57 protein-coding genes, 1 riboswitch and 1 other annotated feature (1 of these 59 only partly in view) are annotated in these 57,671 nt (G+C 49.3%); of the genes, 13 read left to right on the forward strand and 44 right to left on the reverse strand.

Going from position 1 to position 57,671, the window contains the following annotated elements:
* Positions 1-98: 98 nt before the first annotated feature.
* The gene (locus K0036_RS19585) at positions 99-713 is read left to right on the forward strand and encodes a sugar O-acetyltransferase (RefSeq protein WP_220429951.1); all 615 of its coding nucleotides are present in this window, start codon (positions 99-101) and stop codon (positions 711-713) included.
* A gap of 67 nt (positions 714-780) precedes the next feature.
* Here the strand turns inward: K0036_RS19585 and leuS are convergent, their stop codons facing one another.
* Positions 781-3,210: a leucine--tRNA ligase gene (gene leuS / locus K0036_RS13285; protein WP_220429952.1), complete on the reverse strand. Its 2,430-nt coding sequence runs from the start codon at positions 3,208-3,210 to the stop codon at positions 781-783.
* Between the two features lie 86 nt (positions 3,211-3,296).
* Positions 3,297-3,532, reverse strand: a binding site (T-box leader).
* A gap of 173 nt (positions 3,533-3,705) precedes the next feature.
* Here leuS and K0036_RS13290 point away from each other — a divergent pair.
* Complete coding sequence (locus tag K0036_RS13290) at positions 3,706-4,128, forward strand: hypothetical protein (RefSeq protein WP_025642887.1); 423 nt, start codon at positions 3,706-3,708, stop codon at positions 4,126-4,128.
* 81 nt (positions 4,129-4,209) lie between these two features.
* Positions 4,210-5,373 (forward strand): CapA family protein, encoded by a 1,164-nt coding sequence (locus K0036_RS13295; protein WP_259283307.1) that lies wholly within the window; start codon positions 4,210-4,212, stop codon positions 5,371-5,373.
* Here K0036_RS13295 and K0036_RS13300 read toward each other — a convergent pair.
* The 5 genes from K0036_RS13300 to K0036_RS13320 all read right to left on the reverse strand — a co-directional run bounded on the left by K0036_RS13300 (position 5,368) and on the right by K0036_RS13320 (position 12,955).
* Complete coding sequence (locus K0036_RS13300; RefSeq protein ID WP_220429953.1) at positions 5,368-6,309, reverse strand: AEC family transporter; 942 nt, start codon at positions 6,307-6,309, stop codon at positions 5,368-5,370. The genes K0036_RS13295 and K0036_RS13300 overlap by 6 nt on opposite strands.
* Complete coding sequence (locus tag K0036_RS13305; RefSeq protein ID WP_044955283.1) at positions 6,309-7,937, reverse strand: CvpA family protein; 1,629 nt, start codon at positions 7,935-7,937, stop codon at positions 6,309-6,311. Before K0036_RS13305 ends, K0036_RS13300 begins: the two co-directional genes overlap by 1 nt.
* An 8-nt stretch (positions 7,938-7,945) precedes the next feature.
* Positions 7,946-9,391 carry a TrkH family potassium uptake protein gene (locus K0036_RS13310; protein WP_220429954.1) on the reverse strand — a complete coding sequence of 482 codons (1,446 nt, stop codon included), beginning with the start codon at positions 9,389-9,391 and terminating at the stop codon, positions 7,946-7,948.
* Positions 9,392-9,409: 18 nt separating this feature from the next.
* Positions 9,410-10,768: a Trk system potassium transporter TrkA gene (gene trkA / locus K0036_RS13315; RefSeq protein WP_220429955.1), complete on the reverse strand. Its 1,359-nt coding sequence runs from the start codon at positions 10,766-10,768 to the stop codon at positions 9,410-9,412.
* Between the two features lie 111 nt (positions 10,769-10,879).
* Positions 10,880-12,955, reverse strand: coding sequence for an elongation factor G (locus tag K0036_RS13320; protein WP_025642882.1), 2,076 nt, complete (start codon positions 12,953-12,955; stop codon positions 10,880-10,882).
* Positions 12,956-13,162: 207 nt separating this feature from the next.
* Between K0036_RS13320 and K0036_RS13325 the strand changes: the two genes are divergently transcribed.
* Positions 13,163-14,257: a prephenate dehydrogenase gene (locus tag K0036_RS13325; RefSeq protein WP_025642881.1), complete on the forward strand. Its 1,095-nt coding sequence runs from the start codon at positions 13,163-13,165 to the stop codon at positions 14,255-14,257.
* Complete coding sequence (gene aroA / locus K0036_RS13330; protein ID WP_220429956.1) at positions 14,247-15,551, forward strand: 3-phosphoshikimate 1-carboxyvinyltransferase; 1,305 nt, start codon at positions 14,247-14,249, stop codon at positions 15,549-15,551. Before K0036_RS13325 ends, aroA begins: the two co-directional genes overlap by 11 nt.
* A 330-nt stretch (positions 15,552-15,881) precedes the next feature.
* On the opposite strand, the gene K0036_RS13335 is transcribed toward aroA, so the two are convergent.
* The 9 genes from K0036_RS13335 to K0036_RS13375 form a co-directional block, all read right to left on the reverse strand.
* The gene (locus tag K0036_RS13335; protein WP_025642879.1) at positions 15,882-17,054 is read right to left on the reverse strand and encodes a SpoIIE family protein phosphatase; all 1,173 of its coding nucleotides are present in this window, start codon (positions 17,052-17,054) and stop codon (positions 15,882-15,884) included.
* Position 17,055: 1 nt separating this feature from the next.
* Entirely contained in the window at positions 17,056-18,768 is a 1,713-nt protein-coding gene (locus tag K0036_RS13340) for a [Fe-Fe] hydrogenase large subunit C-terminal domain-containing protein (RefSeq protein WP_173693870.1), read from the reverse strand.
* Entirely contained in the window at positions 18,759-19,010 is a 252-nt protein-coding gene (locus K0036_RS13345) for a (2Fe-2S) ferredoxin domain-containing protein (protein ID WP_220429957.1), read from the reverse strand. The genes K0036_RS13340 and K0036_RS13345 overlap by 10 nt, the downstream gene beginning before the upstream one ends.
* 184 nt (positions 19,011-19,194) lie before the next feature.
* The gene (locus K0036_RS13350; RefSeq protein WP_259283308.1) at positions 19,195-20,082 is read right to left on the reverse strand and encodes a helix-turn-helix domain-containing protein; all 888 of its coding nucleotides are present in this window, start codon (positions 20,080-20,082) and stop codon (positions 19,195-19,197) included.
* 226 nt (positions 20,083-20,308) lie between these two features.
* Positions 20,309-22,051 carry an NADH-dependent [FeFe] hydrogenase, group A6 gene (locus K0036_RS13355; protein ID WP_220429958.1) on the reverse strand — a complete coding sequence of 581 codons (1,743 nt, stop codon included), beginning with the start codon at positions 22,049-22,051 and terminating at the stop codon, positions 20,309-20,311.
* A gap of 15 nt (positions 22,052-22,066) precedes the next feature.
* Complete coding sequence (gene nuoF / locus K0036_RS13360; protein ID WP_025642875.1) at positions 22,067-23,854, reverse strand: NADH-quinone oxidoreductase subunit NuoF; 1,788 nt, start codon at positions 23,852-23,854, stop codon at positions 22,067-22,069.
* Between the two features lie 19 nt (positions 23,855-23,873).
* Positions 23,874-24,248 (reverse strand): (2Fe-2S) ferredoxin domain-containing protein, encoded by a 375-nt coding sequence (locus K0036_RS13365; RefSeq protein ID WP_025642874.1) that lies wholly within the window; start codon positions 24,246-24,248, stop codon positions 23,874-23,876.
* 26 nt (positions 24,249-24,274) lie between these two features.
* The gene (locus K0036_RS13370; RefSeq protein WP_025642873.1) at positions 24,275-24,832 is read right to left on the reverse strand and encodes an ATP-binding protein; all 558 of its coding nucleotides are present in this window, start codon (positions 24,830-24,832) and stop codon (positions 24,275-24,277) included.
* 2 nt (positions 24,833-24,834) lie between these two features.
* Positions 24,835-25,329 (reverse strand): complex I 24 kDa subunit family protein, encoded by a 495-nt coding sequence (locus K0036_RS13375; RefSeq protein WP_004608282.1) that lies wholly within the window; start codon positions 25,327-25,329, stop codon positions 24,835-24,837.
* A 280-nt stretch (positions 25,330-25,609) separates the two neighbouring features.
* Here K0036_RS13375 and K0036_RS13380 point away from each other — a divergent pair, with 280 nt between their 5' ends.
* From K0036_RS13380 to K0036_RS13400, 5 genes are read left to right on the forward strand one after another with little or no spacing between them, the layout of a single operon-like run.
* Positions 25,610-25,960, forward strand: a complete 351-nt coding sequence (locus K0036_RS13380) for a DRTGG domain-containing protein (protein WP_025642872.1) — start codon at positions 25,610-25,612, stop codon at positions 25,958-25,960.
* Complete coding sequence (locus tag K0036_RS13385) at positions 25,960-26,382, forward strand: ATP-binding protein (protein WP_025642871.1); 423 nt, start codon at positions 25,960-25,962, stop codon at positions 26,380-26,382. The genes K0036_RS13380 and K0036_RS13385 overlap by 1 nt, the downstream gene beginning before the upstream one ends.
* A gap of 19 nt (positions 26,383-26,401) precedes the next feature.
* Complete coding sequence (locus K0036_RS13390; RefSeq protein ID WP_220429959.1) at positions 26,402-27,775, forward strand: [Fe-Fe] hydrogenase large subunit C-terminal domain-containing protein; 1,374 nt, start codon at positions 26,402-26,404, stop codon at positions 27,773-27,775.
* 2 nt (positions 27,776-27,777) lie between these two features.
* Positions 27,778-28,110 (forward strand): hypothetical protein, encoded by a 333-nt coding sequence (locus K0036_RS13395; protein WP_025642869.1) that lies wholly within the window; start codon positions 27,778-27,780, stop codon positions 28,108-28,110.
* Positions 28,107-28,826 (forward strand): PHP domain-containing protein, encoded by a 720-nt coding sequence (locus tag K0036_RS13400; RefSeq protein ID WP_044955278.1) that lies wholly within the window; start codon positions 28,107-28,109, stop codon positions 28,824-28,826. The genes K0036_RS13395 and K0036_RS13400 overlap by 4 nt, the downstream gene beginning before the upstream one ends.
* Before the next feature lie 2 nt (positions 28,827-28,828).
* On the opposite strand, the gene K0036_RS13405 is transcribed toward K0036_RS13400, so the two are convergent.
* The 8 genes from K0036_RS13405 to K0036_RS13440 form a co-directional block, all read right to left on the reverse strand.
* A complete protein-coding gene (locus K0036_RS13405) occupies positions 28,829-29,524 on the reverse strand; it encodes a response regulator (RefSeq protein WP_025642868.1) in 696 nt (231 codons plus the stop codon).
* Between the two features lie 5 nt (positions 29,525-29,529).
* Positions 29,530-30,954: an ATP-binding protein gene (locus K0036_RS13410; protein WP_220429960.1), complete on the reverse strand. Its 1,425-nt coding sequence runs from the start codon at positions 30,952-30,954 to the stop codon at positions 29,530-29,532.
* A 17-nt stretch (positions 30,955-30,971) separates the two neighbouring features.
* Complete coding sequence (locus K0036_RS13415) at positions 30,972-31,625, reverse strand: potassium channel family protein (protein WP_004608274.1); 654 nt, start codon at positions 31,623-31,625, stop codon at positions 30,972-30,974.
* A gap of 25 nt (positions 31,626-31,650) precedes the next feature.
* Entirely contained in the window at positions 31,651-32,991 is a 1,341-nt protein-coding gene (locus tag K0036_RS13420) for a TrkH family potassium uptake protein (protein ID WP_025642866.1), read from the reverse strand.
* A complete protein-coding gene (locus tag K0036_RS13425; RefSeq protein ID WP_025642865.1) occupies positions 32,988-33,467 on the reverse strand; it encodes a hypothetical protein in 480 nt (159 codons plus the stop codon). Before K0036_RS13425 ends, K0036_RS13420 begins: the two co-directional genes overlap by 4 nt.
* Before the next feature lie 116 nt (positions 33,468-33,583).
* Complete coding sequence (hemB, locus tag K0036_RS13430) at positions 33,584-34,561, reverse strand: porphobilinogen synthase (RefSeq protein WP_025642864.1); 978 nt, start codon at positions 34,559-34,561, stop codon at positions 33,584-33,586.
* Positions 34,558-36,969, reverse strand: a complete 2,412-nt coding sequence (gene cobA / locus K0036_RS19270) for a uroporphyrinogen-III C-methyltransferase (protein ID WP_220429961.1) — start codon at positions 36,967-36,969, stop codon at positions 34,558-34,560. The genes hemB and cobA overlap by 4 nt, the downstream gene beginning before the upstream one ends.
* On the reverse strand, positions 36,962-37,447 hold the full coding sequence (locus K0036_RS13440; protein ID WP_025642863.1) for a precorrin-2 dehydrogenase/sirohydrochlorin ferrochelatase family protein: 486 nt from the start codon (positions 37,445-37,447) through the stop codon (positions 36,962-36,964). Before K0036_RS13440 ends, cobA begins: the two co-directional genes overlap by 8 nt.
* A gap of 110 nt (positions 37,448-37,557) precedes the next feature.
* Here K0036_RS13440 and K0036_RS13445 point away from each other — a divergent pair, with 110 nt between their 5' ends.
* The gene (locus K0036_RS13445) at positions 37,558-38,025 is read left to right on the forward strand and encodes an NAD(P)H-dependent oxidoreductase subunit E (protein ID WP_025642862.1); all 468 of its coding nucleotides are present in this window, start codon (positions 37,558-37,560) and stop codon (positions 38,023-38,025) included.
* 106 nt (positions 38,026-38,131) lie between these two features.
* Positions 38,132-38,917: a sirohydrochlorin cobaltochelatase gene (locus K0036_RS13450; protein WP_220429962.1), complete on the forward strand. Its 786-nt coding sequence runs from the start codon at positions 38,132-38,134 to the stop codon at positions 38,915-38,917.
* Between the two features lie 20 nt (positions 38,918-38,937).
* Here the strand turns inward: K0036_RS13450 and K0036_RS13455 are convergent, their stop codons facing one another.
* The 5 genes from K0036_RS13455 to K0036_RS13475 form a co-directional block, all read right to left on the reverse strand.
* Positions 38,938-39,750: an energy-coupling factor ABC transporter ATP-binding protein gene (locus K0036_RS13455; protein ID WP_173693877.1), complete on the reverse strand. Its 813-nt coding sequence runs from the start codon at positions 39,748-39,750 to the stop codon at positions 38,938-38,940.
* 20 nt (positions 39,751-39,770) lie between these two features.
* Positions 39,771-40,679, reverse strand: a complete 909-nt coding sequence (gene cbiQ, locus K0036_RS13460) for a cobalt ECF transporter T component CbiQ (RefSeq protein WP_173693878.1) — start codon at positions 40,677-40,679, stop codon at positions 39,771-39,773.
* 3 nt (positions 40,680-40,682) lie between these two features.
* Positions 40,683-41,009, reverse strand: coding sequence for an energy-coupling factor ABC transporter substrate-binding protein (locus K0036_RS13465; RefSeq protein WP_220429963.1), 327 nt, complete (start codon positions 41,007-41,009; stop codon positions 40,683-40,685).
* A complete protein-coding gene (locus K0036_RS13470; RefSeq protein WP_025642857.1) occupies positions 40,999-41,769 on the reverse strand; it encodes an energy-coupling factor ABC transporter permease in 771 nt (256 codons plus the stop codon). The genes K0036_RS13465 and K0036_RS13470 overlap by 11 nt, the downstream gene beginning before the upstream one ends.
* Before the next feature lie 162 nt (positions 41,770-41,931).
* Positions 41,932-42,146: riboswitch (cobalamin riboswitch) on the reverse strand.
* Positions 42,147-42,190: 44 nt separating this feature from the next.
* Positions 42,191-42,430, reverse strand: coding sequence for an HPr family phosphocarrier protein (locus tag K0036_RS13475; protein ID WP_025642856.1), 240 nt, complete (start codon positions 42,428-42,430; stop codon positions 42,191-42,193).
* Positions 42,431-42,542: 112 nt separating this feature from the next.
* On the opposite strand from K0036_RS13475, the gene K0036_RS13480 reads away from it, so the two are divergent.
* Positions 42,543-43,466, forward strand: a complete 924-nt coding sequence (locus K0036_RS13480; RefSeq protein WP_025642855.1) for a LysR family transcriptional regulator — start codon at positions 42,543-42,545, stop codon at positions 43,464-43,466.
* On the opposite strand, the gene K0036_RS13485 is transcribed toward K0036_RS13480, so the two are convergent.
* The 16 genes in view from K0036_RS13485 to cbiD are tightly spaced (at most 40 nt apart) and all read right to left on the reverse strand, a layout consistent with a single transcriptional unit that may run on beyond the window.
* Positions 43,445-44,089, reverse strand: coding sequence for a precorrin-8X methylmutase (locus K0036_RS13485; protein WP_173693880.1), 645 nt, complete (start codon positions 44,087-44,089; stop codon positions 43,445-43,447). The two genes, K0036_RS13480 and K0036_RS13485, sit on opposite strands and share 22 nt — an antisense overlap.
* A gap of 4 nt (positions 44,090-44,093) precedes the next feature.
* Complete coding sequence (locus K0036_RS13490; RefSeq protein ID WP_220429964.1) at positions 44,094-45,617, reverse strand: cobyric acid synthase; 1,524 nt, start codon at positions 45,615-45,617, stop codon at positions 44,094-44,096.
* Positions 45,599-46,651 (reverse strand): pyridoxal phosphate-dependent aminotransferase, encoded by a 1,053-nt coding sequence (locus K0036_RS13495; RefSeq protein ID WP_220431319.1) that lies wholly within the window; start codon positions 46,649-46,651, stop codon positions 45,599-45,601. Before K0036_RS13495 ends, K0036_RS13490 begins: the two co-directional genes overlap by 19 nt.
* 40 nt (positions 46,652-46,691) lie before the next feature.
* Positions 46,692-47,633 carry an adenosylcobinamide-phosphate synthase CbiB gene (cbiB, locus tag K0036_RS13500; protein WP_256184177.1) on the reverse strand — a complete coding sequence of 314 codons (942 nt, stop codon included), beginning with the start codon at positions 47,631-47,633 and terminating at the stop codon, positions 46,692-46,694.
* Positions 47,521-48,198 (reverse strand): histidine phosphatase family protein, encoded by a 678-nt coding sequence (locus K0036_RS13505; protein ID WP_252998320.1) that lies wholly within the window; start codon positions 48,196-48,198, stop codon positions 47,521-47,523. Before K0036_RS13505 ends, cbiB begins: the two co-directional genes overlap by 113 nt.
* Positions 48,195-48,572, reverse strand: a complete 378-nt coding sequence (locus K0036_RS13510) for a bifunctional adenosylcobinamide kinase/adenosylcobinamide-phosphate guanylyltransferase (RefSeq protein ID WP_220429966.1) — start codon at positions 48,570-48,572, stop codon at positions 48,195-48,197. The genes K0036_RS13505 and K0036_RS13510 overlap by 4 nt, the downstream gene beginning before the upstream one ends.
* Complete coding sequence (locus K0036_RS13515; protein ID WP_173693883.1) at positions 48,569-49,351, reverse strand: adenosylcobinamide-GDP ribazoletransferase; 783 nt, start codon at positions 49,349-49,351, stop codon at positions 48,569-48,571. Before K0036_RS13515 ends, K0036_RS13510 begins: the two co-directional genes overlap by 4 nt.
* Positions 49,348-49,914 carry a bifunctional adenosylcobinamide kinase/adenosylcobinamide-phosphate guanylyltransferase gene (locus K0036_RS13520; RefSeq protein WP_173693884.1) on the reverse strand — a complete coding sequence of 189 codons (567 nt, stop codon included), beginning with the start codon at positions 49,912-49,914 and terminating at the stop codon, positions 49,348-49,350. Before K0036_RS13520 ends, K0036_RS13515 begins: the two co-directional genes overlap by 4 nt.
* On the reverse strand, positions 49,911-50,969 hold the full coding sequence (gene cobT, locus K0036_RS13525) for a nicotinate-nucleotide--dimethylbenzimidazole phosphoribosyltransferase (protein WP_220431320.1): 1,059 nt from the start codon (positions 50,967-50,969) through the stop codon (positions 49,911-49,913). Before cobT ends, K0036_RS13520 begins: the two co-directional genes overlap by 4 nt.
* Positions 50,944-52,347 carry a cobyrinate a,c-diamide synthase gene (locus K0036_RS13530; RefSeq protein WP_220429967.1) on the reverse strand — a complete coding sequence of 468 codons (1,404 nt, stop codon included), beginning with the start codon at positions 52,345-52,347 and terminating at the stop codon, positions 50,944-50,946. Before K0036_RS13530 ends, cobT begins: the two co-directional genes overlap by 26 nt.
* Positions 52,344-54,338 (reverse strand): precorrin-6A reductase, encoded by a 1,995-nt coding sequence (gene cobK / locus K0036_RS13535; protein ID WP_220429968.1) that lies wholly within the window; start codon positions 54,336-54,338, stop codon positions 52,344-52,346. Before cobK ends, K0036_RS13530 begins: the two co-directional genes overlap by 4 nt.
* Positions 54,325-55,062, reverse strand: coding sequence for a precorrin-3B C(17)-methyltransferase (cobJ, locus tag K0036_RS13540; RefSeq protein ID WP_025642845.1), 738 nt, complete (start codon positions 55,060-55,062; stop codon positions 54,325-54,327). The genes cobK and cobJ overlap by 14 nt, the downstream gene beginning before the upstream one ends.
* Positions 55,055-56,101, reverse strand: a complete 1,047-nt coding sequence (locus K0036_RS13545) for a cobalt-precorrin 5A hydrolase (RefSeq protein ID WP_220429969.1) — start codon at positions 56,099-56,101, stop codon at positions 55,055-55,057. The genes cobJ and K0036_RS13545 overlap by 8 nt, the downstream gene beginning before the upstream one ends.
* 27 nt (positions 56,102-56,128) lie before the next feature.
* Positions 56,129-56,923, reverse strand: coding sequence for a precorrin-4 C(11)-methyltransferase (gene cobM, locus K0036_RS13550; protein ID WP_173693887.1), 795 nt, complete (start codon positions 56,921-56,923; stop codon positions 56,129-56,131).
* Positions 56,920-57,615: a precorrin-2 C(20)-methyltransferase gene (gene cobI, locus K0036_RS13555; RefSeq protein ID WP_220429970.1), complete on the reverse strand. Its 696-nt coding sequence runs from the start codon at positions 57,613-57,615 to the stop codon at positions 56,920-56,922. The genes cobM and cobI overlap by 4 nt, the downstream gene beginning before the upstream one ends.
* Before the next feature lie 32 nt (positions 57,616-57,647).
* A protein-coding gene (cbiD, locus tag K0036_RS13560) for a cobalt-precorrin-5B (C(1))-methyltransferase CbiD (RefSeq protein WP_220429971.1) crosses the window boundary here: on the reverse strand, positions 57,648-57,671 show its 3' portion. Its footprint extends 1,131 nt past the window's final position; the window shows 24 of its 1,155 coding nt (coding positions 1,132-1,155); its start codon lies beyond the right edge, outside the window — the gene reads right to left on this strand; it ends in the stop codon at positions 57,648-57,650.

Here is a 57,671-nt window from a genome sequence, read left to right on the forward strand (position 1 = left end):
TTTTTTTATGCTCTGTGCTTAATATAATAAATTCTGCTCAACATATGGTATAATGTTGTCTCAATATAATATTTTTCATAGGATAGGAGAACAGCCGTATGAATATTAAAGAAAAGATGCACAGCGGGGAATTATATTACCCCGGAGATGAGGCGCTGATGAAGGAACAGCTGGCATACCTTGATAAATTATATGATTTTAATATGACGCGCCCCACGGAGCAGGAAAGAAGAAAAGAAATGTTGAAAGAAATGTTTGCTGAAATTGGGGAAGACTGCTACATCGAGCCACCTCTGCATACAAACTTCGGTGGCAGGCATGTGCATTTCGGCCATAGCATCTATGCCAATTTTAACCTGACGCTGGTGGATGATACTCACATTTATGTAGGGGACTATACCATGTTCGGCCCCAATGTGACGGTTGCGACTGCAGGTCATCCTATCTGTCCTGAGTCCAGGCAGGAAGGATATCAGTATAATTTCCCCGTACACATTGGAAGAAACTGCTGGATTGGCGCCGGCGCCATTATTGTGCCCGGCATCACCATCGGCGACAACGTTGTGATTGGCGCTGGCAGCGTGGTTACAAAGGATATTCCTTCGAATGTCGTTGCGGTGGGCAACCCCTGTCGGATCCTGCGGGAAATCGGCGAGTACGACCGGGAGTACTACTTCAAGAACCGGAAGTTCCCGCCTGCAGATCGGCCTTAATATTGAAATGGAGAATACCTCACAAGTATTCTCCATTTTTCAAAATCGGATGAGATTTAACCCTCATTTATTTCTGCACGATATTAATGATTTTCTTCGGCACATAGATTTCTTTTACAATCGTGCCCGTCAATTTGTCTGCCACTGCCTCTTTTCCTGCGGCAATCGCATCTTCCTTGGAAATGTCCGCTGCCACGGAAATGACTGCTCTTGTCTTGCCATTAATCTGTACCGGCACTTCGATCTCGTCATCTTTCATGGCTTCCATGTCATAAGTCGGCCATCCGGCTGCGAACACGCTGCCCTCATGTCCCAGCTGCTCCCAGATTTCCTCCGCGATATGGGGGGCGAATGGGGAAAGCAGCACTGCCATTGTAGACAGGGTCTCCTTATCGATCGCGCCTTCCTTCTTGGCAATCTCGATCAATTTATTGTTGTGCTCCATAAATCCTGAGATCGCTGTATTCAAACTGAAGTTTTCCAAACGGGTTGTAATATCATACACCAGTCTATGGCGCTCCTTGATCATTTCCTTGGTAGCCTTGACATCCGCATCCTTGCTGTCCATCACAAGATTCCAGAGACGCTTCAAGAAACGGTTTACGCCGTCGATTCCTCTGTCATCCCATTCTGCGTCCAGTTCTGGAGGGCCTACGAACAGTTCGTACATCCGGAGGGAATCGCATCCGTAGTCTCTTACCAGATCATCCGGGGAAACCACGTTTCCTTTGGACTTGCTCATCTTGATGCCATTCTTGCCGGTGATCATTCCCTGGTTGAACAGTTTATGGAACGGCTCGTCAAAGTCGATCGCTCCGATGTCATATAAAAATTTGGTATAGAAGCGGGAGTACAGAAGGTGAAGTACCGCGTGCTCTACGCCGCCAATATACATATCTACCGGAAGCATCTCGTCTGCCTTTTCTCTGGAAACCAGTTCCTTGTCATTGTGATTATCCACATAGCGCAGGAAATACCAGGAAGACCCTGCCCACTGAGGCATGGTGTTGGTCTCTCGCTTGGCAGGCTTTCCACATACCGGGCACTTGCAGTTCACCCACTCGTCAATTCCAGCCAGTGGAGATTCTCCGGTTCCAGTAGGCTCATAGGATTCTACCTCAGGCAGGCGAAGCGGAAGTTCTTCTTCCGGTACCGGAACGGCTCCGCAGTCCGGGCAATGCACGATCGGAATCGGCTCGCCCCAGTATCTCTGGCGGGAGAATACCCAGTCACGCAGCTTGTAGTTCACGGTTGCCCGGCCAAGTCCGCGCTTCTCGATGATATGCGGCGCCTCTTTCTTAAGTACCGCGGATTCCATGCCATTCCATTCTCCGGAATTGATCATAGTTCCTGCCGCTTCTGTATAGGCTTCTGTCATATTTTCGATTTCCTTGCCGTCCTTGGCGATAACCTGGACGATCGGAATTCCAAACTTGGTTGCAAATTCAAAGTCACGGTCGTCATGAGCGGGAACGCACATGATAGCTCCTGTACCATAATCCGCCAGAACGTAATCGGACAGCCAGATTGGCGTCTTCTCCCCGTTCAGCGGGTTGATCGCGTAACTTCCGGTAAATACGCCGGTCTTTTCCTTATCCTGCATACGGTCTACGTTAGACTTCATGGACGCATCGTAGATATACTTCTCTACCGCCTCTCTTGTCTCATCCGTAGCCAGGCTCTTGGAAAGTTCGTGCTCAGGCGCAAGTACCATGAAGGTAGCGCCATAAAGGGTATCTGGCCTGGTGGTATAGACCGTGATTTTTTCTTCTCTTCCGTCAATTGGGAAATCTACTTCCGCGCCATAGGACTTTCCAATCCAGTCTGCCTGCATCTTCTTAACCTTCTCCGGCCAGTCCAGCTTGTCTAAGTCGCTGAGCAGACGCTCCGCATACTTGGTGATCCGCAGCATCCACTGGCGCAGGTTCTTCTTGGTCACGTCCGTGCCGCAGCGCTCGCATTTGCCATTGACAACTTCCTCGTTCGCCAGGCCGGTCTTGCAGGATGGGCACCAGTTGATCGGGAATTCCTTCTCATAAGCAAGGCCTTCCTTGAACATTTTTACGAAGATCCACTGGGTCCATTTATAGAATTCGGGATCTGTAGTGTTCACTTCCATATCCCAGTCATACAGGGCCGCGATCTCATTAATCTGGCGCTTGATGTTCTTTACATTCTCTGCTGTGGAGATTGCAGGATGCACGCCCATCTTGATGGCATAGTTCTCAGCCGGAAGTCCGAATGCATCCCATCCCATCGGATGCACGATATAGTATCCTTGCTGCAGCTTATATCTGCTCCATACGTCAGAGATTACATATCCCCTCCAATGTCCTACATGAAGGCCATTTCCCGACGGATACGGAAACATGTCCAGACAGTAGTACTTTTCCCTCTTATTCCCCTTTTCGTCAGCCTTAAGGTTGACTGGATTCTGCTCCCATCTTTCACGCCATTTTTTCTCGATTGCCTTATGGTTATAAGGTACGTTTGACATTATTCTTTCCTCCTGCTCTTTTGATATATTAAGGCCCATCGGCCTTGTCAGCATACCTGCTTTCTTAGAAAAAGCCTTCTCATCTCGCAAGAGACGAAAAGGCCTGAACTTCCGTGGTACCACTCTTTTTCACCCGTACTGATAAAATACGGATGCACTCATTATCTTCTGTAACGGGAAGGCCCGCTTCTGCCTATACGATCATACAGGGTTCAGCAGAAGAACTCCGAGGCGAGTTGGGAGATTACGCTTGCTGCCTTGCACCATCCGGCAGTTCTCTGTAAAACGGTAGGCTCTTACTACTCCTCATCTTCGTTTCTACAATATTCTTACTTATTATATGAAGAATGTTAAAATAAGTCAAGTCCTGATTTTAGGGTTCCTGAAAAACTTATTTTTTGTAGTTGTTCACGCCTTGGCTTTAGTGTATAATAAACATAAGTAAATGGTACTGAAAACTTCAGTATAATATGATACATAAAGGAGAGGTTTGCCATGGTAAATTTATTAACAGGCCCAAAAGGCACCGGAAAGACACAACAAATGATTGAGCAGGCTAATCAGCAGGCGAAAAGCTGTAACGGAAACGTAGTTTTTATCAAAAAGACGCATCGCGACACTGCAAGTGTTGCATTTGATATCCGTACGATCTGTATGGATGATTTTCCAGCAATTGAAAATATTGACGAGTATATCGGCTTTTTATATGGCATGTACAGTTCCAACCATGATATTGAATGTGTATTCATCGATGGAATACTGAAGCATGCCGATATTTCTTTAGGCAACATGCCAGAATTCATTGAGCGCCTTAAGAAGATTTCAAAGGAATGCGACATTGAATTCTATGTAAGCATCAGCGCCAACAAAGAAGATTTATCTGGTATTGACCAGACAGGCTGCCAGTATCTGAACTAGAACAACCGGCAAATACACGAAGCGAATGGAAATGCAGGGCGGTCCAGTGATGGACTGCCCTTTTACGGTATGAGAAAATGAGTGGAATCAAAGAACAAAAAAAGAAAAAGGGCCAGGCGTCAGAAGTTAAAAAGGCTTCGAGTGATGCTGTGTGCTCTTTTTTCTGTATTGGCATGTATTATTATCGTCGTAGGAATATGGATGGCCACATCCAAAGATACAAAGCACAAAAAATCTGTAGAAACCAGCGCCAAATCAGGAAAAGCAAAGATTGACACCTCCGGCGTGGAGGTAAAGAAACTGGTGATAGATACGGAAGAAGTCAAAGATAAAAAAGCATCTGTCACGCTCACGGTCAGTTCTATCGGCGACTGCACGCTGGGAACAGACGTGAATTTTAATCAGGATACCAGCCTGAATGCCTATTACAACGCGCAGGGGGCAGATTATTTCTTCCAGAATGTCCGATCCATCCTGTCTGAAGACGATTTGACCATCGTAAACATGGAAGGTACCTTGACTGATTCCGACCAGCGCGAGAATAAGACTTACGCCTTTAAGGCTCCTCCGGAATATGCCTCCATCCTATCCGGCAGTTCGGTGGAAGCTGCCAATCTGGCGAACAACCACAGCCATGACTATGGCGCGCAGAGTTATACCGATACCATTGCCGCTTTAGAAGGCGCAGGCGTATCCACATTTGGAGACGATCGGGCCAAGATTCTGGAGATCAAGGGCGTAAAGGTAGGGCTTACAGGCATCTACGAGCTTGCCGACCACCTGAAGAAAAAGCAGCAGGTAAAAGAAAATATTGCCGCCTTAAAGGAAACTGGCGCGCAACTGATAATCGTGAATTTCCATTGGGGAATTGAACGGGAATATCTGCCAAACGATACGCAGAAAAAACTGGCCCACTTAGCCATCGATGAGGGAGCCGACCTGGTGATCGGCCACCATCCCCATGTATTGCAGGGCGTTGAGAAGTATAAAGACAAATATATCGCCTACAGTCTTGGAAACTTCTGCTTTGGCGGCAACTCCAACCCGGAAGACAAGGATACGATGATCTTCCAGCAGACATTTACGTTTAAAAAAGGAGTGGTTCAAAAGAACGATGACATCCAGATGATTCCCTGCTCCTTGTCCTCTGCCACTGGATATAATGACTATTGCCCGACTCCGCTGGAAGGCGACTCTAAACAGAGAGTCCTTGATAAGATTGAAGAATACAGCAAAGACTTATAGATGGTGGTATAAAAACTCATAAAGCATAATCATCAGAGGCATGGTTGCAATACAGAAGATTACGGACATGACATTGATCACGCTGGCATAGCGGGCATCCTTGTCATAGATCTGCGCCATCTGCGTAATCATAGTGGCTACCGGCGCCGATGTACACAGCAGGACCACCATCAATATGTATTCGGCATCTTTATGAAGCCATATGCGGCCTATGAGCACGAAGGCAATAGTCGCCAGCGCCGGAATCGCGATCAAGCGGATAAAGCTGATAAGATAAGGCCGTTTCTGCCTGAATACCCAGCAAAGATCCACGTTGCCGATGACCATGCCGATAACCAGCATGCTGGCCGGGCTGATCATATTGCCGAAACTGCTGACGCAGCTGCCAATTACCACCGGGAATTTTATCTGCGTCGCAAACAGGAATCCTCCTATCAGCATTGCGATTATATTCGGATTCAGTATGATCTTCTTATAATCTCTCTGTGCCTCCTGGCTTACCAGTCCCCGGCCATGGGTCCACAAAAGGACGGTCTGCACCACAATGAACGCCGTGGTGTAGAACACCCACTCCTGTCCCAGGACGGATGCTACCAGGGGGATCACCAGAAATCCCGAATTGGAATAGATGATTGAGGCCTTTTCAATGCTGTTGAAGTGCAGCGGCCTCTCCAGGACTTTCGTTAAAATAATCATGGCGGCATGAACACCAGCCGCCACAACGATCGCTATCAACAGTCCCTCTACCTTATCCTTGGTCAATTCGATCTGAAATGAATTTACAATAATACAAGGCGAGCAGATATAGACGACCATATTGGACAGAACCTTGCTGTCTTCCGTCCGAAACAGGCCGATCTTGACGACGGCGTAACCTACCGCCATCGTCAGGAACATCGCCATAATCTGTTCTGCTAATAACATACTTATTTCCATTACTCTTTTTCTTCCTTGTCTACTATACCGTCAAATTCCAGAGACATAACAAGGTTTGCCTTCTTATCCTCTTTGTACTCTATCGTTACTTCCTGCCCTGGCTCGCATCTTACCACATCAATAAAATCTACTACGGATGCATCGAAAATATCCTCCGAATTCTCCAGCATGAGGTAATAATGAGAAGTTCCCTCTATGACTCCCTGGGCGATCTTGGTAATCTTTCCGGTAATCGTCTTGACTTCCCTGGTGTCCTTTTCCACTTCTTTTACGCCATTGCTGAACAGCAGTTCCAGATAATTTTCCTCGCATTGGCTTACGCTGTCGCCGATAGCGACAATCTGGTATTTCTGTACATTCACCATCGCGTATTTCTTTACCAGGCCTGAATCATCCTTGAGGGCGATAAAATATGTCGGCTCATCGGATATATTGAGCAGCAGCGGGAAGGTGGCCGTGTACTTCAGGTTCTGCACCTGGCCTTCTGCCGAGGACATGGCGGAAGCCTCCGTCGCCCCTTCTACTTTATAGTACTTGGTCTCCATGGTCCTTTGATTGGATAAGACGAATCCTACATTCGACTGGTCGCCATTAACGGAAGTCACGCCCGTGTACATCCATACGTCATCATCCTGAGCAAGATAGTTGTATCCGTCCGTAGTCTTAAGACAGTCCTTCTGGCTTAAGATGCTGTTGAAAAAGCCATGCTTCAAGGTTCCGTAATAATCGAACAGCTGTACCAGCAGGTCTGCGGAATAAGCCCGGTCCACCCACTGGGGAACGTCATCAATATCATAAGTCTTCGTCTCTCCGGTAATGGCATTGCAAAGCACTACTTTGCCCACCGTCTCTCCGCCGAAAAGGCCGATATTGTATTTTTTCACGGGAGCGATCCAGTATGGAATGCCCTTCTCATCAATCTCAAAGCTCAGTTCCCCATAAATATACGTAGGATGCGCAAAACGGAGATGACGATAGATATTCCGGTTCAGATGCTCGCTGGTAGTATATTTTATGCCTTCATCCAGTTTTACAAGTTCTGTAGACTGGGTGGCCATGTTAATCCTGATATAAGCGGGTATACCATTGGAACGGTTGGTAAACCATTTGATCAGGTTTGCGTACTTTAATGGAGATACCCGGACCGGATTGCCCTGATAGTTAATCTGGCTGTAGATGTCGTCCGCCTCAAACTGGGACACCATATCCACCATGCTGCCCATCTTGCGGTCACCAAGAATTTCCGCGGTATCCTTATCAAGAAGCGGAATCTTATCAAAAGAAAGTTCTTTTATATCTTCCGTAAATTCCCCTTCTTCTACTTTCATCAGCTTCTGATATTTCTTGGCATTGACGATTGGGGAAGACAATAAGGATCCCACCAGATAGATGATTCCTAATCCCAGGATCGCAAAGCCAAAAAACTTCATTGTCTTGCTTGTGCGCAGCTCGGCCTTTCCAATTTTCTTGCGGACCGCATAAATAACTGCCACCACCACCAGCAAAAATATAATAAAAAACCAGGTGTCAGAAGAGTGGATATTGAATGCGGGCAAAGCAACATAGTAGTATAGTCCTGCCGCCAATATGACCACGATCGCAATTAGTAACTTTCTTTTTCCTTTCATAATACCTCCTAAAATTTCCTGTTCCATGCGGAAGCCGTAAACAACATCAGGAACGGGAATATCTCCAGACGTCCTGCCAGCATGTCAAAGCAGGACACGATCTTAGACAGCGGTGAAAACTCTGCAAAGTTTCCTACCGGTCCAACATCCGCGATTCCAGGGCCAATATTGTTTAATGTTGCCAATACAGAACTGAACGTAGTGCCAAAGTCCAGATTGTCAATCGAGACAAGAAGCACCGATCCAACAACAATTCCAGCATACGCCATCAGATAGACATACAGGCTTCTGAGGACATCTGCTCCCACCTTCTTGTCATTTACCCTGATAATGCTGATAGACTTTGGATGCACCATCTGCTTAATCTCGCGCTTGATACATTTCAATACCATCAGGAATCTGGATACCTTGATGCCGCCTCCCGTAGAAGACGCGCAGGCGCCTATCACCATCAGCATCAGCAAGATGCACTGGGACAGCATCGGCCAGGCGTTATAGTCTGCCGTCGCATATCCCGTTGTGGTGATGATCGATGCTACCTGGAATAAGGCGTAACGGAACGCCTTCAGCGGATTTGGATACTGGCCGCTGATATTCAGGGTGATCACCGCCACCGCCGCAAGGATGATTCCTAAGTATGCCCGGAGTTCTTCATTCTTCCATACCGGCTTAAAATCCCTGATCAGCAGGAAGAAATACAGGTTAAAGTTGATTCCGAACAAAATCATAAAGATGGAGATCACGCCATCGATATAAGCGCTGTCAAAATGGCCTACGCTGGCCGCATAATTGGAAAAGCCCCCCGTTCCGGCTGTTCCAAATGCATGGATCAGGCTGTCGAACATATTCATTCCGCCAAGCAGAAGCAGAATAACTTCAATCAGCGTCAGCCCCAGGTACATGCCATATAGTATTCTGGCAGTGGACATGGTCCTTGGCACCAGCTTATCCTTTTCCGGTCCCGGAACCTCCGCCCGCATCAGATACATGGAATTCCTTTTATCCAGGGTTGTCAGCACCATGACAAACACCAGCACGCCCATACCGCCGATCCAATGGGTAAAGCTTCTCCAGAACAGCATGCCCTGCGGCAAGGCTTCTACATCCGTAAGAATGGAGGACCCTGTCGTGGTGAAGCCGGATACCGTTTCAAAGAATGCATCCAGATAACTCGGTATGCTTCCTGAAAGAGTAAATGGCAGGGCTCCAAACAATGACCATAAGATCCAGGCGCTGGCGACGATCACCATCCCCTCTTTTCCATATATGGTTCTCTTCTCAGGCTTCTTCATTCCTACCAGCAGATAGATCACTATCAGTATGCCGGAAGGTATTAGAAAGTATACCCCGCTGAATTCTCCATAAATCAAAGAAACAAGAGCAGGGAGCAGCAGCAGGATTGCCTCTACCCCCAGCATTTTGGCCAGTATGTATCGTATCATTTTCGTATTCATAATCTACATTCCGTCTCCCTATGCGAGTATATCGCTGAATTCATTGATGATATGATCTTTGGTAATCACGATTACGCTGTCTCCGACTTCCAGATGATCCTCTCCGTTTGGAATAATGACCTTCCTCTTACGTCCGATACAGGCGATCAGATAATTCGCCTTGGTAGGCAGGTCTTTAAGCGGAACATTGGTGAACTTGCATTCCTTCTTAATAATGAACTCTACTGCCTCCACCTTTCCGCCCAGCAGCCGGTACATCGTCTCCACATTTGCGCTGCTGTAAGAATTATTCCTGGCTCTTACATAACTCATGATCGCATCTGCCGTCGCGCTCTTTGCCGACACGATGCTGTCGATCCCAAGTCCTTCCACCATCTGGGCCCTGGAATCTTCGTTTACCTTGGCAACGATCTTATTTACTCCCTGCGTCTTTGCAAAGAGAGACATGATGATGTTCTCTTCATCCATTCCAGTCAATGCGATCACTGCATCAGCCTCTCCGATGCCTTCTTCCATCAAAAGGTCATGGTCCGCAGCATCTCCGTGAATGATCGTGGCCTTCGGAAGGGCCTCGCAAAGCTGCTCGCAGCGTTCCTGCCTGGATTCGATGATCTTTACCTGCATGCCAGCCTGAAGCAGCTGGGCCGCAAGATAGAAGCACACATAGCCGCCTCCGCAAATCAGCACCTTCTTCACTCTGGCATTCTTGCGTCCCAAAGACCGGAAGAATGTCTCCAAATCCTGATGAGCGGCGGCAATATGCATCTTGTCGCCTTTCTGGAGGACAAAGTCTCCATCCGGAATATATACTTGTCCGCCTCTTTTTACTGCGCATACCAGGATCTTAATCTGGAATTTCTGGTATACTTCGGCCAGGGACAGGCCTGTAAGAGGACTTTCGTCTCTGAGGTTGAATTCTACCAGTTCCACTCTTCCCTTCATAAATGTCTCTACCTTGCTTGTCTCAGGGAAAAGCAGCACTCTTGAAATCTCATTGGCAGCCGCCAGTTCCGGGTTTACTGCCATACTCAGGTGCAAATCCTCTTTTAATATATCTATCTGACGATAATAGACGGGGTTGCGCACCCTGGCTATGGTATGCTTTGCCCCAAGCCTCTTTGCCAGAAGGCAGCTTAGCATATTCAGTTCATCGGTAGAAGCGCATGCGATCACAAGATCTGCATGCGGGACATCTGCCTGCTTCTGGACGTTTACGTCCGCGCCATTACCGGTAATGCAGAAAATATCCAGCTGATTTAACGCCTCCTTTAACTTTCCTTCATTCTGGTCAATCAATACAATGTCATAATCTTCTTCCGACAATTGCGTCGTCAGTTTATGGCCGACTTTGCCGTCGCCAATAATCACTATTTTCATTTCCTGTTCCTCATACTATCCTCATCTGTTTTTTGCATAGCAAAGAGATTATAGCACTTTTGCTTTAAGAAAAAAAGCCCTTCCGGGCTTTTCTTCTAAATAATATGTTCCTTATTCTTCTGCTGCTCTTTTTGCGATTTCCGCTTCCTGGACATCAGAAGGAGCCTGCTCGTAACGGGCAAATTCATAAGAATACGTTCCTCTTCCTCCTGTCATGGAGCGCAGGATGGTGCAATAGCCGAACAATCCGGTCATAGGAATGTCTGCGACAATTTCCTGATATCCGCCTGCAATCGGGTTCATTCCAAGCACGCGTCCACGGCGCTTGTTCAGATCGCCCATGACGTCTCCGGTATAATCCTCAGGCACTATGACCTTGATGGATGCGATGGGTTCCAGAAGTACCGGCCCTGCTTCCATGAATCCCTTCTTAAATGCCTGGACCGTAGCCGTCTTAAATGCCATTTCAGAAGAGTCAACCGGATGGTAGGATCCATCATAAAGGATTGCCTTGACTCCGACTACCGGATATCCTGCAAGAGGCCCCTTCTGGACGGAATCCTGAAGGCCTTTCTCAACTGCCGGGAAGTAGTTCTTCGGAACGGCTCCGCCTACAACGACTTCTTCAAATACATATGGGCTCTCCAGATCTCCAGATGGCTCGAATTTCATCTTTACATGACCGTACTGTCCATGACCGCCGGACTGTTTCTTATACTTGGTATCCACATCGGATTTCTTTTTGATCGTCTCACGGAAGGCCACTCTTGGAGTGTCCAGCGTAATCTCGCATTTGAATCTTGCCGCCAGCTTGCTTGCAACAATCTCCAAATGCTGGTCACCCATGCCATAGAGCAGAGTCTGGCGGTTCTCGCTGTCATTAACTGCCCTTAATGTAACGTCTTCTGCCATCATCTTCTGAAGCGCCTGGGAAACCTTGTCCTCATCCCCTTTGTTCTTTACGATGTACTTCATATATGTATATGGCTTCGAATACTCCGTCCTTCCATATAAGACTGGCGTGCCTTTTGCGGAAAGCGTATCACCCGTCTTTGTATTGGAGAGTTTTGCTATGGCGCCGATATCTCCTGCAAACAGCTCGCTTACTTCCACTGGCTTATTTCCAATCATCGTGTAGATCTTGCCGAGCTTCTCTTCCGTGTCCGTATCCGGATTGTAAAGTGTATCCTCGCCCTTTAAAACGCCTGAGCACACTTTAATGAAGGAATACTTTCCAATAAATGGGTCAACCATCGTCTTGAATACGTATGCGGATTTTGCCTTTGCAAAGTCATAATTCGCCTCGAAGATCTCGTTAGTCTTCCGGTTGATGCCTGCGCACTCTCTGTATTCCGGACTTGGGAAGAATCGAACGATATCAGACAGGAGATTGGCAACTCCCTGTGCCTGGATATTGGATCCCATTGCCACCGGAACAATGCTTCCATCCATGACTTCCGTACGCATTGCAGAGCGGATCTCTTCTACGGAGAATTCTTCTCCTGCAAAATATCTTTCCATAAAGTCATCGCTGGTCTCTGCCACTGCCTCCAGCAGCTTCTCGCGGTAAATCTCCAGATTCGGCTTGCAGTAATCCGGAATCTCGCATTCTTCTCTCTGCCCGATGCCCGTATAGCGTCTGCCGGCATTCTTGATAACATTGACGTATCCAACCAGTTTTTCATTCTCGCGAATCGGCTGGAAGTGAGGCGCGATCACTTTGCCATATCTGTCTGTAAGATCCTGCACTACCTGACGGAAACTTGCGTCGTCCACATCCATCTCTGTTACGTATATCATACGCGGCAGATTATATTTGTCACATAACTCCCACGCTTTTTCCGTTCCTACTTCCACGCCTGCCTTGCCGGATACAACGATCACGGCCGCGTCCGCCGCGCTAACAGCCTCTTCTACCTCTCCTACAAAGTCAAAATATCCCGGCGTATCCAGCACATTGATCTTTGCCTTCTCCCATTCGATCGGGACTAAGGTCGTGCTGATAGAGAATTCACGTTTCTGTTCCTCTTTATCGAAATCACTAATCGTATTGCCATCTGTGATTTTGCCCATACGATTGGTCGCTCCTGATACATAAGCCATAGCCTCTACAAGACTTGTCTTCCCGCATCCCCCATGTCCTAAAAGGACAACGTTTCTAATCTCATCCGTTCTGTAAACCTTCATATCTGCTGCCTCCTTATATTGGTAAAATCTCATGTATATATTGTACTAAAAAAAACTCTTTATTACAACTCTTTTATACATTATTTACAACATATTGTTTGATTTATCGCGCAACTCAAAATACTTTTTCGCTTTAAAGCGTTATAGCATTGACAAACCTGGCACAGACAGAGTAAAATAAATTGGACACAGCAAAGGAGGACTAACATGAAACTTAAAATCGGTTTTATCGGCCTGGGCCTGATCGGCGGCTCTATAGCAAAGGCAATCCGCCAATATTATCCCGAGTACGAGATCGTGGCTTTTGACAAGAATAAAGAGACTCTGGCTTTAGCGACTCAGGAATCCATTATAGACGTAGCCGCCACTACCATTGACGATAACTTCCACCATTGCAGCTACATATTCCTGTGCGCGCCTGTTTCCTATAACACGGCTTACCTGAAGCAGATCAAAGGATATCTGCACGATGGCTGCATTCTTACCGATGTAGGAAGCGTTAAGACAAATATCCACCGTGAGGTGGAAGCACTTGGAATCGAGCCATATTTCATCGGCGGCCATCCCATGGCTGGTTCCGAGAAAAGCGGCTATAGCAACGCAAAGGCCATGCTGATTGAAAATGCCTACTATGTGCTTACACCTACCAGCAAGGTGCCTCAGGAAAAGATAGATAACTATGTAAATTTTGTCCGTGATCTGCGGGCTATCCCTATTATATTAGACTATCAGGAACATGACCAGGTTACCGGAACCATCAGCCACCTTCCCCATATCATCGCGTCCAGCCTGGTGAATTTTGTCAGGGACACGGATACAAAGGACGAACTGATGAAGAATCTGGCAGCCGGAGGATTTAAGGATATCACACGGATTGCTTCATCGTCGCCTACCATGTGGCAGCATATCTGCCTCAAGAATAAGGAGAATATCTCCCGGATCCTGGATGCATATATCCAGGCTCTTGGCAAGGCAAAGGAATTGATCGACCAGGAGGATGAGCAGGGACTCTATTCCCTGTTTGACAGTTCCAGGAATTACCGCAATTCTATCCCTGGCTCTTCAGCCGGCCCGATCAAGAAGGCCTTCGCCGTATACTGCGATATTATAGATGAGGCCGGCGGAATTGCCGCTATCGCAACAATACTCGCATCCAACAATCTGAATATCAAGAATATCGGGATTGTACATAACAGAGAATTTGAAGAAGGGGTTCTGCGCATTGAATTCTACGATGAAGGCTCTTCAAAACGGGCCGCGGAATTACTGCAGAAATTCAGGTATATTGTTTATGAGCGTTAGAAATATAGCCAAGGCAAAGAATTTAAAAGGAGAAATCACGGTTCCAGGCGATAAGTCTATCTCCCACCGCAGCATCATGCTGGGGGCGATTGCCCGGGGAACCACGGAGATCACCAATTTCCTAACCGGTGCAGACTGTCTTGCTACCATCAGCTGCTTTCGTAAAATGGGCATCGAGATTGATTGCCGCCCTTCCAGCATCCTGGTGCACGGGAAAGGCCTGCACGGCCTGACTGCGCCTGATGGGGTACTGGATGTTGGAAACAGCGGCACCACAACGCGGCTGATGTCCGGCATCCTGGCTGGGCAGGACTTTTCCTGCGTCCTGGCTGGGGATGATTCCTTAAACCAGCGCCCAATGGCGCGCATCATGAAGCCCTTAAACAGCATGGGGGCTCACATTGCCAGCGTCAATGACAATGGCTGCGCTCCGCTTAAGATTGAGCCGGGCCATCTTCGCAGCATTGCCTACCAGTCTCCGGTAGCCTCTGCCCAGGTCAAGTCTGCCATCCTTCTCGCGGGGCTCTACGGAGATGGAGAGACTTCCGTGACTGAGCCGGCGCTGTCCAGGAATCATACGGAACTCATGCTGCAAAGTTTTGGCGCCAGTGTATCCGCCGCTATGCATCCGGACGGCAGCGCTACCGCTTACGTTCACGCCTGCGACGAATTATACGGGCAGCAAATTTTTGTTCCCGGCGACATCTCATCGGCAGCATACTTTATCGCCGCAGGCCTTCTGGTCCCGGGCTCCGAACTGCTGGTCAAGAACGTAGGCACCAATTTCACAAGAGCCGGATTTCTTGACGTATGCAAGGCAATGGGGGCAGATATTACCCGTGTAAATGAGACCTTCCTGGGGGGCGAAGGACGCGCGGACATCCTGGTCCGCTCCAGTCATCTGAAAGGCGCTACGATAGAGGGGGACATCATCCCTGCTTTGATCGATGAGATCCCCATCCTCGCAGTTATGGCTGCCCATGCAGAAGGCACAACCGTCATCAAGGATGCTGCCGAACTGAAGGTAAAGGAGACCGACCGGATCGCTACAGTCACTGAAAACCTTAAGGCTATGGGCTGTAACATAACCCCTACCAATGACGGCATGATCATCGAAGGAGGCCTCCCGCTTTCTGGCGCCCGGATCCATAGCCATATGGATCACCGCATCGCCATGGCATTCGCCATCGCCGGCCTGACCGCCAAAGGGGAAACCGTTATCGAGGATAGCCAGTGCGTAGATGTGTCCTATCCAGAATTTTTCGAGGTGGTGGAAAGAATAAGTAACACGTAACAGTTTTAACTTTGACACGTAACACTTTTCAAAAATGTTACGTGTCAAACCTTCATAACTGGTGTGCATAATTAAAAAAGTCCCTGTGTAAAACCGAAAAAACTGGTGTGTAAATTGCATATAGAATACGAAAAAGCAATTAATCCAATCATATTTGCGTTTCTTTTGGATTAATTGCCTTTTTGTTTGATTTATTGAATGAATTCAATTTAGCACAGGATATTTTATATTTTTACACAGGGGTTATATCATCTTTACACACCAGTTTTACAAGGTGAACACGTAACATTTTTGAAAAATGTTACGTGTCAAAGTTAATATTATTACGTGTCAATAATACGTTACTCTTACGGTTTTTCCCAGGTGTTCTATACATTCCCGCAATTGTTCCACCAAATTCATCCTGACGCTCAGGTCGAATGGCAGGTTGGAGTTCTGATGGGCCGTGTTCATGGCCTTCCCCACGAACAGATTTAGTTCCGTGCATTCCTCGATTATCAGTTTGGCCAGTTTGGATGCGCCGTTATCGGCATCCAACTCGTCAAAGAATGCCTCATCAAAATCATCGTTTTCGTAACGTCTAAGCAGCCCCAGCGCTTTTCCAATGGTCAGCACGCCTTCTGTCACCAGATCCAGGCCTTCGATGCTTGCTGTAGGCGGAACGGTTGGATCCGCATAATTCAGGGATGTGATGATCTCTTTTTTCAGCACTCTGGCAGTGATGTTCGCGCTGGTCCCTCCACAGACCACCTTCTTGCCTTCTTGATTCATGAAGTCCCGGACTACCCGCTCATCGTCCTCCTTGTGAGTAGGAGGTCCCGTAAATATGTTGAGAATGCGCCGTTCTATGACTCTCGCGACGGCAACCGTGGTATCGTCCCCAGGCTTCTGCCCGTACAGGTCATCACAGGCCTGGCTCAGCATGGCGGCCAGTCGGGACGCCGACAGAGTCTCCTTCGTACACTTCAGGGTATATTCTGCCATACTTTCCCAGGTCCAGCCAAAATTCAGAAGTTCTCCGACCCCCGCATAGATGACGCCATCGCTCATAAGTACGAAACAGTCCTTAAGTTCTACCTGAAAACGATACTCCCGGATGGTCTTGTCCTCAATCACCCTCTCCTCATAAGGATAATCCACGATCTTGCCATCCCGCACAAACACACATTTGGGATTATCGAATTCTACCAGATATGCCTCCCCGCTGTGAAATATCTGAAGAATGCTGAAAGTGGCATAGGCAACTTCCCTTACCTTGCACACCGGCAGCGTCTTGGCGATCGTCTCCACGCAGGCTTCTATGGATGCCCCCTCCAGAAACATGGTTCCCAGGATCTTGGATGTCAGGGTGGCCAGAATATTAGCCTTAACGCCGCTTCCCATTCCATCCGCCAGTATAATAATCTCAGAATCGTCCGTCTTAAGGACCTCCACCTTGTCTCCACAGAGTTCTTCATGATGCTTGTTCAGGCTTTTCCAGGATATATCTACACTTACACTCATATCAATCTTCCTCTTCAAACAGAATTGAATCCCTCAGTTTTGACAGGGTCACTTTGGTCTCCGCAGTCGTCTCTCCCAGAAGGCCGGCGATTTCCTGCGCCACCATCATCTGCTTGTCAATGACCTTCTGCGCCATCTCTACCGTCTCCATCTTCAGGTTATAGTGCTGTTCTTTGGCCTTCTCTTCCCTGGTGATATCCTGGTACGTCACCAATACGGACTCTAGGCTTTCTATATAAATGATGCTCTCTACCACTGTCAGCTTCATGGAATCCAGATTCAGCTTCTTGTGAATGATCTGCTGTCTGGTATTCAGGACCTCCGCAATATCCTTGTCGTCCATAAATTCAAAAATATACCGCTCCAGCGCTTCTTCCCTGGACACTCCAAGCATCTCCTGCGCCTTTTTGTTGCATTCGCGTATTCGCATATCCTTGTCAACGATCATGATCATGCTGGGCGTCACATCCATCACGATGTTGGACATTGATTCCGCCTGGGCCACCGCATAAGGCAGGCACATGCCAATCTCGGCTTTCTTCTGGTACACTGCTGTCGCTTTGGACCGGCAAGTAGGATATCCGCAGGCACCGCAGTTCAGTTCGTCTTCTTTTGTATATTTGCCCATCGCATGAAGAATCTGCTCCATCTCCGTGTCTGAAGGCGTGCGGTCATGGACGCGTCGATCCTTAAATGTCTTCTGAAGCTCTATATTGCGTCCCTCAATGCCTTGTGCCTCTTCCTGATATGCGACTTGGTCTTCCAGATCCATCTTGGCCCGTACCAGGGACTGCTGCCATTTATCAGAAGCTGGTCCCTTGATGCATCCGCCCTCGCAGACATTGACCTCGAAGAAACTATTCTGGATCCCGCCTTTTTCCAACTCTTCAAAGAGTTCCATACAGGCTTTCAGCCCATCAATATGTATTTTATAGTAATTGTCCTCCACTGAACTTGCACGCACAGACTTAATAATCCCCCCGCTGATCGGGTAGAGCTGATTGACCTTAGGGCTTGGATTCCCCATAGGAAGGTTCTGGCACTGGTGGACATCTATGCCTTGTGCCTTCCACCATTTCACGATCTCTTCAAACGTAAGGATAGCATCGATTGCCCCCTGTACTCTTTCATCCCCGATTGCCTCCTCCTTCTTGGCAATACAAGGCCCTAAAAATACCACTTTCACATCCGGCCCGTAAATATCCTTGATGAGCCGTCCATGGGCAATCATAGGAGATACCACCGGAGCCATCATGGGAACCAGGGACGGATAATACTTCTCGATCAGATCATTGACGCTGGGACAGCAGGTCGTGATGATGTTGTCCATCTGGCCATCTTTTAGAAGTTTCCAATACTCTCTGGTCACCAGCGCGGCACCCTCGGCCGTCTCCCGAACCTCATAGAAGCCCAGCTGCTTCAGGGCATCCACGATCTGGCCCGGCTTATCGTATTCCAGCACGCCAAGATAGGAAGGGGCGATGGATATAATCGTCTTCACTCCCTGCTTCAGATACCGCTTCACCCGATCCATGTCGCTGGCAAATGTCTTTGCATTCTGAGGACATACTTCCAGGCAATGGCCGCAGTTGATGCAGTGGTCCTTCATAATATGAGCCTGCTCGTTTTGGACGGAAATGGCTTTCACTTCACAGTTTCGCACGCATTTATAGCAATGCCTGCAGCTCGCATCCTTAAAATCTATTACTCGCACTTTCCCGCCTCCTTCAATATGACCTCATGGAAGAAATCTTCCGCATCCCCCGGCTTTACATGGTAAATATTCTCCCCGATCTTTACACCGACGCCTTTGGAGCAGGCGCCCATGCAGAACGAGCCGCTCAGCTCGATATCCGCTACATCTCCGTGTTCCTTCGTAAGCCTGGTAAATGTCTCAATAACATCCTTGGAGCCCCTCACATGGCAGGAACTTCCAATGCATATCAGAACCTTCATAATGTCCTCCTTAATCCGCACATAGTTACTTCTTCCATTATAACATTACACAGATTAAGGCGCAATCTCGGGAAATGTTTATTTCTGTTTATGATTTCTACTCAGGCTTTTCATTTATAATTTTCATTTATAACTTCCTCTTATAACTTCCTCTTGCAATTAACACTTTACATTCAGGCATATCCTATTCCTTTGCCAGGATAATGCTGACAATACCGCATAGGATCCCTCCCACCGGAAATGCGATCCAGCTGATATTCCAATAGTTTCCTACAAATCCAAGCAGAAAGAATACAATAACCGCTATCAGCATAATCACAGCGCAGATCTTTCCGATCAGGGCTCCCCTCTTTTTCGCCAGTCCTTCTTTACGATTCTTCTTATTATATTTCTCAATATCATATTTTTCTTTCTGGCAGCCAATATAGACCAGCATGGTGACGGCTATTGTAACTGGAATCATGAAAACGCAATGGAAAATGTCTTCCTCAAACCGGGCAGGCAGCTGCATTTCCTCCACAAATCCTTCATAGATCACGCCGCACAGTATCAGTCCAATCGCCACAGCGACAACATTAATATATTTTTTATGAAACTTATCAATTTCTTCTGTCGTATATACATTTTCTATTACCGGATATCTTCTCCGAAATTCCTCATCTTTCAACCCGTGAACCACGAATAGCAGGACGGATACCACGCACATGATAAGAAACAGCATATTTGCATAACTTTCGCTGACTCGGATCCCCATCAGGAATTCGTATATCGTCACTCCAAACAGTATAAAGCCTACGCCAAAGGCTACCGCCTTGCTGAACTCATTCTTATGCTGGTCATATTGTGCATTATCTTCTGCAAAAGACTCCGTCGCATCGCCTCTGATCAGCGTATCCATATCGCATCGGAACATCTCGCACAGCTGCAATATCTTCTCCATCTCCGGATAGGTTGCTCCTGATTCCCATTTTGAAATCGTCTGCCTGGATACTTCCATCCGCTCAGCCAGTTCCTCCTGGGTCATATCCGCTTTCTTCCTGTAAAACTGTAAATTCTCTGAAAATGCTGCCATATTTTTCTCTCCGTTTCATTTATATTCCAATCGATTGTAATAAAAAAATAGCATATTATCAGCGCAACCTCTATAAAGTCCTTGTTGCTTTTGAGGAAAATAACGTAAACTTTCGGTTGACATCCCCAATTTTATCATATTTTAGAAGTCTCTGCCACAAAGCGAGGCGGCCTACAACCGAAATCGTAGGCCGCCTCATTTTATATGAGATTATGTCATCACCAAATTAATTGATCGTCCGCTTCACATAACTCGTATGCAGGGTCTCATGCGCCTTATGGCTTCCTGGCTCGCCAAGATACTCTTCATATAGTTTCTTGATTGCCGGATTCTCATGGGACTTGCGGATCGGCTTAGCTGAATCATTCTTATACAGGACGCTTGCACGGATTCCTCTTACATCCGTAAAGTTCCTTACATCGCCGGATACCTGCGGCTGTCCGCCTCCGTTGACGCATCCGCCCGGGCATCCCATGATCTCGATGAACTGGTAGTCTGCCTCGCCGGATTTTACTTTGTTAAGCAGCGTTCTCGCATTGCCAAGCCCGGATGCCACTGCCACCTTTACATCCATGCCCGCAACATTGTATGTAGCCTCTTTTACGCCCTGGGTGCCACGGACATCCGTGAAGTCCAGATTCGCCAGTTCTTCGCCCGTCAGCACTTCCACTGCGGTACGAAGGGCTGCTTCCATAACTCCGCCGGTAGTGCCAAAGATTACGGCTGCTCCCGTGGACTCGCCCATCGGATCATCGAACTTCTCATCCGGAAGAACGGTAAAGTCGATGCCGCAGCGCTTGATCAGTCTTGCCAGTTCTCTGGTCGTAATGGCAATATCCACATCCGGCACGCCTGCAGCATCCTGGTCATCCCTGCCAATCTCGAACTTCTTGGCAGTACATGGCATGACGCTGACCGATACGATCTTCTTAGGATCGATGCCTTCCTTCTCAGCAAAATAAGTCTTTAGCATCGCGCCGAACATCTGCTGCGGAGACTTGCAGGTAGATAGATTCTCTGTCATATCCGGAAAATAATGCTCGCAATACTTGATCCATCCCGGAGAACAGGACGTGATCATCGGAAGCACGCCGCCGTTCTTAATTCTGTCTAAGAGTTCCGTCGCCTCTTCCATGATGGTAAGGTCGGCTGCCCAGTCTGTATCGAATACCTTGTCGAAGCCAACTCTTCGAAGCGCGGCTGCCATCTTGCCTTCCACATCCGTACCCATTGGATATCCAAATTCCTCTCCCAGTCCCGCACGTACGGAAGGAGCGGTCTGAACCACCACATACTTATCCGGATCTGCAATGGCATCCAGAATCTTCTGGGTATAATCCTTCTCATATAATGCTCCGGTAGGACAGACTGCGATACACTGTCCGCAGGATACGCAGCTGGTCTCGCCCAGCCCCATCTCGAACGCGGAGCCGATCATCGTGCTGAATCCACGGTTGTTGGTGCCGATAACGCCGATTCCCTGCACCTTTTCACAGACCGCGACACAGCGGCGGCATAGGATACACTTGTTGTTATCACGGACCATATGTGCCGCAGAAGTATCCAGTTCATAATGATTTACTTTGCCTTCAAAGAAGTTCTCATCATCAACTCCGTACTCCCGGCAAAGCTGCTGCAGTTCGCAGTTCCCGCTTCTTACGCAGGAAAGGCATTTTTTATCATGATTAGAAAGAAGCAGCTGCAAGGTCTTCTTTCTGGATTTGATCAGTCTTGGAGTATTGGTGTATACCTCCATCCCTTCATTGATCGGATGCACGCAGGCGGCTACCAGATTTCTGGCTCCTTTCACTTCAACCACGCACATACGGCAAGCGCCGATTTCATTGATTTCTTTTAAAAAACATAAGGTTGGTATCTTGATTCCTGCCAGGTGTGCCGCTTCAAGGATAGTAGAACCTGCAGGAGCTGATACATCAAGTCCATTAATTTTAAGATTAATATTTTCCATAGTCTCCATCCTCCATTACTCTTTGTAAATAGCACCGAAACGACATTTTTCCATACAAGCCCCGCACTTAACGCACTTATCCTGATTGATGACATGAGGCTCTTTGACAGCGCCTGTGATCGCATCATTCGGACAGGTTCTTGCACACAATGTACATCCTTTACATTTATCTGCGTCAATCTTGTAGGAAAGAAGTGCCTTGCAGACGCCTGCCGGACATTTCTTGTCGACAATATGAGCTATGTACTCGTCTTTAAAGTAACGCAAGGTTGAAAGTACCGGGTTTGGAGCTGTCTGTCCAAGGGCGCACAGAGAATTAGACTTTAGATGCGCGGCCAGATCTTCCAGCTTATCCAGATCTTCCATCGTGCCCTGCCCGTTGGTGATCTTCTCTAAGATCTCCAGCATGCGCCTTGTACCGATACGGCATGGCGCGCACTTGCCGCAGGACTCGTCAACCGTGAACTCCAGGAAGAACTTCGCAATATCAACCATACAGGTATCTTCATCCATTACGATCAATCCGCCGGAGCCCATCATAGAGCCTATGGCGATCAAGTTGTCATAGTCAATCGGCACATCAAAATGCTCTGCCGGGATACATCCGCCGGATGGTCCGCCGGTCTGCGCAGCCTTGAATTTCTTGCCATTGGGGATCCCTCCGCCAATCTCTTCTACGATCTCCCGCAGTGTTGTTCCCATTGGAATCTCTACGAGTCCTGTATTCTTAACCTTGCCGCCCAGGGCAAATACTTTTGTTCCCTTGGACTTCTCTGTTCCCATGGAGGAGAACCATTCTGCCCCGTTCAGGATGATCTGAGGAATATTTGCCAGCGTCTCTACGTTATTCAGGATCGTAGGCTTCTGGAACAGTCCCTTAAGTGCCGGGAATGGAGGACGCGGTCTTGGCTCTCCTCTGTTTCCTTCGATAGAGGTCATAAGCGCGGTCTCCTCGCCGCATACGAATGCGCCTGCTCCAAGGCGGATATCAATATCAAAATCAAATCCGGATTCAAAAATATTCTTTCCCAGCAATCCATACTCTCTGGCCTGCCCGATCGCGATATTCAGACGTTCCACCGCGATTGGATACTCTGCACGGACATAGATATAACCCTGGGACGCGCCGATCGCGTATCCTGCGATCGCCATTGCTTCCAGTACGACATGAGGATCGCCTTCCAGTACGGAACGATCCATGAACGCTCCCGGGTCGCCCTCGTCAGCGTTGCAGCAGACATACTTCTGATCTGCCTCGTTTGCTGCCGCAAATTTCCACTTCAGGCCAGTAGGGAATCCTGCTCCGCCACGTCCGCGAAGTCCGCTGTCCAGGATCACCTGGATCACTTCTTCCGGCTTCATCGTGGTAAGAACCGTGCCAAGCGCTTCATATCCGCGCGTACCGATATATTCCTCGATATTCTCCGGATTGATCACGCCGCAGTTGCGAAGCGCGACTCTGTGCTGCTTCTTATAAAACTGGGTTTCCTGAAGAGGAAGCACCTTTTCATTCTTAACCGTCTCCTCATACAGGAGCCGGGTTACAACCCTTCCCTTTAACAGATGCTCTTCTACGATTTCCGGAATGTCCTCTTCCTTCACCATCGCGTAAAAGGATCCTTCCGGATACACGATCATAATCGGGCCTAAGGCGCACAATCCAAAACATCCGGTCTTGACAACGCCGACCTCATTCTCCAGCCCATGCTTCTTAATCTCTGCTTCTAATTTCTCTCTGATCTTCTGGCTGCCTGAGGAAGTACATCCTGTTCCACCGCAAACCAAAACGTGCGAACGATACATAGTCTTATACCTCCTTTGCTTATTTCTGCTCAGCGCTTAATGTATACTTGGTAACGACCTGTCCCTGCTTCAGGTGGAGGTTAAATACTTCCATTGCTTTTTCAGGCGTCATCTTCACATAAGTTACTTTATCTTTTCCCGGCTCCAATACTTCTACGATCGGCTCATACTGGCAAAGGCCGATGCACCCGGTAGGCGTAACGCTGATCTTGTCTGTCAGGAATTCATTCTGTACCGCTTCTGAAAGTGCGGCAAGAACAGGCCTTGCGCCGCTTGCGATTCCGCAGGTAGCCATGCCGACAACGACTCTGGTCTGCGTATCGCTCTCAGAACGAACTCCAACCTTGCTTTGGTTCTTTTCTCTTATTGCTTTTAATTCTTCCAGAGATTTCATATACATCCTCCCTTTTAGTCTGATAATTATAATGTTCTTCCGTCATCTACTTCCGCCTTGTTATCTTCCAGATATTCCCGGATAAACTGGGATACCTCGGCTTCTTTAAATGACATCCCGCCCAACAGTTCCTTCATCTGCTTCGTGTCAAGCGTAAATTCCTTCTCGTCATATGCATATCTATAATGGAAATCAATCTGTTCATTGAATACGATCAGCGTAAACATCGTAGAATTAATATCCCCGAGAGGCATCCGGTCGATATGGGACAGTCCAAAAATCGCCTTCACGCAGGTGCCTTCGTTTACACGGGACGCAATCTGGAAGCTTCCTCCCGTGCTCTCCGCTGCCTGCTTAAAAAAGGGAATTCCAAGTCCTACCCTTCTGGTGGTTCTGGTCGTATAAAACGGATCGGTCACTCTTCTAACCTGCTCCTCGTCCATCCCGCATCCGTCATCCCTTACCATAATCTCCAAGGTGTCCTTTTGGCTGTCGGCAATCACGTCAATCTCTATGTATCCGGCTCCCGCCCGTATGGAATTCTCCGCCACATCCAATATATTCAATGAGATTTCTGGCATCATAATTATTCATATTTGGCCAGAATATCATCGATATCATCCACGGTAAGCCGGCCATACACTTCATCATTAACCATCATAACAGGAGCCAGTCCACAGGCGCCTACGCAGCGGCAGGCATCCAGCGAAAACTTGCCGTCCGGCGTACATTCTCCTCCCACGATTCCTAATTTTTCCATCAGCTTGTTATAGATATCTCCCGAGCCCTTTACATAGCAAGCCGTGCCAAGACAGACCGATATGCGGTAGCGTCCCTTTGGATTTAGGTTAAACTGGGAATAAAAGGTGACAACTCCATAGATCTTTTCCAGTGGAATTCCGGTTTCATTAGAAATGATTTTCTGAACTTCAATCGGCAGATAGCCATAGATGTCCTGGGCCCTCTGCAGAATAGGCATCAGGGAACCTTTCTCATCTTTCAGTTCATGGATTACTTCTAACAGTTCTTTTTCTTGCTCTTTCGTCCCATTGAACTGAACTGTAGATTTTTTAGAAAGCATTGTTTTTACCTCCCTTTACTATCTTTTTTTGGTGACAATTTGGTACATTCACGTTGAATTACTTATTCATTCTATCATACAAAAATACAAAAATCTATAGTTTTTTCTTGTCAATTTGTTAACTTTCAGACAGTTGCGTTTGATATTTCACTATCACTATGTTAAAAAATGTACAATATTTTTCCCGGTTTTTTAGTAATATTACACAACCGCAGTTGATTTTCACTTATCTGAATGATATACTTATAAAAATAAGTCTATTAATACGTAGGAGGTATTTATGACAATCGGAAGAATAAAAGCCTTATTAGAGGCAGATGTGCTGTATGGCGAAGACACCTTGGATGATGAAGTGAAATATGCGTTTTCTTCAGACATGATGAGCGATGTCCTGGCCTATGCTGACGAGCATTCTGCCTTGATTACCGGCCTTTGCAATCCCCAGGTGGTGAGGACGGCGGAGATGCTTGATATTGTCTGTATCATATTTGTAAGAAATAAGATTCCGGATCAGAGCATCCTGGCGCTTGCGGAAGAAAAGGGAATTGTCATCTTATGCACGGCGCGAGGCATGTTTACGACTTGCGGCATACTATACAGCAATGGACTGCTTGGAGGTGCAAATATTTAATGGGTGAAAACCTAATCTTACATTACGACATATCAGGCGACGATTTTACACGTGCCGGCGAAGCCAGCAGCGATGTAAAGAACAAACTAAAAGTCATGGGCGTAGATAACAATGTGATACGAAAAGTGGCTATTGCCATGTATGAAGGCGAGATCAATATGGTGATCCACGCCAACGGCGGAACCATTACCGTCGAGATATCCCACGACAGCATACGGATGATTCTTGCCGATACCGGTCCCGGTATCGCAGACATTGACAAGGCAATGGAAAAAGGCTATTCCACTGCCCCTGAGGAAGTGCGCGCATTAGGCTTTGGCGCAGGGATGGGATTGCCGAACATGAAAAAATATTCCGACTATATGAACATTGAAACCACCATTGGCGTCGGTACTACCGTAACCATGGATGTTCATTTATAGACAGCAGGGAGGGAGAAGCTTGGACAAATTCATTCATTCAGTAAAACTAGACGAAGATGCCTGCATCGGCTGTATAAACTGCATTAAATACTGTCCGACCCAGGCCATACGGGTACATAACGGGAAGGCTAAGATCACGCCGGAATTCTGCGTTGACTGCGGCCGCTGCCTGCGCTATTGTCCGCATCACGCGAAGGTTGCCATTTACGATTCCATTGAAGAGATCCGCAATTATAAGTATACGGTTGCCCTGCCTGCCCCTTCTCTCTATACGCAGTTCAACAATCTGACCAACGTGGACATCGTCTTAAACGCGCTGCTGTCCATGGGGTTTGACGATGTGTTTGAAGTCAGCGCGGCTGCCGAACTGGTATCGGAGGCGTCCCGCGCCTACATCAGCGAGCATCGGGACGAGGCGCCTTTTATCAGCACGGCCTGCCCTACTATCGTAAGGATCATCCGCGTCAAGTATCCTACACTGATACCGCGGCTGCTTCCCCTGAAGCCCCCGGTAGAAGTTGCGGCTGAAATAGCCCGGAAGAGGGCGATTGAAAAGACGGGGCTTAAGTCCGAAGATATCGGCATCTTCTTTATATCCCCCTGCCCGTCAAAGGTGACCTATGTCAAATCCCCTCTGGGAATAGATAAAAGTCAGATTGACAAAGTGCTGGCTATAAAAGAGGTCTATCCCATTCTTCTGGAGCATATGACTCACGACGAGAGCAAGCTTAAGCCTCTGGCCGCATCTGGGCGCATCGGCATCGGCTGGAGCAATGCCGGCGGAGAATCCGCAGGGCTGATCACCGATAATTATCTGGCCTGCGACGGCATCATGAGCGCGCTTCGCGTTCTTGGGGATCTGGAGGACGAAAAGTTCCATGGCTTAAAATTCGTAGAGTTGAACGCCTGCAACGGCGGATGCGTGGGAGGTCCTCTTACTGTAGAGAATCCCTATGTTGCCACCGCCAAATCCAAGAAACTGCACAGATATCTTCCGGTGGCCCAGACTCATGCCAGCAATTTTGATGATATTGATTACCACTGGAGCAGCTTCGTAGAATATGAGCCTGTATTCCGCCTCGGCCATTCCTTCCGGGAAAGCCTGGAGATGATGGGACTTATCGAGGAACTGACAGAGCAACTGCCCGGACTTGACTGCGGCTCCTGCGGAGCGCCTACCTGCCGCGCCCTGGCAGAGGACATCGTACGCGGAGAGGCTACAAGGACCGACTGTATCTATGCCTTCCATGAGTATATTAACACGCTCTCCAAGGAGATCTCATCCCTCACCCGCTCGCTGAACCTAAGCTGCGGCAACAATGACGAGTCGGTAAGGATTCTGGAGGATTACATAGAGAAGCTTACAACAGAGCTGGATAAAAAGGAGCGATGATTATGACGACTGTACAGACATTGATCGATGCCGGATTATTTGCCTTAAAGGAGCCTGGCAATGCATCCTTGGAGATCGCGAAGGTATTCTGCTGCGACCTCCTCAGCATAGCCATGAGCAAAGCGCCGGAAAACGGCGCCTGGGTCACCGTCATGGGGAACAAGAACACGCTGGCCGTGGCTTCCCTAGCGGATGTCTCCTGCATTATCCTGGCAGAGGGAATCACCTTTTCAGACGAGGATCTCGCCTGTGCCAAAAAGGAAAGAATTGCCGTCTTTGAGACGGAACTTCCGGTCTTTGACGCTGCGCTTAAGATTCAGGAGCTGCTGTCATGATTCCCCTGTATTATGATCTTCATATGCATTCCTGCCTGTCTCCTTGCGGCGACGATGACATGACCCCTGCCAATCTCGTGGGCATGGCCGCCGTCAAGGGACTGGACGTGATTGCGCTGACAGATCACAATTCCTGCAAGAACTGTCCGGCTGCTATGAAGCATGGAGAAGAATATGGCGTTATCGTCATTCCTGGGATGGAACTGACCACATCAGAGGAAGTCCATGTGGTCTGCCTCTTTCCGACCCTTGATGATGCGCTTTCTTTTGATGCCTATGTTTATGACCATATCCTTCCCATAAAGAACAAGGAACATATCTTTGGCAGGCAGCAGATCATGGATGCACAGGATCATGTTATCGGAAATGTCGAGCGCCTGCTGATCAGCGCCACAGATATCTCCTTTGACCGCATATTCGCCCTGGCCTCTTCCTACCACGGCATCGCATATCCGGCCCACATTGACAAAACTACAACAAGTTTGCTGTCCAATCTTGGCTTCGTTCCCCCTGACAGCACCTTTCTTTGTGCAGAAATTCACAATATGGGCAACCTTCATCGCATACAAAAAGAGCACCCTTACTTTCTGCAATGTAACATTGTCAGCAGTTCGGATGCTCACTATCTTGAAGATATAAATGAACCCTATTATCAGCTGTATTCCGAGTCCCGATCCATACCCGATATTCTGGCCGGACTCTTACGGCATGCCTAGCGCTATTTCTCCCGGAAACGGTAGCCTACTCCGATCTCCGTCAGCACATATTCAGGATTTGCCGGATCCTTTTCAATCTTTCTTCTCAACGTCGCCATGAATACGCGCAGGTTTCCGGCATCGATATCCTCCGCATACCCCCATATCTCACGGATAATATAATTATGGGTCAGAACCTTCCCTCTGTTGGCGATCAGCAGCAGTAGTATCTTATACTCGATCGGAGTCAGATGCACCTCTTCTCCTTCTACCAGCACTTTCCGCTTCTCATAATCCACCGTCAGGCTACCGGTAGAGAACACGGTCATGATCTCTTCCTGCCGGGCCGTACCGGTTTTCCTTAAGCCGGCGCGTATCCTTGCCATTAGTTCTCCCATATAGAAAGGCTTCGTCACATAATCATCCGCCCCCGCATCCAGGGCCTGGATCTTCTCCCCTTCCTCCTGCCTGGCTGACACTACGATGATGGGAATATCCGAAACCTCCCGCACGCTTTTGATTACTTCCATGCCATCTCCATCCGGAAGCCCCAGATCCAGAATGATCAGATCCGGCTGATTGGCATAAAACAAACTGACTGCCTCTTCCACAGACTTGGCAACGAAGAACGCATATTCTTCCTTTTTCAATGTCATGCTGATAAAATTTATAATATACTTGTCATCTTCTACGATTAATAATGTCTTCTTGTCTTCCATATCTTTTATTCCACTTGCTTGGCCGGGATCCAGAATATAAATCTGGCTCCCCCCGCATTCCTGTTCTCCTCCCATATATCACCGCCGTGGGCATGCACCACTTCCTTGCAAATGGTAAGTCCAAGCCCGATTCCGCGTTTCTGGTCCGTGCTTTTATCACCGCCGGAGACAAATTCATCAAATATTCTCTCCCTCAGTTCTTCCGGAACGCCATCCCCGTCATCTTCTATGACAAAATATGCCTTATGATCCCGGTAGGACACGCTAAGAGATATGCTTCCGCCTTCTTTTGTATGCTTCATGGCATTGTCAAGCAGGTTGATGATCACCTGGGCAATCATCCTGGCATCCATATCTGCCACGATAACCTCCTTTGGCAGCGATACCTGGAAATTCCGCCTGTCCCTTAAGCCGATCACGTGAAGGGATGCTTCATTAATCACATCATCAACGACTTCCGGACTCTTATTAATAAACTGCTGCCCGCTCTCGATCTTCGTCATGCTCAGGATATTCTCCATCATCTTCATCAGCCACATAGACTGCTCCATAATATCCTGTACCAGCTGGGCGCGCTCAGGCGAATCCATATCCTCGGATTCCAGGATCAGCCCGCAGTCGCCCATGATCCCGGTCAAAGGCGTACGAAAATCATGGGATATGCTTCTGAGCATGCTGCTCTTCATATGCTCCCTCTCTACCTCTACCTTGATCCGCTCCTGTTCCGCATAGATCATCTCCCGGTCAAGCGCGATCCCGATCTGGTTAGCCGCAGTCTTGACGATCAGCTCCTGCTCCACGCTGAGTCCCTGATTGTGGTTTAATACCTTCAGTATTCCTATCTGCTTCACCATGCCTATGATAGGAAACATCATATAATCCCTGGAGGTATACTCCTTGCCCGCCCCGGATACCACCGTCTCATCCAGCAGTTCCACGATGCACTCGTATCCCGTATGCTCGTAGATATGCCGGATGCCCAGCTCGATGATCTTCTCCTTGCCGGTAGCATTGATGAACTGTTCCGACATCTCGTACAGGCGGGTGGCAGTCTCCTCATTCTTCTTCGATATAATCAGCTGCTTCTGGAACCTGACGGTAAGGCTGGACGATATAAATGCGGCAATCAAAAAGAACGCCATGAGTGCCACATCGTTGGGATTCATGATGGCAAATGTATGAACTGGTACCGTAAAGAAATAATTGAATATCAGCACGCTGGAGATTGCGCCAAAAATTCCATATTCATACCCCCAGGTACAGGTGCTGACCAGAAGGACGCCCACCATGAATACCATAAGGACGTTCTCCTTGGCCACGCCAAAGTGATTCAGGATCAGTCCCAGTATGCTGGCTGTTATCACGATCGCCGCGGTCTTTGCCACGTATGCTATTTTTTTATTTTTTAACAGTACTCTTATCTTCTCCATTTACCCATCATAGCATCTTACTTGATATTTGCCAATATCTTGTCTACGTCTTTCTTAAGGCCGATCACCATAAGATGAATGCTGTCGTTCATCTTGTAGTCAGCCCTTGGAAGCAGCTGCAGATGCCCGTTCTCCTTGATTCCCAGCACGCTTACGTGATATTTGGAGCGGATATCCACCTCCCGGATGCTTTTCCCTATCCAGCTGTGCATTGGCGGAATCTCAAAGATGGAGTATCCTTCTGCCAGTTCGATATAGTCAAACACATGGTTGGCGCTGTGCTTGACTGCCAGCCGCTCCGCAATATCCCTGTCAGGATATATCACCTCGTCCGCCCCGTTCCTAAGCAGGAATTTGGCATGAATGTCGCGGTTTGCCTTGCTTACCACATATTTCCCGCCCAGTTCCTTAACCAGGCTGGTAATCTCCAGGCTGCTTTGAAAGTTGGAGCCGATGCATACAAAGCAGATGTCAAAATTCCCCACGCCCAGATTCCTCAGCACCTCTTCATTGGTGCAGTCTCCAATCTTCGCTGTCGTCGCTATCGGAAGCAAATCCTCCACATTCGCCTCCACCTTGTCTACAACCATCACTTCATTTCCTAGGCGGATCATATTCTTGCACAGATGATGCCCAAACCTTCCTAAGCCAATAATTAATACAGATTTCATCTTTCTCTCCCCAATCTATTTTATTCTAGCCTATGGTAATCGGCTCTACCGGCACTTTCACCGGCACTTCGGCTTTATGCCCCCGAAGCGAAAGGGCAAACGTCAGGCTTCCTACCCTTCCACAGTACATCAGGAATACTAATACCAGTTTTGAAACCTCCGTCAGATCCCGCGTGATTCCGGTAGACATTCCTACCGTTCCGATGGCCGATATTACTTCAAATACGATATCCATCACTGGCTGCGGCTGGACTGCTGCCAGAATCATCACTGCCATGAATACCAGGAACAGATTCGTGCACAGGACCGTACTGGCTTTGCGGATCGCGCCGTCATCCAGCCTGCGTCCGAATACATTGCAATAGGTCTTATTCCTTAGATTGGCGCTTACGTAGACAAGCAATACCACGAATGTGGTGGTTTTAATTCCGCCTGCCGTAGACCCAGGACTGCCCCCAATAAACATGAGGAATATGGTAAGCATCTTGCTGTTATCGGTCAGCGCTGCCGTATCTACCGTATTAAATCCTGCCGTTCTTGCCGTCACAGAACCAAACAAGGAACTTAGCACCTTTCCTTGGGTGGACATCCCATCCAGCGTGTTCTGGCTTTCAAACAGATATAGAAGCGCCGCTCCTCCTATTACCAGGATTGCCGTTGTCACCAGCACAATCTTGGTATGAAGACGGTATCGGCTAATATGGTGGCGGTGGGTGGATACGTCATTCCAGACGAAAAATCCAATGCCGCCTATGATAATCAAAGCCATGATCACGATATTTACAAGCGGGTCATCATAATATCCGGTAAATGAAGTATAGGGAGCGTCTTTTCCCATCAGATCAAATCCGGCGTTGCAGAACGCGGAAATGGAGTGGAATATCCCATAATAGACGGCCTTTCCCCATCCCATCTGTTCTTGGAAGCGAAGAGTAAGAAGCGCGGCTCCGACTCCTTCAAACAGGAGGGTTCCCAGCATGATCTTTTTTGCCAGCCGGACAATTCCTCCAATCTGCAGAATGTTGACGCTCTCTTGCAGCGTCCCCCGCATCCATAGTCCAATCTTCCTTCGGAGGATGATGGCAAAAAATACGCCAATGGTCATAAACCCCAGGCCGCCAATCTGAATCATCGCAAGAATGATACACTGTCCGAACATCGTCCATTTGCTAAACGTGTCTGCGATTACCAGGCCCGTCACGCAGGACGCCGACGTGGCTGTAAAAAGGGCATCCGGAAATGAAGTTGCAAGTCCGTCCCTGCTGGCCGCCGGAAGCATCAGAAGCAGCGCTCCTGTTAGGATGATCAGCGCATAGCCAATCACGATCATCTGTGTCTGCGTCAGTTTACGAATCATAACTTTCATGCTATCACGACCTCGTTTCCCGACATGGCGTTTTCCAGCTGCTCTGTGATCTTGATATCCCGGTTCAGCACCTGGATATGAAAACGCTTGTATACAATATAATTTACATGGTCATTGCAGATGCCGTACAGCTGCTCCGTATGGTATATCTTTCGCAATAGGCTGCAGACGGAAAGATTGTCTTCATCCGAGGAAGATATGGCAATTACGAGACTGACATTCTTCCAGTCCTTTTTCAGGCATGCTTCTTCAATAAATATCGGCCTCAGCCCCCTGCCCTTAAGCCACCTTCCAATCTCTTCTGTCCACTCGTCTTCTCCAAACACAACCGCGCAGGGTTCCTGCGACTCGTTTTGCGCCTCTTCTGCCTGTAGCTTCTTTTCTTCTCCTACCCAGTGATCCAGCCGGAAGGTCAGGTAGTATCCGTATCCGGCGGCAGCTGCCATAATTAAAATTAATAGAATATTTGTCAACATATCATCACCCTCTTCTTCTACCTATAGCATAATCTACTTTGCATTAAGACGGTAATAATATTGAGGAATCCGTATTAAGATTCCATTTAGACCGATATTTTTGTCTTGCTTTTTTCCTATCCTATGCGCCCTTCTTCCATATAGCCGGCCAGCTCTTTGGCAAAATAAGTAAGATAACTCTGGGCGCCTGCGCGGTACGCGGCAACTGCAGTCTCGCAGACAATCTGCGCCTCATCAATCCAGCCTTTTTGCGCCGCCGCCTTGATCATGGCATATTCTCCGCTGACACTGTAGGCGGCAATTGGAAGATTTGTGGCCTCTTTCGCGCGGGCAATCATATCCAGATACGCAAGCGCCGGTTTCACCATAATAATATCTGCGCCTTCTTCTTCATCCAAAAGCACTTCCTTGATGCCTTCCCTGCTATTGTGATAATCCATCTGATAACTTTTCCGGTCTCCGAAAGCCGGCGCAGAATCCGCCGCGTCCCTGAACGGGGCATAGAACCCGGACGCATATTTAACGGCATAGGACATAATCGGCGTATTTACATAATCATTTTCATCCAGAACTTTTCTTATGGCCTTTACCCTCCCATCCATCATATCGGAAGGCGCTACCATATCAGCACCGGCTTGCACATGCGACAGCGCCGTCTTGGCAAGTACTTTAAGCGTGGAGTCATTCTCTACGCTGCTGCCGCATAGCATTCCGCAGTGGCCGTGGGAGGTGTATTCGCACAGACATACATCCGTAATATAGTACAAGTCCGGGAAGCGTCTCTTTGCCTCCTTCAGCGCCCTCTGGATGATTCCATCCTCCGCGTATGCCTGGCTCGCCTTCTCATCCTTATGTCCGGGAATCCCGAACAGCATAACCGCATTAACGCCAGCATCGCTTACCTGTTCGAGTTCATAGAACATCTGGTCAACGCTGTATCTGTACTGGCCGATCATGGAAGGAATCTCTTCCCGGATTCCCTCACCTTCTCTTACAAACATTGGATAGATCAGCGAGGATTTGTCTATTCTCGTCTCTCTCACCATTTTCCTTAGTGCTTCATTCTGCCTTAATCTTCTGGGTCTCTTTATCATCTTTCTGTCTTAATCCTTTCTATCAGTGCTATCAAGTCGTCAATCGTGGCCTTGCTTGCCACATAACAATCCAAGCCATATTTTTGGGCCGTACGGGCTGTCTGCTCCCCGATGCATGCAGCCTTGATCTTCGAATAGTCCGCGCCCTTGCTGACGGCGGCAAATCCTTCGACCGTGGAACTGCTGGTAAACGCAACGCAGTCGATCTTTCCCTTTTCAATCTCTTCCTTCAGGTCGAACCCTTTGCATTGCTGGTATATAGTGGTATAAATCGGAATATCATCCACTATGGCTTTTGCCTCTTGCAAAATCGGCACCAGTTGCGGATTTGCTATGGCTGCTCTTGGCACAAGTATCTTCTTTTCCTCTATATCCTGCCCAGCCAGCAGTCTTGCAAGGGGCACTCCGTCATAGACCTTGGGCATCAGATCTGCATGAATGCCTTTCTCCCTCAAGGCCCGCGCCGTCCCCTCGCCGATCACGGCAAATCTTGCCGCATGCAGGCGGCGGACATCCACCTTCGCCTTTTCCATCTCCTCAAAGAATATACGCACGCCAATCTGGCTGGTAAAAACAATCCAGTCATATGCTTCGATCTTCTCAAAACTCTCCTTAAGCCGGCGATTCTTCTTCACCGGAATCGTATCGATTGCCGGGACTTCCAGCACATCCGCACCCAGCAGCCGTAACTTTTCTGCCATAGATGACGCCAGTTCCCTTGGCCTTGTCACCAGAACCCGCATCCCCATCAGGGGAAGTTCTTCATACCAGGAAAGCATCCCTGACAGCGCGCACACCTTTCCTACCACGATAATCGCGGGCGGACGTATGCCTGCCTCAATTGCAGCCTCCGGCAGGCGCGCTACTGTGGACACCACCTTCTTCTGGCTGGCAGTGGTTCCTTCCTGGAGTACCGCCGCAGGCATCTCGGGATCTATCCCTGCTTCCAGAAGGCTGGCCATGATCTGTGGAAGCGCTGTTACCCCCATCAAAAATACCAGCGTTCCTTCCGATTCCACCAGTGCCCGGTAATTGACCGGCTGTTCCTGTCCTTCCTTCTGATGCCCAGTCACGATATGCAGGGAAGATGCATAATCCCTGTGGGTAACTGGAATTCCATTGTATGCCGGAACTGCCAGGGAAGAGGTCACTCCCGGCACTACCTCAAATGGAATTTTATGGCGCGCCAGTTCCTCCAATTCTTCTCCGCCTCTTCCGAACAGGAACGGATCGCCCCCTTTAAGCCGCGCTACCTTGCAGCCTTTTTTCGCCTCCCTGACCAGAATCTGGTTGATCTCCTCCTGTGGTATGGGATGATGGCCCGCCACTTTCCCAACGTCGATAAAGGTCTTATCCTTCCGGATCGACGCCAGGATATCCTTGCCGACCAGATGATCGTATACGACTACATCCGCATCCTCAAGCACTGCCTGCCCTTTCAACGTCATAAGTCCGATATCTCCCGGGCCTGCTCCTACCAGCCATACTTTTCCCTGGCATTTCCTTCTTTGTTCTAAATCAGGATTTCCATATTCTGCTTCCATGCTGATAGCCAGCTCCCTTCCGATCTTCTCTGCTTCTTCTACCGGGCCCCTTTTCGAACCGATGGCATAACTCCCTGTCTCTTCCATATAGTAAAGGCCTTTCATCAAGACCTGGCCATCTATCACTTCTCCATAGGCTGCGACCGGCGAGGAACAGCCACCGTCCAGATACCGGACAAAAGCCCGTTCCCCCTTGGCAATATATGCATCTTCTTTTTTTCCGTATCCTTCCAGAAAATCATAGTCCATGTCTATCCTCCCCTGCACCGCCATCGTTCCCTGTCCTGCAGCAGGAAGGATCTCATCCGTGGAAAAATACCGGCTGATCCGGTACTCAAGGCCCAGCCTTTTCAGGCCTGCCGCTGCCAGAATCAGCGCGTCATATTCTCCCCGGTCTAGTTTTTCAAGCCTGGTGATCACGTTCCCTCTGATGCTTCTAAACTCTGCCTCTTTAAACAGCCTCTCTGCCTGGATCCTTCTCCGGAAGGAGGAGCAGCCGATGATCCCGCGTCCATCCCATTCTTCCACGCCTTTTGGAAGCACCAGCACGTCACGCACATCTTCCCTGGGGGAATACCGCACGATTGGAATCACCTTTGATTCATCCATTGGCATATCTTTCAAGCTATGTACTGCAAGGTCTATCCGTCCGTCAAGCAGCGCCTTATCCAGTTCCTTCACAAACAGGCCCTTGCCTCCGATCTGATCCAAGGTCACATCCAGACGCTTATCGCCGGTTGTCTCCATCGTCATCATTTCCAGCTCTATCTCCGGATGGCTGCGCCTGATATGCTCCATTACCTTTTCCGTCTGGATAATTGCCAGCCGGCTCTCTCTGCTTCCTACTACGATCTTTCTACTCATTTATACTTATATCCTCTTTTTCTAAATCTTTTAACGCCAGCCGGATCTTTCCTGCCGCCTTTCTGGCTTTGGCATGATCCTGGCCGCTGGCTGTGATTCCGGCCACAACATTGCCCTGGATGGCAACTGCGGGAAAGTAAAAATCGCACAGTTCCTTCTTGTGCGATGTATTAACCAGAATCCCTCTCTTCCTGCAGCATCTGGCAACCTCTTCATTAAGGGCCGCATCGTTGGTAGCTGCCAGTACGATATCTGCCGTATCCAGCAGGCTTTCATGATAAGTACCCCTGTACCACTGCAAGACTCCGTCCTGCTCAAGCTGACGGATCTCCTGCTCTGCTTCCGGGGCGGCCACCAATATGTCCGACGCAAATGCAGCCAGCGTGCACGCTCTCCTTGCAGCGACCTTTCCTCCGCCTACAATAACGATTCTTTTCTCTGACAAATCCACAAACATGGGAAAAAATGGCTTTTTCATACGCATTCCTTTCTTTCAATCACTTTTACTATCATAGCATATGTTTTATAAAATTTCAGCATACTAACAGCAGTACGATTATTACAGACTAAACGGAGACGATACCTATTATGGACAATGCTATATTACAGGAACTCTACGATTATTATAAAGAAGACCCTTCTCTTTCCCAGTCGGAACTGATCATCTCCATGCTGACGCGGATACAGGAGGCTGTTGGATACGTATCCAAAGACGTTCAGGAAGAGGTGGCCCGGCTCGCGGGAGTAAACCGCGGCTATGTGGCTGCCATCATCAAGAACCTGCCCCATCTGCATGCACAGGCATTCCGCCATGAGATCCGTGTCTGCATCTCCGACAGATGCAAGGCCAGAGGAGGTTCCGATCTTTTGAAAAAACTACAAGAACTCCTCAAGATCAAGCCTGGCCAAGTGACAAAAGACGGCGTTTTTCTGCTCAATACCGAATACTGCATGCACAACTGCATGCATGGCCCGAATCTGAAAATAGACGGACGCATCTATGAAAATGTACAGATATCTCAATTGCCGCAATTATTGGAACAACTCCGGCATTAATCGTTTGACAGTTTCTCTCCCTTATTGTATGATAACAATCAGCAGCGGCCAAGTCCGGCAGGACTCCGCGAATATTACCACGACTTTAGTAAGGAGAGACGAATATATGGATGCAAAAAAAGGAATTCTTGTGGTCAGTTTTGGAACCAGCCATCCCACAACCCGGGCTGCCACGATTGACGCGATCGAAGACAGCATAAGCAAGGCCTTTCCCCATATCCGGGTTTATCGGGCCTGGACCAGCAAGATGATCATAGCCAAGATCAGGAAAAACACGATGGAAAGAATCCCCACCGTAAGCGAGGCCCTTTGCCAGATGGCTGAGGACGGGATCACAGATGTATATATCCAGCCCACCCACGTAATTAACGGAATCGAAAATGACCAGATGAAGGCAGATGCCATGGCGCTTAAGGACTCCTTTCACTCCATTTCTTTTGGAATGCCGCTGCTATCTTCCACGCAGGATATGGAAGAACTGATCCATATAATCACAGAAGCATTTCCATCACTGGCAGATGACGAAGTCCTGATCCTGATGGGCCACGGAAGCGACCACTACACCAATACAGCCTACGCGGCGCTTGATTATATGTTTAAGGAGAAGGGCCACCCCAACATCTATGTGGGGACGGTAGAGGCTTATCCCTCTCTGGATCATATCCTTTGCAGGCTGCCGAAAAAGAAAGTACGCAGAATCCACCTGACTCCGCTCATGATCGTTGCCGGAGACCACGCCATCCATGATATGGCCGGAGATTCCAATGAATCCTGGGCCAGCATATGCAAAGATGCCGGATATGACGTAGCCTGCCATCTGACCGGACTTGGCGAATATCCTGCTATCCGCCGCCTCATCATCCGCCATCTCTTTAGCGCCCTGAATCCATAAGGCTGTCTGTTTTGGACGACTTATTCTTTCCCTGCGCCGCTTCTTAGTTCTCCAATCGTTCTGGGAAGCGGATGCAGGCCATAGATCTGTCCAATCTGGAATAATAAAGGTTTCTCTAAGCCGCATCTGTCCAGCAAGCCTCCCCGGGCAAATAGTTCTTCAGGCCTGCCGTCCGCCTCCAGCATTCCATCATGAAAAACCAAAATCCGATCCGCCCATTCCCAAGCAAAATCAACATCATGAGTTGCAATCACAAGTCCCATTCCCTGTTGGCTCATCTTATCAAGATTTCTCTTAAGCATTCTGCAGTTGGAAGGATCCAGACTGGATGCCGGCTCATCCAGCAGCAGCATCCGTGGGCGCATAGCCAGTACATCCGCAATACTCACTCGCTTCTTCTCGCCCCCGGACAGGTAATGAGGCGCTCTACGGCGAAAGTCCTCCAGTCCCATGCTGCCAATTGCATCTTCTACTCTTTCCCTTACTTCGCCCTCCGGTATCTTCAAATTCATCGGGCCAAAACTGACCTCAGCCTCAACGGTGCCTGCAATCAGCTGACTGTCCGCATCCTGAAACACCAGTCCTACCTTCTGGCGCAATTCCAGAATCTCCCGTTTTTTCCAATGAATTTCTTCCCCGTCCAGGAATATCTTTCCTGTCTGAGGCTTAAGAATCCCGTTAGCACATAGGAAAAAGGTACTTTTCCCTGCCCCATTATTCCCCAGGATGGCAATCCTCTCCCCCTGGTAGATCGTAACATCCACATTTTTTAAGGCATCCCGTTCTCCGTCATAACTATATGAAACCTTTTCAAATCGTAATATTTCTGCCATCATCTTCTCCTATCACAGACCTATCTGGCCATCACGCACAACGCAAGTTCCAAGACTGCCAGGAATAGGGCGCCTGCGACATATATGGGCTTCCATTCTCTCCTCGTCTCCAGGAACCGGATGCTTCCGTCAAAACATCGACTTTCCATTGCGTCAAAGTTACGGCTGGCCTGACGATAACTGTATGCCAGCAAGTTCGAATAGATCCTTCCTGTCGTCCGGATGCCGGTGGGATAATCCAGATAACCCAGCCTGCTCATCGCCGAGTTCTTCATAGCATCATGCATATGGAACAAAAGGAAGATGTACCGGTAGATCAGATACATCAGTTCCGTCACCACATCCGGGCAACGCAGCCTTCTAAGCACGCCAATGATCTCTGACAGCGGCGTGCTCAGGCTAAGCAAATATAATGCGCTGACCGCTCCCAGCGCTCTTGCCATTACCAGCATAGCCCTTGCCTGTGCCGCCTTCGTCACGCACAGATAACCTATTCCGATGAAAATACTAAGATCCCCTTTATCGGAAGGGCTATACTCCCACAAAAGCGCAAGGCCGCTGAGCATTAGGAAGGACAGCGGCACGGCAATCAGCTGGAGGTAGGTACTTATCTTTACTCCTCCTGCGAATATGGCTGCCAGCGCAAGAACAACCGCGATCTGGATCCCTATCACCGGTTTTCCTGCACAGATACTGCTTGCCATCAGACTGATGGCAAGCAGTATCTTAAGAAGAGGAGGCACTTGGGATAGCCGGGACCTTCCTGCCAGCTGGTCAATCTCGACTCTATTTTCTTTGCCGTGCCCATGCCCGCTCCACAGGAATAGTCCTGCCGCGCAGACGCATAGCAGCAGCAAGGCTCCATTTGATATGTAATTATAAAACAGGCACCAGACCACGCTGGCCGCCAGGAATCCCGTGATAATCATCTTCTACTCATCCTGCTTCATATATTTCTTTCGAGCCACCAGGTACCCAAAACAGTAGGAGATAATGCCTACTCCAATCCCTGTCTGCACGCAGAAGATCAGGCTTTCGATCTCTCCCGGAATCTCTCCTCCAATAAACCTTTCAAGAACTGGCGTAAACCATGGCGTATATTCCCTGCCTGTCACTTCATCGACCATCTGGCTTCCCGCATCATCGCTGCCTCCAAACTCCGCTCCTTTCCTGGCGATAAAGGGAACGATAATCAGCAGAAGGCTTACAATGATTAAAATAATTACAAGTGTCTTGTTTGATTTCTTACTATCTGGCATCTGCTTTCTCCTTTCCCATAAATCCGATCGCGCGAAGTTCAGGTGCTGCGAAACTCTCCATGCCCATGATGATCAATACGGTAAGAATTCCTTCCAAGATTGCAAGCGGCAGCTGCGTAGGCGCAAAAACGCCCAGGAATTTGACGGCGCTTAAAGCCACGCCTCCGCTGGCGCTTGGATATGCCACTGCCAGCTGGATGCTGGTTACGCAATAAGTCAGCAGATCTCCCAGACATGCTGCTAAAAATATGGTTGCCTTCCTGTTCCAGTTTAATTTCTTACCAATTGCATAAATGCCAAAACTTAAAAACGGTCCCGCAATTGCCATGCTGAAAGTATTCGCTCCCAGCGTGGTCAGACCGCCGTGCGCCAGCAAGATTGCCTGGAATAGCAGCACAATGATGCCAAGCACGCTGACTGCCGTCGGTCCAAACAGAATGGCTCCCAGCCCGGTTCCTGTCATATGGCTGCAGCTGCCCGTCACGGACGGAATCTTCAGAGAAGATATGACAAAGATAAATGCGCCTGACATAGCAAGCAGAATTAGCGCCTTTCTCTGCTTCAGCATGGTATGGCGAAGGCTGATCACGCCCGCAGCCAGAAACGGGATACTGACGGCCCCCCAGGCAATGCAGTGACCGGCTGGCAGATACCCCTCCATTATATGCATGGCCTGCGAATCGAACCCACACAAATATAGACCAGCGGCAAATGCGGAAAAGAGCCATAGCCTTTTTTCTAATTTTGTCCAGTTTTTCATGTTGCTTCATTCCTCCTACTTCATGTTATAGTCAGGGATTTCCTTCTATGCGCAGGAATCTATATTTCTGCATGCAAAAAGGCTATGGCAATCTCTACATTTATTGCCATAGCCGTATTTCTATGCAAACAAAACCAATTGCTCCATCCATTCTATGAAACAATCAGCAATCCCTCTTCTTGTAGGTCTTCTGACTCGCGCTTACGACACTTGCTTGAAGTCCCAGCGCCTGCATTCTGCCTTCTCGGTTTCCCAATGACTGGCTTTCGCCAACGAATGACAGGCTCGGCGCATACAGCGGCGGTACCGTCCAGGATTCGCACCTGATTCCCTTGTCCATTCATATTGCTGCTACCACAATATGACCACAATGAGTTCCTAATTTATTTGCTTTTGAGTTTACACCATCTTCCACTATCTGTCAATGCAATTCAAAGTTCCCGAAATACCTGTCCGTCAGGCCTTCATCCTCCCCGTTTACCACCAGATGCATCGGCATCCCCATCTGGATCGTCATCATTCCCATTAAAGATTTTCCGTCAATGACGACTCTCTTATCCGAAACATCCTTTACATCTATATCTGACTTCATTTTTTGGCACGCTTTGCAGAAACTTAATATCTGTCCCGGCGTGACAAACTTTACCGTCTTTTTTACCATCCTGATAACCTCCTCTTTTCCTTATACCTTTTGTAGTATATAATGAGATTCAGAAATTGTATAATACATATATGAAATAGTTGATATATCATATATGCATAACGGAGGTATTATGGAAATCACCTATGATTACTACAGGATATTTTATTATGTGGCCAAATACAAAAGTTTCTCTAAAGCGGCCACCATACTGATGGGCAGCCAGCCCAACATCTCCCGCTTTATGAGCAATCTGGAGAGCCAGCTTGGCTGCAAGCTCTTCATTCGTTCCAACCGCGGAGTGACCTTGACCCTGGAAGGGCAGAAACTGTACCACCATGTCTCCATCGCCTTCCAGCACCTTCAGGCCGCCGAGCTGGAACTGGCTCAGGACCGAAGCCTGGAACATGGAATCCTGACCCTAAGCGCCAGCGAGATCGCGCTCCACTTACTGCTTCTGCCTGTCCTAAGCAAATTTCACCAGACCTATCCGGGCATACGGCTGCGGATCTCCAACCATTCTACGCCTGAGGCGATACAGGCCGTCAAGTCCGGGACCGCGGACCTGGCCGTGGTATCCACACCTACGGATATCCATGACCCGCTAAGGGCGCGGTTACTTTTAAAGGCCTCGGATATCCTGGTCGGCAACCGACAGTACGATTTTCTGGCAAAAGATCCGGTACATCTGGCTGAGATCGTCCGATATCCTTTCATTTGCCTGGGCAAGCATACGACCACCTATGAATTCTACTCCAAATTCTATCTGGAGCATGGCCTGATCCTGTCTCCGGATACAGAGGTGGCCACTATCGACCAGATACTGCCGATGATCCTGCATAATCTGGGAATCGGGTTTCTGCCGGAGAAACTGGCCAGAGACGCGATCTCAAAAGGGGAAGTGGTCAAGATCCCCTTAATCGAACAGATCCCACAGCGCAACATCTGCCTGGTTGAAGACAGAAGCGCGCCTTTAAGCATTGCCGCCAATGCCTTAAAGCAGATGCTCCTGTCTAGCGTAGGCCAAAGCCAGGATCAGGATCTGTCCAGCATATAAATCAACGCATTGCAGATACAGGCGGCAATATTGCTTCCGCCTTTTCTGCCCCTCGCCACAATATAGGGCGTATCTTCAAGACTCAGGATCAGCTCTTTCGACTGCACCACGTTCACAAATCCCACCGGAACTGCGATTACCAGTTCCGGTCGAATCTTTCCCTCTTGAATCAATTCATAGAGACGGATCAGCGCCGTGGGCGCATTCCCGACAGCAAAGATCAGTCTCTCCTCTAAGGCGCAGGCCTTTTCCATGCTTGCCACAGCCCTTGTGGTTCCCTTCTCTTTTGCTGCCGATGCCACGTCTTCATCGGACATAAAGCAATATACCTTTCCGCCATATTGTTCCAGTCGTTTTTTGTTGATGCCGGAGCGGCCCATCTGGGTATCCGTGACAATAGACGCTCCATTTCGAATCGCATGCAGGGCTTTTTCGATCACGCCTTCGGAGAATGACAGATTCCTTGCATAGTCAAAATCCGCGCTGGTATGGATGCATCGCTTTATGACCGGCGCCTGCTCCGCCGGAAGGCAGATTCCTTCCTGCTCTAATTCTTTTGTGATGATGGCAAAACTTCTGGCCTCTATGTCCTGTGGCAGAACGTTTTCAATTTCGATCTTCATCCCGTCAAATCCCCCCTTCCAGAATCTCGTATATCTTCTCCATATCCAGATGCCTCCGAAGGCCGTCTGCAAGCAGATCATACTGTCTTTCTTTGAATTCCTTTAAATCTACAGCCTTCAGATCGTCCAGGGCAATTCCCTTTCTTGCCGCCAGCGCCCGAACAACGGCTGTCACCACGTCTTCCCGGTCAAAGATTCCATGGATATACGTTCCATATACGTTCCCCAGAGAGACTCCATCCATGCTTTGGCGTGTCCTTTGGCTGAATTCCTGCTTTCTGGCGCAGTTCTTGATCTCGCTCATGGCTGGCAGGCTTGATCTCGTCTCGCCCATGTGGATCTCGTATCCTTCAAAAGATATGCCCTCCAATCCAGCCAGAATCCCCTCCACCTTCAGGAATCTTCCATCCACCCGGGTTCTGGTCTTTTCCTTTGTAAATATGGTCTCCAACGGAAGCAGCCCCATTCCTTTCATCGTGCCGCCGGCCTCGATCCCCTCCGGGTCTCTTAAAATATCGCCCAGCATCTGGTATCCGCCGCAGATTCCCCAGATTGCCGTTCCCTGGGACGCTGCCCGCACCACTCTGGCTTCCAGCCCGTTCTGACGCATCCAGCGCAGATCTTCCATTGTATTCTTAGTTCCGGGAAGGATAATCATGTCCGGAGAGCCAAGTTTCGACGGATGATCCACATATCTAAGGGACACCCCATTCAGATTCTCAAGGAGCATAAAATCCGTAAAATTAGAAATCCTGGGCGTGCGTATAACCGCGATATCAACGCGCGCGCATTCTTTTTGTCCATGAAACCGCTCTGTCAGGCTGTCCTCATCTTCAATCTCCACGTCAAGGTACGGCGCGACTCCCACCACCGGGATCCCCCCGCGTTCTGCAAGCATGTCTATCCCCGGATCCAGAATCGTCTTATCGCCGCGGAACTTGTTGATAATCAGCCCTTTGACCATCTCTTTCTCATCCTCGTCAAGCAGCATCAAGGTTCCCAGCAGCTGGGCGAAAACGCCGCCTCTGTCAATGTCCCCTACCAGCAATACCGGGGCCTTAGCCATCTTTGCCATCCCCATATTGACGATATCATCCTCCTTCAGATTAATCTCGGCAGGGCTTCCCGCCCCCTCGATCACGATAATATCATACGCTTCCTCCAGCTGGCGGAAAGCCTTCTTAATATCCGGTATCAGCTGCTTCTTATAGGCAAAATACTCTCTTGCGCTCATGTTTTTTTGAACTTCTCCATTGACGATCACCTGGGAGCCCATGTCATTGGTTGGCTTTAAGAGTATCGGGTTCATCTGCACCTGAGGCGCAATGCCTGCCGCCTCTGCCTGCACCACCTGGGCCCTTCCCATTTCCAGTCCCTCTTCCGTGATAAACGAGTTCAGCGCCATATTCTGCGACTTAAAAGGCGCCACCTTATATCCATCCTGTCTGAATATCCGGCACAATCCTGCGCAGATCAGGCTTTTGCCTGCATTGGACATGGTCCCCTGTATCATAATCGTCTTAGCCATGCTGCCATCCTTTCGTTCTCTTCTTTTGTTCGGACCGCAATCCGGTAGTATCCCGGCGCAAGTCCTTCATAATTTCCACAGTCTCTGATCAGGAGGCCTTCCTTAAGCGCCTCCTCATAAAGCCCTTCTTTTGCCTGAAAGAAGATGTAGTTGGCTTTGGATCCGAACACGGGGCAGCCATTGCCAGACAGCACTTCGATCAGTCCTCTCTTCTCTTTTTCCACATAGTCCCTGGTCTTTTCCAGATACTCTTTACAATCCTTCAGGGCCGCGACTCCGCAGGCCTGGGCCAGTACCGACACGTTCCATGGCTGTATGACGTCTGTCATCCTAGACAGCAGCCCCTTATCAGAACTGATCCCATAGCCAAGCCGCAGGCCCGGCATGCAGAATATTTTGGTAAATGCCTTGATCAGGAGCAGGTTGGGATAGGCTCCTCTTGCCCCGGCCATCTCATACTTATGGGGCTTTGGCAGAAAGTCCAGGAAGCATTCGTCCAGCACCAGAAGCACGCCGCAGGACCGGCATTTATCCAGAATCTTAAGAAGCAATGGCTGATCCGTCAATTCTCCCGTCGGGTTATTGGGATTGCACAGGAACATCATGCCAATGTCCTTTGTAATCTCCTCCAGGATATCCTCCTTTACCTTGTATCCGTCAGACTGGGCCAGCCTATAGTACCGGATATCCGCGCCTGATGCCACAAGCGCCCGGGCATATTCGGCAAAGGATGGCGCGCAGACCAGCGCCTTTTTCGGACGAACGGCCAGCACCGCCGCAAAAAACAGTTCCGCAGCCCCGTTGCCGCAGATGATCTCGCCGGACGATACCCCCTCAAAGCGCCCGATTGCTTCTTTTAATTCCTGGCAGCATACATCCGGGTAATGCACAATATCCCCTGCATGTTCATGAAGCGCTTCCAGCACCGCGTCCGGAGGTCCCAGAGGATTGCTGTTGACGGAATAGTCTGTTACGTTCCTGTTCCTGTATATGTCTCCTCCATGAATCTGTATCTGCCTGGCCTGGCCGTTCATTCTTTCCTTTTCCACCTTGTCTCTTCCCTTCTCTTACTCTTTAAATGGTCATCAGCAGTGCCAGTATGACAACCTTTGCCGTCAGAAATACTCCCGCCGCCAACACTGCCGTGCCATATAGCAGTTTATGGGATCTTCTGATATCTTCCGGCTCCACTGCCCTTATCGCATCGCCAATGCTGGGCTTCTCATACAATTTTCCAAAATACCACGCATTTCCCGCAAGCCTGATATCCAGGGCTCCCGCCATCACAGACTCTGTCTGCGCCGCATTGGGGCTTTTATGATTATGGCGGTCCCTCTGATAGATACGGATGGCGTTGCGCCAATCCAGCCCCAAAATGCCAGCCGCACCGATCATCAGCCAGGCGGAAAGCCTGGCTGGAATGTAATTGGCCGCATCGTCCAGCCTGGCTGCCGCCGTTCCAAAGTACTGGTATTTCTCATTCTTATATCCGATCATGGAATCCATCGTGTTGACAGCCTTATAGGCAAAGCCAAGCACGGCACCTCCGATCATCATATAAAACAAAGGAGCGATCACGCCATCGGAGGTATTCTCCGCCACCGTCTCTACAGCGGCTTTTGTCACTCCTACTTCGTCAAGGCTGTCCGTGTCCCTTCCCACGATCATGGAAACTGCATTCCTTCCCGCTTCAATCCCTTCTTCCTTTAATGCCCGGTATACCTTGTCACTCTCTGTCTTTAAGGACTTTACCGCCAGAATCTGGTAGCACATGAAGCCTTCCGCCAATATTCCAAGCCACCACTGTATCCGATAGGCTGCGGCAAGAATCAGGATGGGCACTGCCACGCTTATGACTACGCATGCCGCCGCCAGTATGGCTCCTCCAATCCTCTCGCCCCACTTAGATTTCGGCAGGCAGTTTCTTATAATTCTTTCTAATATTGTAATCAGCAATCCGATCATCCGCACCGGATGATAAAGCCACCTGGGATCGCCCAGGATCAGATCCAGCACAAATCCCATCAGCACTGGGCAAATCATTCGTAATAACAAGTTCATATCCTTCTCCATTTCCCACCTGAAACTCAAAATAACTGCCTTTCGGGCAGGCGTAAGCATCCATAATGCTCATGATCGTGCCTCCATGCACGATAAGAGCCGCCGTCTCTTTCTGTGTCTCTCTCATATCTTCCAGCACTTTATCAAATCCCCTCAGGCTCCTCTTCGTGAATGCTTCTTTGCTCTCTCCTTGCGGAAAAGGCAGTGTCCCGTTGCTGTCAACCCACTGCTGGTAATACGGGTATCCGGAAAGTTCCTGATAATTCTTATTCTCAAACAAGCCAAAATCGCACTCTGCCAGTTCCTCAATAACCAAAGGCCGCATATCCGGATAGATGATGCCAGCCGTCTGAAGGCATCGCTTCATAGGACTAGCATAGACCTTGTCCACCCGGGGATATGTCCTGCCTTCCAGAAGTTTTACGCCCTGTGTGCACAGAGGCTCGTCTGTCCGTCCGATATACCGCTTCCGTCGATTGCCCTCGGTGATGGAATGGCGGATCAAATAGATTTTCATCATCCCTTGATCCTCGTTCCAATTCCACAGGATACCCGCCAGACCTCTTTTGCGTTCGCGGCCAGCTTCGTGCATACTCTCCCGGCTGCCTCCCGGTACTCCCGCAAAAAGGCGTCTACCGGCACGATTCCATAGCCGATCTCATCGGTTATGACCACCGCCCCGGGGTTCCTTCGCATCAGCTTCTCCACAAGATCATCCACATCCTGTCCTTTTTCCAGCATCCGCCGGATATAAGCATGAAATCGTAAAATGCCCTGGCACTCATAGAGATCCGCAAAGTCGCAAGTTTCCCCGTCCGTCCACCTGATCTTTGGAAACAGGCTCTCTGCAAATGCCGCCTTCCCCTGGTATGCTCCGCCAACAATCAGTATCATCTTAACACTCCTTCCACAAGAATCACGCAGGCCGCCATAATCAATTCACACATCTGCAGGAAGTATCCCGCCAGATCCCCGGTAATCCCGCCAAATTTCTTAAGGGACATGCGATAATAATACAGATACATTCCTCCTGCCCCCAGAAGCGCGCCTGCGCCTGCAAGCCCTCCTGCCGCCAGCATCGCTGCGATCAGTCCTGCCAGATATAAGAGCAGAACGCTTCTGGTGGCCTTCCTCGCCGCATTCTGGGAAAATGTGGCGGCAAGCCCCTTTTGACGCGCCTGCGGAAATGTGATGACCGACAGTCCGCTTAAGGTCCTGGATAACATGAATCCGAATCCAATCACTACGACAGCGCGGGAAGTCAAGGCAGAATAGACTGCCACATACAGCATTAGATAGACTGCGCAGGATATGATCGCAAAGGCTCCTGCATGGGAATCCTTCAGAATCTCCAGCCTGCGCTCCCTCGGCTGGTAAGAACTGAGGGCGTCCTGAGTATCCAAAAAGCCGTCCATGTGGATGCCCCCAGTAATGATGATTGGCGCCACTACCATCAGTATGGTGAAAAACAGGCTTCCATAATCAATCCCATAACTTGCGAGCCATTCTTCCAGATGATAAATCCCCCATGTTACGATCCCTATAATACCGCCTATCCATGGAAAAAAACACATAGCATAGGATGTATTTTCCTCTGTCCATTCGCTGTGCGGCATGGGAATCCTGCTATACATGGAAAATGCTATTTTAAAACTGTTCCATAATCGTTTCATGATCTTTTTATCTCCACCGGTATTCCATAGACGACCTCTGTTACCATATCCGCCATGTCAGCGATCTTCTGGTTGACCTGGCCTATAAGCATCCGGTATTCTTCTGTCTCCTTGCTATAGTCATTCACATCACAATTCACTTCATTCGTCACGATAGCCAGACGATCCGTATACTCCGCCAGATGCCGGATGCCTTTTAGAATTGCTTCCCGGGTTTCCTTTACGTCCTTTATCCTTCCATTCTGTCCATAGAGTTCGTTTGCCGCAAGATTGGAGACGCACTCCAGCAGGACTCCCCGGTTCCCGGGAATATTGGCGTCTGCCAGGTTTCTCGGGCACTCCAGGGTGACGAATCCCTTTCCTTCCCGCAGGCGTCTATGGCGCAGGATCTTTTCCATTGTCTCCCTGCCATAGGGGATCATAGTCGCCACATAAAGATATACGTCTTTGGAGGCATAATCATTGGCTGCACTTTTTCTAGCTTCGCCTTCCGCTCCAAGAAGCCAGTCTTCTGCATAGGCGGACTTGCCGCTTGCGCTCCCTCCTGTGATCAGATGTATCATGACTCTTCTCCTAGTTCCTTATAGTCTTCAATCTTGTTGTCGCTGAATGTACTCATCTTCCGGTACACTTCTGCTGCCATCTCAAGAATTGGAAGATACGCCACTGCGCCGGTTCCCTCCCCTAGGCTCATGCTGCAGCACAAGGGCGCCGACATGTCAAGTTCCTTAAGAAGGGCCTGCATCCCCGGTTCTTTCGACGCATGGGATGCGAGGATGTATCCGCCTGCGGCCGGGCACATCCGGACTGCCGCCAAGGCTGCCGCCGCAGATATGAATCCGTCCATCACCACGGGAACCTTGTAGTACGCGCCGCCTAAAAATATCCCTGCCATACCGCAGATATCGAATCCGCCTACCTTTGAAAGGACATCCAGCGCATCCGCCTTATCTGGCCGGTTCACAGCGATTGCCTTCTTGATTGCTTCAACCTTTCGCCTCAGTCCATCCGTACTAAGTCCGGCTCCCCGCCCGGTCATCTGCTCTGGCGAACATCCGGTAAGCACGCTGGCTATGGCGCTGCTGGTGGTGGTGTTGCCGATTCCCATCTCGCCGGTAGCCAGAATCTGGTAGCCTTCATTTTTTGCCTTCCCGGCCAGCTTGACGCCTGTCATCACTGCCTGTACGGCTTCTTCCCTGGACATGGCCGGTCCCAAGGCAATGTTCCTGGTTCCATAGGCAACTTTATAATCCGGAACCTTCGTAGCCGCAGCCATTCCAATGTCAATCGGAAACAAATCCACTCCTGCCTTCTTGCACATGATCGCCGCGCTGGTATTGCCGGTAAGGAAATTCTCTGCTACGATCGCCGTCACTTCCTGACCGGTCTGCGTCACGCCTTCCTCTACCACGCCGTTGTCTGCGCACATCACGATCAGCGCCTTTTTGTCCAGGCGCACATCTGCATTTCCGGTCATGCCGGCAACCTTTATTATATCTTCTTCCAGCCTTCCCAGGCTGTGGAGGGGCTTGGCAATGGAATTCCAGCGCTTCCCCGCTTCTTCCATCGCCTTCCTGTCAATGGGCTCTATACTATCTATTATCTTCTCTATGGTCATCATTCTTCCTCTTTCTGCATGCTTCCAGAAATGCTCTGGCAACTTCCTGGTTTCCATCGTAATGGATATGGGGATATCCTGCAAGCATAGTGTCCGTGCTGACCATGCATTTCCAGGAACGCTCAGACAGCGGCTTCCTGGCCGTGTACCCTTCCCCGCATCTGTCAGCGTCATAATAATGAAATTCATGGGCCGGTATATCGCCGACATCTTTTCCAAATGCCTGCCCGCCCGTCAATGTAATATATCCGAACCGCTTAAGCCTTGGAGTGGGATAGCATTTCCCTTCCAGGACTCCAGCCATGGGATAGCGTTTTCCATCCGCATCCTCCATCTCTTCCATCAGATACATGAATCCTCCGCACTCTGCCATGCAGGGCATCCCTCCCGTGACTGCCCGGCGAATGCTCTCACGCATTCCGACATTCCTGCTAAGGGTCTGGGCATAAAGTTCCGGGTAGCCGCCGTATAGCAGAAGGCCGTGCAGATCTGCCGGCAAAGCCGCATCATGGAGCGGAGAAAAGGGAACCAGGCGGATCCCCCAGTCCTGAAGCAGGCGGAGATTCTCCTGGTACATAAAGCAGAAAGCCTCATCCCTGGCAAGTCCGACCCGGACTTCTTCAGTTCTGCCTGTCTTCCTATTCCTGCCGCTTGCCTGTTCTTCCTGCACCTCTATCTCTGGCGCAGTCTCTGCAAGGCTAAGCATCCTGTCGATCTCCAGCGTCTCTTCCAGCGTCCGGCTGATCCGAAGCAGCCGCTCTTCAAGTCCATCTACTTCATGCGGCATCTTCAATCCCAGATGCCTGCTCTCAAGTTCGCAGTCTTCAAGGACAGGCACATACCCCAGGACTTCTATCCTCGTTTCTTTTTCTATCATCTCTTTCATCCGCCCATACATCATCGGGGACAGGCGGTTTAAGATAACTCCTTTGATATGGCTGTCTTCCTGGTAGTTAAGAATCCCCTGGATCACAGGTATGACAGACTTGCTTGCCCCCTTGCAGTCCACGATCAATACCGCCGGCGTATCCGTGGCATCCGCCACGTCATAGGCGCTGGCCTCGCAGGATATTCCTCCCAGGCCGTCATAATACCCCATCACCCCTTCGATCAGGGCAATCTCCATTCCCCTTCCTCTTCTTGCCAGGATGGAGCGCACTTCGTCCCTGCCGCACAGGAACGTATCCAGATTCTCGCTGTCCATCCCCAGCACCGCTTTATGGAACATCGGATCTATGTAATCGGGGCCGCACTTAAAGGGAGCACATCTTACGCCTCGATTCTTCAACGCCTGTAGAATCCCGCAGGTGATCATCGTCTTTCCCGTTGCGCTGCTTAAGGCTGTCATCATCAGTCTTGGCACACGTATTACGCTCATGCTTCTTCATCCTTCTTCCCATGCAATGTAAAACTAATCACCGTCACCGGGTTCAGCCCCAGCATCATGTGATACCTCCCGGCCTTCTTCGATCTGGATACAGAGATCTGGACGATCTCTTCTTCCGCGACTGGCAGTTCCTCCATACAGTGTTTTGCTTCCGTTAACGTTTCCAGCGTGATCGTATTAATGACTACCCGCGCCTTTTTATTCTTCTGATAGACCGTATCCAGGATTCCTTTCAGATTCCCCGTGCTGCCGCCGATGAATACGCAGTCCGGCGCCGGAAGGCCCAAAAGCGCATCCGGGGCCTCACCCTTTACGATCACCAGATTATCTGCCTTCATCTTCTTTTGGTTCTTTTCAATCAATTCAATGGCCTCTTCCTTTTTCTCAACGGCATATACGATTCCATCCGTCACCCTAAGCGCAGCCTCCACCGCTACGGAACCGGTGCCCGCGCCTACATCGTAGACCACGGAATCCTTCGCGAGACGCAGTTTTGAGAGAGAGATGCTTCTTACTTCCTCTTTCGTCATGGGGACATCTCCCCGCATAAATTCGCCATCCGGCAATCCATGCACTGCCATTCCTTTGCAAGTATCCGGATTCTCCACATAGATTACGGCAAGATCTGCCCCCTGGTATTCCTGAAGGGATTCTGCCGTTCCTTCTATGATCTTCTCGGTGTCATAGGAAAGATCTGCGCCTACGCAGACCTTCAGGCTCCCATATCCGTATTCTGCCAGTTTTCTGCAAAGGCTTCGAACACTCTGGGCTGATCCTGCCAGGATCACCGTCTTTTCATGCTCCCTGACTGCTGCAAGGATATTATCCTGCCTTCCATGCAGGCTTCTTAGTGCCGCATCCTCCCAGGATACGCCGAGTTTCGCGCAAAAATACGCCACGGAAGAAATGCCTGGAATGACCCTGGCCTCTATCTGAGGCTCGTCTTCCAGCCTCTTAAGAAGCCTGGAAGCCCCACTGTAGAATCCCGCATCCCCGGACAAAAGCACGGCTACATTCTCATATTCGGGATGTTCTTTGATATAATTGACGATTTCCTCCGGCTGATAGGAAGCATACGTATGCTGCCGCTGATCGGCTGTTTCCAGCATCCTTTTTGCACCGATCAGCAGCCGGGCCTTCTTGCACGCCTCTTTTCCCTCTGCCGTCAAGGTCTCCGCCGTTCCCATTCCAATACCCACCAGAGAAACTTTCCACTTGTCCTGTAAATTTATTTCATTTTTAAGAAACTTAATAACTTCCTCCAGACTCATTCCCGCTTCCTGCTGGGGCCTTCCTATCACCACCAGGCCAACGCCGGCCATGGCTGCTGCCTCGCATTTTTGCGGATATCCGCCGGCAATGCCGGATTCCTTCGTTACCAGATAGGAAATCTTGTATTCTCTTAACATCGCCAGGTTCATTTCCACAGAAAACGGTCCCTGCATACAGATGAGGTGGCGGCCCCGGATTCCCAGTTCCTCGCACTTAACTGCCACATCCCCTACAGACAGGACTCTGGCAAAGATACGTTCCTGGTAATCGGTCAGCCTGGTATAGTTCTCCAGTTCTTTGCTTCCTGTCGTAACCAGAATATTTCCGCTGGTACCCTCCAGGTATTCCACGGCTGCCTCCACATCCTCTACGCACACAGACTCCCCTGCCTGTCCTGCCTCCCGGAGAAGCCTTATATATGGAGCTTTCACCTCTATGCAGGCACGCTTGATATTCTCTGTCACTTCCTTTGCGAAAGGATGTGTCGCATCTACCACATAGCGGGGGGCAAATTCCTTTATAAGCTCCCGCATCTGGCATTCGTCCAGCCTTTGGTGGGATATGCTCAAAAGCCTGTTTTTAGGAAGCAGGCTCTCCCCATAGGGCGTTGCCACGCATGCATGGACTTTGACTTTACGCTCCACCAGATATTCTGCTAATTCTCTTCCCTCTGTCGTTCCCGCGAACAACAGAATTTTACTCTCTTTCATACTGGTATCCTCTCGGCGTTATCATCTTGCCGTCAATAACCCTTGTCTTGCAGTTTCCTATGAACACGGTAGAAAACATATCCGCCTTTGCGTCTTTGAGTTCCTGCAGGCTCAATATCTCCATGCTCTCGCCTTCTCTTGCTATATTCTTTACAATGCCGCAGACCGTATCCTTTTCTTTATAGGAAAGCATCAGATCACAGGCTTTCCGCAGATAGTCGCTCCGCTTCTTGCTGGAAGGGTTGTACAGGCAGATTACAAAGTCTGCCAAAGAGGCAGACACAATTCTTTTTTCAATCTGCTCCCAGGGGGTCAGAAGATCGCTCAGGCTGATCATACAGCAGTCATGCCCCAAAGGCGCGCCCAATACAGCCGCCCCTCCCAGCGCGGCCGTGACGCCGGGAATAATCTCCAGCTCCACCTGGGGATACTCCGTCCCAACCTCATACATCAGGCCTGCCATCCCATAGATGCCGGCATCTCCGCTGCATACCATGGCTACCTTCTTTCCTGCCGCCGCTTCCTCATAAGCCATGCGGCAGCGCTCTACTTCCTGCCGCATAGGCGTATTCCGATATTCCTTGTCCGGAAACTCCTTTTTCAGCAAATCCGTATACACAGTATATCCAACAATTACCTGGCTCATTTCTATAGCCCGAACGGCCTTCACCGTCATCTGCTCATAGGCACCCGGGCCCATTCCCACTACATAGATCTTATTCAAACATAATCCCCCAATCCCTCTGCGCAATTGCTACCGTAACTCCGTCATCCACTTGCTTCTCTACCGCCAGCCTGCCATTGCCGCTGGCATATACGGCGCTTCTTTCACATACGTTATCAATTCCTGTAATCTTTTCTACAAACGCAGAAGCATGGAATTCCCCTTCTGCCTTTAGAAGTTCTCCGGCGCTGTAAGTTTCCAATTCCAGGGAATGGTTTCTGCAATACCTCAGAATCCCTTCTTCCCCAGCTTTTATATCGATACTTGCCAGTTTGCAAAGGCTGCTTTGAAAAATGCCTTCTCTATTTAAAGTACGCTCAATTGCCTTCTCTATCTTTCCCGCGTCCGTCCCCTTTCTGCATCCGATTCCAACAACCGCTGCCCGGGGCACCAGATACAGCGTATGCCTCCAGCCGGGATTTTTGCGGATGCCGATGCATATGTCCGGCTCTTTCTCCTGGCTTTGTACATCCATCATCCGGATTCCCTTTGGAGGTTCGCCCTTTATCTGGTTCTCTTCACAGGTACAATCCACGATGATTTCCTCGCCCGCCAATAATCTGGCCGATATCCGCTTAGCCTTCGCCATGTCCTCAATCCACAGATGATTCTCCTGGGCAAACTTATCCACTGCCCACAGGTGATGAATATCCGTAGCCGTAGTGATCACAGGCGTTCCTCCTATTCTGGCGGCAAGCGAAACAGCCAATTCATTGGCGCCGCCTATGTGCCCGGACAGAATCGGAATCATGTAGCTGCCTTTTTCGTCTGCCACCAGCACGGCCGGATCGCTCGTCTTGGATTCCACATAAGGAGCTATCGCGCGCACGGCGATTCCTGCTGCGCCAACATAGATCAGGGCATCGCGCTTTCGAAACATCCGCCCCGTCCATTCGCCCAGGGATTCTGTTATGGAACCCTGTACTCCATTGCATTTGATATCTGTTGTTACTTCATATCCTTCTTCAGATAAATATCCGGCAATCTTGTCCGCAAGTTCTTTCCCATTTCTGGTAAAACTGATCACTGCTATCTGCATCCTGCCTGTCCTTCCTCGTTCCCTGATTCAATCCTTCCCATCGCCCGCTTCCTGCTGATTCCATGGATGTCCGGCCTTTCGGTACTCTGTCGTAAATGATGGGTCATAGAGTCTGGATCTTTCATAGTCCTGATGAAGCACCACTTCTCCTACGATGATCAGCGCAGTCTTCGTAATCCCGTATTTTTTTGCTGTCTCCTCTAATGTTCCAACCGTACAGATATGCGTCTCTTCCTCCGGCCAGCTGGCTTTGAATACGATTGCCGCCGGCGTATCCTGGCGATATCCTCCCGCAATCAGCTGATCCGTCAGTTCCTTAAGCAGTCCTGTACTTAAGAATAATACCATAGTCGCGCCATGGGATGCAAAGGATGCGATCCGTTCTTTCTCCGGAACCGGCGTCCTTCCCTCCATCCTGGTAATCACCACGCTCTGGGATACTTCCGGCAATGTATATTCCAGGTTCAATGCTGCCGCTGCCGCGCAGAATGAACTGACGCCAGGACAGGATTCATAAGAGATCCCCAGCTGATCCAGAATATCCATCTGCTCCCGGATCGCGCCATACAGGCAAGGATCCCCGGTGTGAAGCCGGACAGTCTTAAGCCCTTCTGCCTCCGCCTGCTTCATGACCGCTATCACTTCCTCCAGCGTCATTACCGCGCTGTTATAGATTCTGCACGCTTCCCCCGCTTCTTTTAGCAGTCCCGGATTTACAAGGGATCCTGCATATATGATTACGTCCGCCTCTCTAAGAAGACGCTGGCCCCGGACGGTAATCAGATCTTCCGCCCCCGGGCCTGCTCCAACAAAATGTATCATAATGGCTCTCCTTCTTCTTTTACAAACAGCAGCGTGTAATATCCGGCATCTTCCGGTATCTGCTCTGCCCCATAATAAATTCTTTCCTGCTCCATCCCGCAGTTTTCAACCATCGTCACTTCGGCCGGATGATGCTTTAATACCTCTTTTACTTCCGGAAGCTTTCCTCCTGCCTTCATTAGCACTTTGGTGCCTGGAAGCCGCAGCGCCTCCTCGATCTGATAGGAAGCCGGTATGATATGGATCTGCTGCGCCTTGCTGGCAATATCCATCTCAAGCCGCGCGGCAGCGGCGCAAAAAGAGGTGACACCGCTCACAATCTCGGTCTCATATCCTGCCTCCTTCACAATATTGTGCAGATAGATGTAGGTAGAGTAAACCGTAGGATCGCCAAGGGTCAGAAATGCCACCGCCTTTCCTTGATCCAGATACGCTTCCAATATTCGTGCTCCATCTGCATGGCTCTTTTTTAACCTGTCCTTATCCTTCGTCATAGGCATATGGATTCCCAGTATCTCCTTTTTTCGAATTGCCGGGCAGGCACCTGACGCGATCTGGTATGCCACCGTATTTTCCGGCTCTTTCCCCGGGACCGCAATAACGTCGCATGCCTTTATCACCTGAACTGCCTTTAACGTAAGAAGTCCCGGATCCCCGGGCCCTACTCCTACTCCATATAACTTTCCTGCCATTTGTATCCCTCTCTCGCTTCAACTGTCTTTCTCTATTTTTTCCCGTCTTGTTCCAG

Origin of the sequence: [Clostridium] scindens, assembly GCF_019597925.1 — a bacterium.
In the GTDB taxonomy this organism is placed as follows: domain Bacteria; phylum Bacillota; class Clostridia; order Lachnospirales; family Lachnospiraceae; genus Clostridium_AP.

Excerpts from the sequence above, each read along its gene's own strand:
- K0036_RS19585 (WP_220429951.1), top strand. The coding sequence starts at position 99 with ATGAATATTAAAGAAAAGATGCACAGCGGGGAATTATATTACCCCGGA.
- leuS (WP_220429952.1), bottom strand. The coding sequence starts at position 3,210 with ATGTCAAACGTACCTTATAACCATAAGGCAATCGAGAAAAAATGGCGT.
- K0036_RS13290 (WP_025642887.1), top strand. The coding sequence starts at position 3,706 with ATGGTAAATTTATTAACAGGCCCAAAAGGCACCGGAAAGACACAACAA.
- K0036_RS13300 (WP_220429953.1), bottom strand. The coding sequence starts at position 6,309 with ATGGAAATAAGTATGTTATTAGCAGAACAGATTATGGCGATGTTCCTG.
- K0036_RS13305 (WP_044955283.1), bottom strand. The coding sequence starts at position 7,937 with ATGAAAGGAAAAAGAAAGTTACTAATTGCGATCGTGGTCATATTGGCG.
- K0036_RS13310 (WP_220429954.1), bottom strand. The coding sequence starts at position 9,391 with ATGAATACGAAAATGATACGATACATACTGGCCAAAATGCTGGGGGTA.
- trkA (WP_220429955.1), bottom strand. The coding sequence starts at position 10,768 with ATGAAAATAGTGATTATTGGCGACGGCAAAGTCGGCCATAAACTGACG.
- K0036_RS13320 (WP_025642882.1), bottom strand. The coding sequence starts at position 12,955 with ATGAAGGTTTACAGAACGGATGAGATTAGAAACGTTGTCCTTTTAGGA.
- K0036_RS13325 (WP_025642881.1), top strand. The coding sequence starts at position 13,163 with ATGAAACTTAAAATCGGTTTTATCGGCCTGGGCCTGATCGGCGGCTCT.
- aroA (WP_220429956.1), top strand. The coding sequence starts at position 14,247 with ATGAGCGTTAGAAATATAGCCAAGGCAAAGAATTTAAAAGGAGAAATC.
- K0036_RS13335 (WP_025642879.1), bottom strand. The coding sequence starts at position 17,054 with ATGAGTGTAAGTGTAGATATATCCTGGAAAAGCCTGAACAAGCATCAT.
- K0036_RS13345 (WP_220429957.1), bottom strand. The coding sequence starts at position 19,010 with ATGAAGGTTCTGATATGCATTGGAAGTTCCTGCCATGTGAGGGGCTCC.
- K0036_RS13350 (WP_259283308.1), bottom strand. The coding sequence starts at position 20,082 with ATGGCAGCATTTTCAGAGAATTTACAGTTTTACAGGAAGAAAGCGGAT.
- K0036_RS13355 (WP_220429958.1), bottom strand. The coding sequence starts at position 22,051 with ATGGAAAATATTAATCTTAAAATTAATGGACTTGATGTATCAGCTCCT.
- nuoF (WP_025642875.1), bottom strand. The coding sequence starts at position 23,854 with ATGTATCGTTCGCACGTTTTGGTTTGCGGTGGAACAGGATGTACTTCC.
- K0036_RS13365 (WP_025642874.1), bottom strand. The coding sequence starts at position 24,248 with ATGAAATCTCTGGAAGAATTAAAAGCAATAAGAGAAAAGAACCAAAGC.
- K0036_RS13370 (WP_025642873.1), bottom strand. The coding sequence starts at position 24,832 with ATGATGCCAGAAATCTCATTGAATATATTGGATGTGGCGGAGAATTCC.
- K0036_RS13375 (WP_004608282.1), bottom strand. The coding sequence starts at position 25,329 with ATGCTTTCTAAAAAATCTACAGTTCAGTTCAATGGGACGAAAGAGCAA.
- K0036_RS13380 (WP_025642872.1), top strand. The coding sequence starts at position 25,610 with ATGACAATCGGAAGAATAAAAGCCTTATTAGAGGCAGATGTGCTGTAT.
- K0036_RS13385 (WP_025642871.1), top strand. The coding sequence starts at position 25,960 with ATGGGTGAAAACCTAATCTTACATTACGACATATCAGGCGACGATTTT.
- K0036_RS13395 (WP_025642869.1), top strand. The coding sequence starts at position 27,778 with ATGACGACTGTACAGACATTGATCGATGCCGGATTATTTGCCTTAAAG.
- K0036_RS13400 (WP_044955278.1), top strand. The coding sequence starts at position 28,107 with ATGATTCCCCTGTATTATGATCTTCATATGCATTCCTGCCTGTCTCCT.
- K0036_RS13405 (WP_025642868.1), bottom strand. The coding sequence starts at position 29,524 with ATGGAAGACAAGAAGACATTATTAATCGTAGAAGATGACAAGTATATT.
- K0036_RS13410 (WP_220429960.1), bottom strand. The coding sequence starts at position 30,954 with ATGGAGAAGATAAGAGTACTGTTAAAAAATAAAAAAATAGCATACGTG.
- K0036_RS13415 (WP_004608274.1), bottom strand. The coding sequence starts at position 31,625 with ATGAAATCTGTATTAATTATTGGCTTAGGAAGGTTTGGGCATCATCTG.
- K0036_RS13420 (WP_025642866.1), bottom strand. The coding sequence starts at position 32,991 with ATGAAAGTTATGATTCGTAAACTGACGCAGACACAGATGATCGTGATT.
- K0036_RS13425 (WP_025642865.1), bottom strand. The coding sequence starts at position 33,467 with ATGTTGACAAATATTCTATTAATTTTAATTATGGCAGCTGCCGCCGGA.
- hemB (WP_025642864.1), bottom strand. The coding sequence starts at position 34,561 with ATGATAAAGAGACCCAGAAGATTAAGGCAGAATGAAGCACTAAGGAAA.
- cobA (WP_220429961.1), bottom strand. The coding sequence starts at position 36,969 with ATGAGTAGAAAGATCGTAGTAGGAAGCAGAGAGAGCCGGCTGGCAATT.
- K0036_RS13440 (WP_025642863.1), bottom strand. The coding sequence starts at position 37,447 with ATGAAAAAGCCATTTTTTCCCATGTTTGTGGATTTGTCAGAGAAAAGA.
- K0036_RS13445 (WP_025642862.1), top strand. The coding sequence starts at position 37,558 with ATGGACAATGCTATATTACAGGAACTCTACGATTATTATAAAGAAGAC.
- K0036_RS13450 (WP_220429962.1), top strand. The coding sequence starts at position 38,132 with ATGGATGCAAAAAAAGGAATTCTTGTGGTCAGTTTTGGAACCAGCCAT.
- K0036_RS13455 (WP_173693877.1), bottom strand. The coding sequence starts at position 39,750 with ATGGCAGAAATATTACGATTTGAAAAGGTTTCATATAGTTATGACGGA.
- cbiQ (WP_173693878.1), bottom strand. The coding sequence starts at position 40,679 with ATGATTATCACGGGATTCCTGGCGGCCAGCGTGGTCTGGTGCCTGTTT.
- K0036_RS13465 (WP_220429963.1), bottom strand. The coding sequence starts at position 41,009 with ATGCCAGATAGTAAGAAATCAAACAAGACACTTGTAATTATTTTAATC.
- K0036_RS13470 (WP_025642857.1), bottom strand. The coding sequence starts at position 41,769 with ATGAAAAACTGGACAAAATTAGAAAAAAGGCTATGGCTCTTTTCCGCA.
- K0036_RS13475 (WP_025642856.1), bottom strand. The coding sequence starts at position 42,430 with ATGGTAAAAAAGACGGTAAAGTTTGTCACGCCGGGACAGATATTAAGT.
- K0036_RS13480 (WP_025642855.1), top strand. The coding sequence starts at position 42,543 with ATGGAAATCACCTATGATTACTACAGGATATTTTATTATGTGGCCAAA.
- K0036_RS13485 (WP_173693880.1), bottom strand. The coding sequence starts at position 44,089 with ATGAAGATCGAAATTGAAAACGTTCTGCCACAGGACATAGAGGCCAGA.
- K0036_RS13490 (WP_220429964.1), bottom strand. The coding sequence starts at position 45,617 with ATGGCTAAGACGATTATGATACAGGGGACCATGTCCAATGCAGGCAAA.
- K0036_RS13495 (WP_220431319.1), bottom strand. The coding sequence starts at position 46,651 with ATGAACGGCCAGGCCAGGCAGATACAGATTCATGGAGGAGACATATAC.
- K0036_RS13505 (WP_252998320.1), bottom strand. The coding sequence starts at position 48,198 with ATGATGAAAATCTATTTGATCCGCCATTCCATCACCGAGGGCAATCGA.
- K0036_RS13510 (WP_220429966.1), bottom strand. The coding sequence starts at position 48,572 with ATGATACTGATTGTTGGCGGAGCATACCAGGGGAAGGCGGCATTTGCA.
- K0036_RS13515 (WP_173693883.1), bottom strand. The coding sequence starts at position 49,351 with ATGAAACGATTATGGAACAGTTTTAAAATAGCATTTTCCATGTATAGC.
- K0036_RS13520 (WP_173693884.1), bottom strand. The coding sequence starts at position 49,914 with ATGATACATCTGATCACAGGAGGGAGCGCAAGCGGCAAGTCCGCCTAT.
- cobT (WP_220431320.1), bottom strand. The coding sequence starts at position 50,969 with ATGACCATAGAGAAGATAATAGATAGTATAGAGCCCATTGACAGGAAG.
- K0036_RS13530 (WP_220429967.1), bottom strand. The coding sequence starts at position 52,347 with ATGAGCGTAATACGTGTGCCAAGACTGATGATGACAGCCTTAAGCAGC.
- cobK (WP_220429968.1), bottom strand. The coding sequence starts at position 54,338 with ATGAAAGAGAGTAAAATTCTGTTGTTCGCGGGAACGACAGAGGGAAGA.
- K0036_RS13545 (WP_220429969.1), bottom strand. The coding sequence starts at position 56,101 with ATGCAGATAGCAGTGATCAGTTTTACCAGAAATGGGAAAGAACTTGCG.
- cobM (WP_173693887.1), bottom strand. The coding sequence starts at position 56,923 with ATGATACATTTTGTTGGAGCAGGCCCGGGGGCGGAAGATCTGATTACC.
- cobI (WP_220429970.1), bottom strand. The coding sequence starts at position 57,615 with ATGGCAGGAAAGTTATATGGAGTAGGAGTAGGGCCCGGGGATCCGGGA.